Annotated in this window: 44 protein-coding genes (2 of these 44 running past the window's edge); 25 read left to right on the top strand and 19 right to left on the bottom strand. The window is 32.1% G+C overall.

Annotated features, from left to right (window positions below; genetic code table 11):
• On the bottom strand, positions 1–549 hold the beginning of the coding sequence (gene pepT, locus QWY99_RS13985) for a peptidase T (protein ID WP_290266116.1). It extends 729 nt beyond the left edge of the window; only the first 549 of its 1,278 coding nucleotides appear in the window; its start codon is at positions 547–549; its stop codon lies off the left edge, out of view.
• Positions 550–805: 256 nt separating this feature from the next.
• On the opposite strand from pepT, the gene QWY99_RS13980 reads away from it, so the two are divergent.
• On the top strand, positions 806–1,825 hold the full coding sequence (locus tag QWY99_RS13980; RefSeq protein WP_290266115.1) for a quinone-dependent dihydroorotate dehydrogenase: 1,020 nt from the start codon (positions 806–808) through the stop codon (positions 1,823–1,825).
• Here QWY99_RS13980 and QWY99_RS13975 read toward each other — a convergent pair.
• Together QWY99_RS13975 and QWY99_RS13970 are read right to left on the bottom strand one after the other, a co-directional pair.
• Complete coding sequence (locus tag QWY99_RS13975) at positions 1,811–2,524, bottom strand: DUF3307 domain-containing protein (RefSeq protein WP_290266114.1); 714 nt, start codon at positions 2,522–2,524, stop codon at positions 1,811–1,813. The two genes, QWY99_RS13980 and QWY99_RS13975, sit on opposite strands and share 15 nt — an antisense overlap.
• Entirely contained in the window at positions 2,521–3,132 is a 612-nt protein-coding gene (locus QWY99_RS13970) for an RNA polymerase sigma factor sigma-70 region 4 domain-containing protein (RefSeq protein WP_290266113.1), read from the bottom strand. The genes QWY99_RS13975 and QWY99_RS13970 overlap by 4 nt, the downstream gene beginning before the upstream one ends.
• A 255-nt stretch (positions 3,133–3,387) precedes the next feature.
• On the opposite strand from QWY99_RS13970, the gene QWY99_RS13965 reads away from it, so the two are divergent.
• From QWY99_RS13965 to guaB, 4 genes are all read left to right on the top strand, one after another.
• Positions 3,388–4,254 (top strand): hydroxymethylglutaryl-CoA lyase-like TIM-barrel protein, encoded by an 867-nt coding sequence (locus QWY99_RS13965; RefSeq protein WP_290266112.1) that lies wholly within the window; start codon positions 3,388–3,390, stop codon positions 4,252–4,254.
• An 85-nt stretch (positions 4,255–4,339) separates the two neighbouring features.
• The gene (locus tag QWY99_RS13960) at positions 4,340–4,891 is read left to right on the top strand and encodes a hypothetical protein (RefSeq protein WP_290266111.1); all 552 of its coding nucleotides are present in this window, start codon (positions 4,340–4,342) and stop codon (positions 4,889–4,891) included.
• The gene (locus QWY99_RS13955; RefSeq protein ID WP_290266110.1) at positions 4,888–6,288 is read left to right on the top strand and encodes a DUF5723 family protein; all 1,401 of its coding nucleotides are present in this window, start codon (positions 4,888–4,890) and stop codon (positions 6,286–6,288) included. Before QWY99_RS13960 ends, QWY99_RS13955 begins: the two co-directional genes overlap by 4 nt.
• Positions 6,289–6,534: 246 nt before the next feature.
• Complete coding sequence (gene guaB / locus QWY99_RS13950; RefSeq protein WP_290266109.1) at positions 6,535–8,007, top strand: IMP dehydrogenase; 1,473 nt, start codon at positions 6,535–6,537, stop codon at positions 8,005–8,007.
• A 132-nt stretch (positions 8,008–8,139) separates the two neighbouring features.
• Here guaB and QWY99_RS13945 read toward each other — a convergent pair whose 3' ends face one another.
• The 7 genes from QWY99_RS13945 to QWY99_RS13915 form a co-directional block, all read right to left on the bottom strand.
• The gene (locus tag QWY99_RS13945; RefSeq protein WP_290266107.1) at positions 8,140–9,645 is read right to left on the bottom strand and encodes a S41 family peptidase; all 1,506 of its coding nucleotides are present in this window, start codon (positions 9,643–9,645) and stop codon (positions 8,140–8,142) included.
• Positions 9,646–9,686: 41 nt separating this feature from the next.
• Positions 9,687–10,268, bottom strand: a complete 582-nt coding sequence (gene nudK, locus QWY99_RS13940) for a GDP-mannose pyrophosphatase NudK (protein WP_290266106.1) — start codon at positions 10,266–10,268, stop codon at positions 9,687–9,689.
• A 55-nt stretch (positions 10,269–10,323) separates the two neighbouring features.
• A complete protein-coding gene (locus QWY99_RS13935) occupies positions 10,324–11,595 on the bottom strand; it encodes an adenylosuccinate synthase (protein WP_290266105.1) in 1,272 nt (423 codons plus the stop codon).
• A gap of 106 nt (positions 11,596–11,701) precedes the next feature.
• Positions 11,702–12,157: a Fur family transcriptional regulator gene (locus tag QWY99_RS13930; protein ID WP_035618963.1), complete on the bottom strand. Its 456-nt coding sequence runs from the start codon at positions 12,155–12,157 to the stop codon at positions 11,702–11,704.
• Between the two features lie 91 nt (positions 12,158–12,248).
• Entirely contained in the window at positions 12,249–14,474 is a 2,226-nt protein-coding gene (locus QWY99_RS13925; RefSeq protein WP_290266101.1) for a RelA/SpoT family protein, read from the bottom strand.
• Between the two features lie 979 nt (positions 14,475–15,453).
• Positions 15,454–16,995 carry a serine hydrolase gene (locus QWY99_RS13920; RefSeq protein ID WP_290266100.1) on the bottom strand — a complete coding sequence of 514 codons (1,542 nt, stop codon included), beginning with the start codon at positions 16,993–16,995 and terminating at the stop codon, positions 15,454–15,456.
• A gap of 52 nt (positions 16,996–17,047) precedes the next feature.
• Entirely contained in the window at positions 17,048–17,845 is a 798-nt protein-coding gene (locus tag QWY99_RS13915) for a TrmH family RNA methyltransferase (RefSeq protein WP_290266099.1), read from the bottom strand.
• Positions 17,846–18,024: 179 nt separating this feature from the next.
• Here QWY99_RS13915 and QWY99_RS13910 point away from each other — a divergent pair, with 179 nt between their 5' ends.
• Genes QWY99_RS13910 through QWY99_RS13885 form a run of 6 tightly spaced genes read left to right on the top strand, consistent with a single transcriptional unit; the run spans position 18,025 to position 24,905 of the window.
• Positions 18,025–18,630, top strand: coding sequence for a trimeric intracellular cation channel family protein (locus QWY99_RS13910; protein ID WP_290266098.1), 606 nt, complete (start codon positions 18,025–18,027; stop codon positions 18,628–18,630).
• 20 nt (positions 18,631–18,650) lie between these two features.
• Entirely contained in the window at positions 18,651–19,598 is a 948-nt protein-coding gene (locus QWY99_RS13905) for a GNAT family N-acetyltransferase (protein WP_290266097.1), read from the top strand.
• Positions 19,595–20,710, top strand: a complete 1,116-nt coding sequence (locus tag QWY99_RS13900; protein ID WP_290266096.1) for a DegT/DnrJ/EryC1/StrS family aminotransferase — start codon at positions 19,595–19,597, stop codon at positions 20,708–20,710. The genes QWY99_RS13905 and QWY99_RS13900 overlap by 4 nt, the downstream gene beginning before the upstream one ends.
• Before the next feature lie 17 nt (positions 20,711–20,727).
• Positions 20,728–22,041, top strand: coding sequence for a CDP-glycerol glycerophosphotransferase family protein (locus QWY99_RS13895; protein WP_290266095.1), 1,314 nt, complete (start codon positions 20,728–20,730; stop codon positions 22,039–22,041).
• Positions 22,042–22,082: 41 nt separating this feature from the next.
• Positions 22,083–23,438 (top strand): bifunctional cytidylyltransferase/SDR family oxidoreductase, encoded by a 1,356-nt coding sequence (locus QWY99_RS13890; RefSeq protein ID WP_290266094.1) that lies wholly within the window; start codon positions 22,083–22,085, stop codon positions 23,436–23,438.
• Positions 23,439–23,450: 12 nt separating this feature from the next.
• Positions 23,451–24,905, top strand: a complete 1,455-nt coding sequence (locus tag QWY99_RS13885) for a lipopolysaccharide biosynthesis protein (RefSeq protein ID WP_290266093.1) — start codon at positions 23,451–23,453, stop codon at positions 24,903–24,905.
• 278 nt (positions 24,906–25,183) lie between these two features.
• Here QWY99_RS13885 and QWY99_RS13880 read toward each other — a convergent pair whose 3' ends face one another.
• On the bottom strand, positions 25,184–26,071 hold the full coding sequence (locus QWY99_RS13880; protein WP_290266091.1) for a glycosyltransferase family 2 protein: 888 nt from the start codon (positions 26,069–26,071) through the stop codon (positions 25,184–25,186).
• Between the two features lie 47 nt (positions 26,072–26,118).
• Between QWY99_RS13880 and QWY99_RS13875 the strand changes: the two genes are divergently transcribed.
• Together QWY99_RS13875 and QWY99_RS13870 are read left to right on the top strand one after the other, a co-directional pair.
• The gene (locus QWY99_RS13875; RefSeq protein ID WP_290266090.1) at positions 26,119–27,228 is read left to right on the top strand and encodes a glycosyltransferase; all 1,110 of its coding nucleotides are present in this window, start codon (positions 26,119–26,121) and stop codon (positions 27,226–27,228) included.
• 4 nt (positions 27,229–27,232) lie between these two features.
• The gene (locus QWY99_RS13870; RefSeq protein ID WP_290266089.1) at positions 27,233–27,631 is read left to right on the top strand and encodes a sugar 3,4-ketoisomerase; all 399 of its coding nucleotides are present in this window, start codon (positions 27,233–27,235) and stop codon (positions 27,629–27,631) included.
• On the opposite strand, the gene QWY99_RS13865 is transcribed toward QWY99_RS13870, so the two are convergent.
• The gene (locus QWY99_RS13865; protein WP_290266088.1) at positions 27,618–28,553 is read right to left on the bottom strand and encodes a glycosyltransferase family 2 protein; all 936 of its coding nucleotides are present in this window, start codon (positions 28,551–28,553) and stop codon (positions 27,618–27,620) included. The two genes, QWY99_RS13870 and QWY99_RS13865, sit on opposite strands and share 14 nt — an antisense overlap.
• Before the next feature lie 4 nt (positions 28,554–28,557).
• Complete coding sequence (locus tag QWY99_RS13860; protein WP_290266087.1) at positions 28,558–29,442, bottom strand: glycosyltransferase family 2 protein; 885 nt, start codon at positions 29,440–29,442, stop codon at positions 28,558–28,560.
• Between the two features lie 108 nt (positions 29,443–29,550).
• On the opposite strand from QWY99_RS13860, the gene QWY99_RS13855 reads away from it, so the two are divergent.
• On the top strand, positions 29,551–30,384 hold the full coding sequence (locus QWY99_RS13855) for a class I SAM-dependent methyltransferase (RefSeq protein ID WP_290266086.1): 834 nt from the start codon (positions 29,551–29,553) through the stop codon (positions 30,382–30,384).
• A 12-nt stretch (positions 30,385–30,396) separates the two neighbouring features.
• Here QWY99_RS13855 and QWY99_RS13850 read toward each other — a convergent pair whose 3' ends face one another.
• Positions 30,397–31,080: a cell division ATP-binding protein FtsE gene (locus QWY99_RS13850; RefSeq protein ID WP_290266085.1), complete on the bottom strand. Its 684-nt coding sequence runs from the start codon at positions 31,078–31,080 to the stop codon at positions 30,397–30,399.
• 237 nt (positions 31,081–31,317) lie between these two features.
• On the opposite strand from QWY99_RS13850, the gene QWY99_RS13845 reads away from it, so the two are divergent.
• The 8 genes from QWY99_RS13845 to secDF all read left to right on the top strand — a co-directional run bounded on the left by QWY99_RS13845 (position 31,318) and on the right by secDF (position 46,949).
• Positions 31,318–34,332 carry a tetratricopeptide repeat protein gene (locus QWY99_RS13845; protein ID WP_290266084.1) on the top strand — a complete coding sequence of 1,005 codons (3,015 nt, stop codon included), beginning with the start codon at positions 31,318–31,320 and terminating at the stop codon, positions 34,330–34,332.
• A gap of 89 nt (positions 34,333–34,421) precedes the next feature.
• Positions 34,422–36,194: a porin family protein gene (locus QWY99_RS13840; RefSeq protein WP_290266083.1), complete on the top strand. Its 1,773-nt coding sequence runs from the start codon at positions 34,422–34,424 to the stop codon at positions 36,192–36,194.
• Positions 36,195–36,376: 182 nt separating this feature from the next.
• Positions 36,377–36,826 carry a hypothetical protein gene (locus tag QWY99_RS13835; protein ID WP_290266082.1) on the top strand — a complete coding sequence of 150 codons (450 nt, stop codon included), beginning with the start codon at positions 36,377–36,379 and terminating at the stop codon, positions 36,824–36,826.
• A gap of 217 nt (positions 36,827–37,043) precedes the next feature.
• Positions 37,044–38,720, top strand: coding sequence for an asparagine synthase B (gene asnB / locus QWY99_RS13830; RefSeq protein ID WP_290266081.1), 1,677 nt, complete (start codon positions 37,044–37,046; stop codon positions 38,718–38,720).
• A 155-nt stretch (positions 38,721–38,875) separates the two neighbouring features.
• Entirely contained in the window at positions 38,876–40,492 is a 1,617-nt protein-coding gene (asnB, locus tag QWY99_RS13825; protein WP_290266080.1) for an asparagine synthase B, read from the top strand.
• 257 nt (positions 40,493–40,749) lie between these two features.
• Positions 40,750–42,690 carry a DNA topoisomerase (ATP-hydrolyzing) subunit B gene (gyrB, locus tag QWY99_RS13820; RefSeq protein ID WP_290266079.1) on the top strand — a complete coding sequence of 647 codons (1,941 nt, stop codon included), beginning with the start codon at positions 40,750–40,752 and terminating at the stop codon, positions 42,688–42,690.
• A 125-nt stretch (positions 42,691–42,815) separates the two neighbouring features.
• The gene (gene mdh, locus QWY99_RS13815) at positions 42,816–43,751 is read left to right on the top strand and encodes a malate dehydrogenase (protein WP_290266078.1); all 936 of its coding nucleotides are present in this window, start codon (positions 42,816–42,818) and stop codon (positions 43,749–43,751) included.
• A 225-nt stretch (positions 43,752–43,976) separates the two neighbouring features.
• Positions 43,977–46,949: a protein translocase subunit SecDF gene (gene secDF / locus QWY99_RS13810; protein ID WP_290266077.1), complete on the top strand. Its 2,973-nt coding sequence runs from the start codon at positions 43,977–43,979 to the stop codon at positions 46,947–46,949.
• 809 nt (positions 46,950–47,758) lie between these two features.
• On the opposite strand, the gene lgt is transcribed toward secDF, so the two are convergent.
• The 5 genes from lgt to QWY99_RS13785 form a co-directional block, all read right to left on the bottom strand.
• The gene (lgt, locus tag QWY99_RS13805; RefSeq protein WP_290266075.1) at positions 47,759–48,688 is read right to left on the bottom strand and encodes a prolipoprotein diacylglyceryl transferase; all 930 of its coding nucleotides are present in this window, start codon (positions 48,686–48,688) and stop codon (positions 47,759–47,761) included.
• Positions 48,689–48,751: 63 nt separating this feature from the next.
• Complete coding sequence (gene yidD, locus QWY99_RS13800; RefSeq protein WP_290266073.1) at positions 48,752–49,000, bottom strand: membrane protein insertion efficiency factor YidD; 249 nt, start codon at positions 48,998–49,000, stop codon at positions 48,752–48,754.
• A gap of 65 nt (positions 49,001–49,065) precedes the next feature.
• The gene (gene cysS / locus QWY99_RS13795; protein ID WP_290268227.1) at positions 49,066–50,544 is read right to left on the bottom strand and encodes a cysteine--tRNA ligase; all 1,479 of its coding nucleotides are present in this window, start codon (positions 50,542–50,544) and stop codon (positions 49,066–49,068) included.
• Positions 50,545–50,610: 66 nt separating this feature from the next.
• Complete coding sequence (folE, locus tag QWY99_RS13790) at positions 50,611–51,282, bottom strand: GTP cyclohydrolase I FolE (RefSeq protein ID WP_230604861.1); 672 nt, start codon at positions 51,280–51,282, stop codon at positions 50,611–50,613.
• 212 nt (positions 51,283–51,494) lie between these two features.
• Positions 51,495–52,691 (bottom strand): pyridoxal phosphate-dependent aminotransferase, encoded by a 1,197-nt coding sequence (locus QWY99_RS13785; protein ID WP_290266070.1) that lies wholly within the window; start codon positions 52,689–52,691, stop codon positions 51,495–51,497.
• 121 nt (positions 52,692–52,812) lie between these two features.
• On the opposite strand from QWY99_RS13785, the gene QWY99_RS13780 reads away from it, so the two are divergent.
• The 3 genes from QWY99_RS13780 to QWY99_RS13770 all read left to right on the top strand — a co-directional run.
• Positions 52,813–54,135, top strand: coding sequence for an aspartyl protease family protein (locus QWY99_RS13780; RefSeq protein ID WP_290266069.1), 1,323 nt, complete (start codon positions 52,813–52,815; stop codon positions 54,133–54,135).
• A 159-nt stretch (positions 54,136–54,294) separates the two neighbouring features.
• Entirely contained in the window at positions 54,295–56,937 is a 2,643-nt protein-coding gene (locus QWY99_RS13775; protein WP_290266068.1) for a T9SS type B sorting domain-containing protein, read from the top strand.
• A 23-nt stretch (positions 56,938–56,960) separates the two neighbouring features.
• On the top strand, positions 56,961–57,671 hold the 5' portion of the coding sequence (locus tag QWY99_RS13770; RefSeq protein WP_290266067.1) for a PorP/SprF family type IX secretion system membrane protein. 225 nt of this gene lie beyond the right edge of the window; the window shows 711 of its 936 coding nt (coding positions 1–711); it begins with the start codon at positions 56,961–56,963; the stop codon falls past the right edge of the window.

Here is a 57,671-nt window from a genome sequence, read left to right as displayed (position 1 = left end):
ATGATGTGCACCACGACCAATTTCTTCATCGGGAGTAAACCCAACTCTAATTTTACCGTGTTTAATATCTGGATTTTTAATTAGGAATTCCATTGCCGATACAATCTCTGTAATTCCGGCTTTATCATCGGCACCTAATAAAGTAGTTCCGTCTGTTGTAATTAAGGTTTGACCTTTATATTGTAATAAATCTTTAAAGTAACTTGGAGACAAAATAATGTTTTGTTCTGCATTCAGTACAATGTCTTTACCGTCATAATTAGGGATAATTTGAGGTTTTACATTGGCTCCTGTAAAATCTGGAGAAGTATCAAAGTGAGATATAAAACCAATAGTTGGAACTTCATGTTCTACGTTACTTGGTAAAGTCGCCATGATATACGCTTTGTCATCAATAGTGACGTCATGCATACCAATAGTTTTTAATTCTTCTGCTAGTTTATTAGCAAGGTCCCATTGTTTAGCAGTACTAGGAGTAGATTGTGAATTTGGATCAGACTCTGTATCAATTGTTACATAACTAATAAATCGATCTATAATATGTTGCATTTCTTTATTTTTTTAGCAAATATAGGCAATTTTTTCAGCTGTTTTATTTTAGATTAGAAACATCCTGATTGAAACAAAAAAACGGTTTTCTCTTACTATGGAACCTTTTTTTTTGGACTGTTTTTATTTTAGTATTAAAATTACAATTCAAAAACGTTTGGGTACTTAAATTGGTACGCTGTTTTTTTGATTAAATAGGGTGCGTTTTAGTATATTATAATTAAATTTGCTGCCACAAAAAAACACCAACACACTTATGTATAAATTGCTTATTCGTCCGATACTTTTTAGGTTTGATCCAGAAGAAGTTCATTATTTTACTTTTTCATTCGTTAGATTTATTTCAAAAATACCAGGAGTTTCATCGATTATAAAAGCGATTTACAAAGAAAATGACCCTCGTTTAGAGCGAGAAGTTTTCGGGATAAAATTTAGTAATCCAGTTGGACTAGCAGCAGGATTTGATAAAGATGCTAAATTATACAAAGAGCTTTCTGATTTTGGTTTCGGATTTATAGAAATAGGTACCGTAACCCCAGTTGGGCAAGAAGGAAATCCTAAAAAGAGATTGTTTCGTTTAAAAGAAGATCAGGCAATTATTAATCGAATGGGATTTAATAATGGCGGTGTCATCGAAGCAGTAGAGCGATTAAAACAAAAGAAAGGAGTTTTAATTGGAGGAAATATTGGTAAAAATAAAGTAACTCCAAATGAAAATGCAGTCGATGATTACATTATATGTTTTGATGCATTATTTAATCATGTTGATTATTTTGTAGTCAATGTAAGTTCGCCAAATACACCAAATTTGAGAGCTTTACAAGACAAAGAGCCTTTGACACAATTGTTACAAACATTGCAAGATAGAAATGTAACACATGCAAAACCAAAGCCGATTTTATTGAAAATTGCTCCAGACTTAACAGATGAGCAGTTATTAGATATTATAGATATTATTAAAACAACACAAATTGCTGGTGTAATTGCAACCAATACAACAATCTCAAGAGACGGACTACAGTCTGAAAATAAAGAAGAAGCAGGTGGTTTGTCGGGTAAGCCATTAACTAAAAGATCTACCGAAGTAATTCGTTTCCTTTCTGAAAAAAGCAATAAAGCATTTCCTATTATTGGAGTAGGCGGAATTCATACTGCTCAAGATGCTATCGAAAAACTAAATGCAGGAGCAAGCTTAGTTCAATTATATACAGGATTTATCTACGAAGGGCCGGCTTTGATAAAAGCGATCAATAAAGAAATTTTAAAAGGATTGTAATAGCATTACTTGGACAATCAAGCCAGTAAGTAATGCAACGCCAAAGCTTAATAGCGTTCCTATAAGAACGTATTCAGTTAGTTTACGGTCTTTGGCTTCTTTTAAATCACCAAATCTAAAGATAGATTTTGCTGCCAATAGAAAACCTATGGCTTCAAAATGCCCTGTGATAATAAAACAAAATACAAATAAACGCTCTAGTATGCCAATGTAATTTCCTGCATTGGCAAGAGAATTATCAGTACCGTTGTTGTTTTCGGGTGTCCAAATCGAGATGAGGTTTTTGATACAAATAGAAGTTGGTTTGGTTAAAAGTAAAACGCCAGTTAGGATAATCCAGAATTGGTTGTTAAAGCCAAGTAAATCTATTTTTTGCTGATTGTATAATAGAGCAATTGCAATTAAAACTATAAAATGAGCTATTTGGTCGCCAATGAACCACGCTCTTTTGGTAGAAGTTTTTTGGAAATGAAGCTTCAAAAAGTCTATAAATCCATGAATAATTGCCAGTAAAAGGGCGTACCATCCAAAAGATAAGTCACCAACCAAGATCCAAGTTAAAATACCGTGTAAACCTGCGTGGATATATAAATAAACACTTTTTTGTTTCTTGATTTCTTTATCGATAACCCAAGAATTAGGTTGAAAAATGAAGTCGCCAAGTAAGTGGGCTAAAAATAATTTTACAAATAGTATCATAAGGGCAATTCTTTAATTTGTGATCTAAAATAACGGTCTAAATCCATCATTAAATCAAATTGTGCTCGTTTTTGTCTACGACTTACAGCGGCTTGGTTAATGCCTAGTTTTAAACCTATTTCTTCCTGTGATAATGTCGGATTCTGTATTGCAATTACTATAAATTCAGCTGCCGGAACTAGCCAGTTATCCATAAAAGTCAGGCTTAAGCGTAGCATTAAGTTAAGCTTTGTGTCAAATTCAGCATTTCCGGATTTTAAGGCCAAAGTTGTTTTTTGCTTTTTTAATGTTTCAAAAAGTTCCCCAGAATATATAAAAGCAGTTCCATTACTTTCAGATATTTTCTTTGCTTTATGAGTTTTATCTCCAAAGCCAATACTCATTCTGGCATCAAGTTTTAGTGTTCTTAAATATGCTTTTATTAATAATGATGATAATAAAGCATCTTCAGGATTTTTGATTTCAATCTGAAATTCATCTCCACGATAAATTTCCCACTCACTTGGATTCTTACCAAAATGACTAAATAGTTTTTTTAAACCATCAATCCAATCTTTGGGTTTTAGCTGTCTAGAGCCGATAATATCTCCTGTGATTATACTTATCATATCCAAATATAATTAAAAATTAAATACCATTTTTGTTTCGAATCTTCTTCATTCTATACATTTATTCTTTAATTATATGAAGTTTAAATTCACATTATCAGTGTATAAACATTACAAAGATAAGGAATAATACTCATTATTACGCTTTAGTGTAATATTAGTTGTTATTACGTTTTTGTGTAATAAAATAAACAAAGCGATATTTTTTATTTAAATAAAAAAGACTGTAACTTAGCATTCAGAAACAGAATCGCTTTGAGTAAAGAAATTAAGATTATAGAATGTCCCCGTGATGCTATGCAAGGCATTAAAACGCTTATTCCAACTAAGAATAAGGTTTCATATATCCAGTCTTTATTACGAGTAGGATTTGATACGATTGACTTTGGGAGTTTTGTCTCTCCAAAAGCAATACCTCAAATGCAGGATACTGCAGCTGTTTTGGCACAATTAGATTTGTCGCAAACAACCAGTAAATTGCTAGCGATTATAGCAAATACGCAAGGAGCAGAAATAGCTTCAGAACATAAAGAGATTCATTATTTAGGTTTTCCATTTTCGATTTCTGAGAATTTTCAAATGCGAAATACGCATAAAACAATAGCTGAATCGATAATAACACTTCAGGAGATATTAGAAATAGCAGACAAAAATAATAAAGAGGTTATAACGTATCTTTCGATGGGATTTGGAAATCCATATGGAGATCCTTGGAATGTAGATATAGTAGGAGAGTGGACAGAGAAGCTTTCTAAAATGGGAGTAAAAACGCTCTCGCTTTCTGATACTGTAGGAAGTTCAACGCCAGATATTATTACGTATTTATTTTCGAATCTAATTGCACAATATCCTCAAATTGAGTTTGGTGCACACTTACATACTACACCGAGTACTTGGTTTGAAAAAATTGATGCTGCTTTTCATGCAGGCTGTCATCGTTTTGATGGTGCAATTCAAGGTTTTGGAGGGTGCCCAATGGCAACTGACAAGCTAACGGGGAATATGCCAACAGAAAAAATGGTATCTTATTTTACAGCACAAAAACAAAATACCAATATAAGAGCAATGAGTTTTGAAAGTGCTTATAATGAAGCTTCAAAATTGTTTGGTGCTTATCACTAAACAAGCATTGATTTATTTTTAAATAGTAGTAAGTAAGAATTTAAATTCGTTGTTAGTCTTGTATTAAACTAAAAATAATTTTGCGATGAAACCGTATCCCCATAATATGTTTCTTAGGTTAATAATCGTTGCGATATTGTTTTGTTCGTGCGCGAGTGATTTAGATTTTGATCAAACTAAAGATCTTACCTTAAAGCCAGTTGTTGTTGCTAATCTAACTTATTTTGATGTTAAAGCAAATGCATTTGTTGATAACGGAACAGAGCAAGATATCTTTTTTGATGCAAAAGATTTTGATGTATTTAGAGATAATTATTTTAGAGATAACTTAAAGAAAGCCGAGTTCAATTTTGACATTGAAAATACAATATCGCGAGCTTACATTATTAGTTTTGATTTTTTAGACGAAAAAAATCAGGTTGTACATGATACAGAAATAAATGTTCCTGCGTATGCAAACATGCCAAATAACGTAAAACATACCGATGTCTTCGAAAATGCAACGCTAGATTTATTAAAAAAATCAGTCAAGCTAGAAATAAGAATCACCATGCTTGCAGGAGCGCCATTAACGGCAAATAGTTCAGGAAATTTAAAATTACGTTCGGGAGCAACCCTTTACTTTGAAATCAAATGAGAAAAATTTATCTGATTTTACTTTTAGCGGTTAGTGTTTCTGGATTAGCACAGAATAAGCAGGTTTTATATAACTTTGCGACTGTTCCACAATCATTACTTGTAAACCCAGGTACCGATATTTCTTATCAGTATTATTTTGGAGTGCCTTTATTATCGGGTATCTCAGTAAATGTTGGTTCAAGTGGTTTCTCTGCATATGATTTGTTTGCAAATAACGGAGTCGATTTTAATACTAAATTGAGAAACGCTGTAAATAAAGCGTCCAAAAACGATATTGTTTCAGTTAACGAACAAATTGAATTGTTCTCAGGAGGATTTAAGCTTGGTGGACTTGAAAACAAAGGATATATTTCATTTGGAATATATCAAGAAGCCGATTTCTTTATGTATGCACCCAAAGATTTAGCGCTATTAGCATTAGATGGAAATCAAAATTATATAGGAAAAAGATTTGATTTGAGTCAGTTAAGGGTCAAGGGCGAAGTGCTTTCAGTCTTTCATGTAGGGTATCATAAAAAAATAAACAATAAGCTCGTTTTAGGAGGAAGAGCTAAATTATATTCTAGCGGATTGAATGCAAATTCAACCAAGAACTCAGGATACATTTATACCGGAATGTCAAATACGACAATGTATAATCAGATAATATCTTCTAATTTAGAGATGAAAACTTCTGGAATTGCAGAATATCTCGAAGATGATTATAATGGAAGTATTGCCTCAGATATTGCGCATAAAACTTTTTTAGGTGGGAATTACGGAATCGGTTTTGATGCAGGGATAACCTATTATCCGAAAAAAAATATTCAGTTTACAGCAAGTATTATCGATGTTGGATTTATTCGTCATAGTAAAGAAGTAGAAAATTTCACTTATAAAGGATATTACCAATACGAGGGAGTAAATCCTAATTTTACCAATCCAAGTAAGCCAGAAAATGTATTTGATGAATTTGAAGCTGCAATCCCGCGAGACACATTGTATAATAAATACACCACTTGGCGCCCGGTTAAATTTAATTCATCAATTCAGTATTCTTTTGGTGAGGCTAGATCAGATGAAGAATGTAATTGTAAACCACATGGTGAAACAGAATATCTCAATGGGGTTGGTGCTCAGTTGTTTGCAATGTCTACGCCAAAAACACCACTGGTAGCGTTAACGGCGTTTTATAGACGTACACTTTTTCAAAATCTACAAGTCAAAGCAACTTATACAATCGATTCTTATTCTTCAAAAAATATCGGATTTGGATTTTCAACCACTTTGGGCAAGTTTAATATGTATGCCATGATCGATAATATTCTCGAGTATAGAGATATTACAAAAGCCAACAGTGCAACGTTTCAATTTGGTTTGAATTTTATTTTCAAAGAAAAATCTGAATACTATTAAGTTATTTTTTATCAGGAGCTAATCCAGCTATTCACTAAATCTTTATTGCATGATCCTTCCTCTGTCAGGATAACACAATAAAGGATTTACGTTGCTATCTGGGCTAGTGGGCAAGTGGATTTAAGATCGTTCTTAATTGAAAATAAGTGTTGTGATTTATAGTTATAAAAAAATTATGAATACTATAACGTGTATGTTTTCAATTTATTTACTATATTTGCACGCAATTCAACTAGAAATTGCACCATGAAAGCACACAACTCCAAGATTATCGGCGAAGGTTTAACTTACGACGATGTATTATTAGTACCTAACTACTCTAATGTGCTTCCTCGCGAAGTAAGTATCAAATCAAAATTTTCTCGAAATATTACACTTAACGTTCCAATTGTATCTGCAGCTATGGATACTGTTACCGAAAGTGCAATGGCAATTGCTATGGCACAAGAAGGAGGAATAGGTGTTTTACATAAAAACATGACTATCGAGCAACAAGCTGGAAAAGTACGTAAAGTAAAGCGTGCAGAGTCAGGAATGATTATCGATCCAGTTACTTTACCATTAAGCTCTACAATTGCAGATGCAAAAATGGCTATGAAAGAATTCGGAATTGGTGGAATTCCAATTGTTGACGAAAACAGAATCCTAAAAGGAATTGTTACCAATCGTGATTTACGTTTCGAAAAAAATGGAGCAAGACCAATTGTTGAGGTTATGACAAAAGAAAATTTGGTAACCGTAGCCGAAGGAACTTCATTAGAACAAGCCGAAGTAGTTTTACAAGGACACAAAATAGAAAAATTACCAGTTGTTAATGCTAACTATGAACTAGTTGGATTAATCACTTTTAGAGATATCACAAAACTTACACAAAAACCAATTGCTAATAAAGATGTTTACGGACGTTTGCGCGTTGCGGCTGCAATTGGAGTAACTGGTGATGCAGTACAAAGAGCCGAAGCACTTGTGAACGCAGGTGTTGATGCAATTATTATCGACACAGCACACGGACATACAGAAGGTGTTGTAAATGTATTAAAAGAAGTAAAAAGTAAATTCCCAGGAATCGATGTTATCGTAGGTAATATTGCAACTCCAGAAGCAGCTAAATATTTAGTAGAAAATGGTGCCGATGGAGTAAAAGTTGGTATTGGACCAGGTTCAATCTGTACAACTCGTATTGTTGCAGGAGTTGGTTTTCCTCAATTCTCAGCAGTTTTAGAAGTTGCTGCAGCAATAAAAGGAACTGGTGTACCAGTAATTGCTGATGGTGGAATACGTTATACAGGAGATATTCCTAAGGCTATTGCCGCAGGAGCTGACTGTGTTATGTTAGGATCATTATTAGCAGGAACAAAAGAATCTCCAGGTGAAACTATTATCTTTGAAGGAAGAAAATTCAAATCTTACCGCGGAATGGGTTCGGTAGAAGCTATGGAAGGTGGGTCTAAAGATCGTTATTTTCAAGATGTTGAAGATGATGTTAAGAAATTAGTTCCAGAAGGAATTGTAGGTCGTGTTCCTTACAAAGGAGAGTTAAACGAAAGTATGCTGCAATTCATTGGTGGGCTTCGTGCGGGAATGGGATACTGTGGTTCAAAAGATATTCCTACTTTACAAGAGTCAGGACGTTTTGTTAGAATAACTTCTAGCGGAATTACAGAGAGTCACCCTCATAATGTAACAATTACAAAAGAAGCTCCAAATTATTCAAGATAATAACTTAGAGTTTATATATAGCAGAAAAGGCGTAAGATTTGATTCTTACGCCTTTTTTGTTATTTCTTCGTGAGTAGTATTGTATAATATATTTGATTGATTAGGATTCGTTTATTTTTTTGTATCTCTTTTTTATTCCGTTTTATTTTGCTCAATAAGTTTTAATGTATAAATAAATTGAGTGTCTTTATTTTGCATGAAATCATCAAAAGTCTGTTTAATTTCATAATCAGGAATTATACCTCTTCCAAAAATCTGATTGTTTTTTTTAGGAACATCCTGTTCTAGATTTACAATAGAAAATTTGGTTTTTAATTTAGAATTTGGCAATTCGTACTCAATAGGAGTGTGGCCATTGTGTCCAAAATACCCGCCCATAGTTTCTTCGCCAATAATGATAGCATTTGTTTTTCCTGCTACTAATGAAGCAAATAAAGAGCCTGCAGAGGCTATTCTTGGGCTTATAAGTAAATAGATTTGTCCCTTAAAGCTTTTTTGATTTGGTTGTAATATAGGGTTAAATTTTTTATCTTGAGAATATACTCTATTTTTCAGTTTAGGAAATTCTTCTTTTAATTCTGTTTCGAGATCATTTTTTTCTTCCATTCGTTCTTTATATCCAGTTTCCTCGTAAACAAAATAATTTGGTAATGGAATTTTTTGAAAATTGATATAAGCCGAGGTGTTTTCTCGATATGGTTTTTGTGTAAGATATGAGAAAGTTAAGATGTCGTTAGGGTCCGTTCCTCCACCATTGTTTCTTACGTCTATAATTAAGTTTTTTATGTCTAAGTGTTTAGAAAGAAATTGGAAGCAACTATCTAGGTATTTTTTATAAACTAAATGTTCTTTGGCTTTAGCATTTTGGCCAATCAAAAAAGTATGTATAGTGAGTAAAGCTGTATTTGGGTTGATTACTTTGAAAGAGTATTTGTCTTTTTTAACTGATTTGAATTGTAGGCTATCAATTGGTAAAGAGTGACGGTTTTTAAAGTTTTCTTTTCTAGCTTCGTTGTTGACACCTGATATAGATTTATTTAATTTTTGCGTTTCATTGGGTTGAGAGTATTCAACTAAAAAATCTTTTTTCATTCCATATTCTAATAGGAGGTACTTAGCAAACGAGGCTGTAATTCCTATTGATTTACCTGTAATGTTATAGCCATCGGTGGTGTAGTATTTGTAAAAATCAGATAGTATCTTATCGCTATTAATTCCGTTAATGCTGAATATTTTAGAGCCTAAAGGAATTTCTGGGTTTTTAATATTGACAATTATTTTGTTTTCGATGAGCTTTATCGGATATGGAAAAAAAACATCTCCTAAAAAATAATTAGATTGAAACTCCTCTGGCAGAGTTGTGTCGTTGTGTGTACTGCCTTCGAAATCAGTGATTTTTAGAATTATTTTATAAAAATCAAGTAGCTCTCTGGGTTCTGTTATTTGTTTAAAAGCCCAAGTATGGATACTGTCAATTTGCTTTTTGGTTCTGTATTTGTAAACTCCAGAATTAGCTTTATCTCTAATTTCTTTAAAAGTGGTTAAATCTTGTTTTAATTCTTTTACCGATAATTTCTCATTTTGAGAAAGAACAAGAAGAGGAAAGAAAAGAAAAAGTATTATTTTAGATTTGAACATTATGTAAAAATTAATTCAAATCTAAAATAATAAAAAATAGCTTACAGTAATCCTTTTATCTTAGCATGTTGCAATAATAAAATGGTTTTAGCGTCTTTTATTTCGCCATTAGCGATCATTGCGTAAGCTTCGTCAAAAGTCATTTCTAATACTTCGATATTTTCATTTTCTATGTCGAGGCCGCCACCTTCGCTTACTTTCATGCTCTCGTCATATTCTCCAGTAAATAAATACAAAATTTCAGTTACAGCCCCTGGAGACATATAGGTTTCGATAACTTTATTTACGTTTTTCAAGCGATATCCAGTTTCTTCTTCGGTTTCTCGGATTATACATTCTTTAGGATTGTCTTTGTCTAATAAGCCGGCGCAAACTTCAATCATCATTCCAGAATCATTTCCGTTAAGGTAAGTAGGCATGCGAAATTGTTTGGTAAGGACAACAGTTTTCTTTTTAGAATTATAAAGTAAAATAGCTGCTCCATTTCCTCGATCGTATACTTCTCGTGATTGGGTATTTGATTCTCCGTTATCATCTAGGTAATCAAAAGTTACTTTGTTTAATGTATACCAATTGTCGGATAATAACTTAGTTTCGGTTATTTTTATTTTTGGGTTACTCATGTGTAGTTCTTTTTTGGAAAAAAAAACGCTCTGAATTTCAGAGCGTTTAATGTTTTTATTTAAGTATCGTTTGTTTTCTGTCTGGACCTACAGAAACAATTTTGATAGGTACTTCAACTTCTTTCTCGATAAATTCGATGTATTCTTTTAATTCAGCTGGTAGCTCGTCATAAGTAGTCATTCCAGTTAAGTCAGCTTGCCATCCTTTGAACTCTTTGTAAACAGGAGTTACATTTTCTGGTTCGATGTTATAAGGGAAGTGAGAAATGTTTTGTCCTTTATAGTTGTATTCAGTACATACTTTTAAAGTTTCAAATCCTGAAAGAACATCCCCTTTCATCATCATTAATTGTGTAACACCATTTACTTGAATAGCATATTTTAATGCAACTAAGTCTAACCATCCGCAACGTCTTTGTCTTCCTGTAACAGAACCAAATTCGTTTCCGATTTTTGCCATAGTAGCTCCAACTTCGTCAAAAAGTTCAGTAGGGAAAGGACCACTACCTACACGAGTTACATATGCTTTGAAAATTCCGTAAACTTCTTTGATTTTGTTTGGTGCAATACCTAAGCCAGTACAAGCTCCAGCTGCAGTAGTGTTAGATGAAGTTACAAATGGATATGTTCCAAAGTCTACATCTAGTAAAGATCCCTGAGCACCTTCACATAAAATAGATTTACCTGCTTTTTGAGCTTGGTGCATGTATTCTTCACTGTCAATGAAATCTAATTTTTTTAATTCTTCGATAGCTTCAAAAAATTCTTTTTCAAGTTCTGCTAAGTTATATTGGATAGCAACATCGTAAAAAGCAATCATTGCTTCATGTTTGTCTGCTAGTGCTCTGTAACGTTCTTTGAAATCTTCTAATTCAATGTCACCCACACGTAAACCGTTTCTACCAGTTTTGTCCATGTAAGTTGGACCAATACCTTTTAATGTAGAACCAATTTTTGCTTTTCCTTTTGAAGCTTCAGAAGCTGCGTCAAGTAAGCGGTGTGTTGGTAAAATTAAATGTGCTTTTCTAGATATAATTAATTTACTTTTGATGTCTAGATTAAATTTTTCTAAACCTTCAATTTCTTTTTGAAAAACAACTGGATCAATTACAACTCCATTACCGATAATGTTAATAGATTTTTCATGAAAAATTCCTGATGGAATTGTTCTTAAAACATGTTTTATTCCGTCGAATTCTAAAGTGTGTCCTGCATTTGGTCCACCTTGAAAACGAGCAATAATGTCATAATTCGAGGTAAGAACGTCTACAATTTTTCCTTTACCTTCATCTCCCCATTGTAATCCTAGTAATAAATCTACGGTCATTCTGTTTTTAATTTTAATTGTCGAGGTGGGTTTTACCACCTGCTCAGATTAATTAGTTATGTCTATTTTGTTTAAATATTTTCGAGACAATTTTTTTATTGATTGTCTATTTTTGTTTTTTGTTTCCGTAAAAATACAATGAATGATTCGTGATTTCGATATCAAATATTTCTTCGATTGTTTTTTTTATGGTCTGGATTCTAGGATCGCAAAATTCGATTACTTCACCTGAATCAGTCATAATGATGTGATCGTGTTGTTTATCAAAATACGATTTCTCGTAATAAGCTTGATTTTGCCCAAATTGGTGTTTACGAACTAAAGCGCAATCTAGTAATAATTCTATCGTATTGTATAGAGTAGCTCTACTCACACGATAGTTTTTATTTTTCATTTTGATATACAAGTTTTCAATATCAAAATGTTCTTCGCTATCATATATTTCCTGAAGTATAGCATAACGCTCAGGAGTTTTACGATGGCCTTTTTGTTCAAGATATAATGTAAAAACATTTTTTACAATTTCTTGATTTTTGTTGTTGTCAGTTGAAATGAGTGTCATATCCTGCAAAGATAATTTATTATTTTAAATGAATAAAAGTTTCCTGTTTAAAGTTTCACTTTCAAATGTTTAATCGTAAAATTTCAGGTACTTACGTTCTGTATTCTCTAGTTACTTTCTCAACACCATCAATTTTTTTGATATTGTTAATCATTTTCTTAAGTATGGAATTGTTTCGAACAATTACTGCGATCTGTCCATGAAAAATTCCTGCATCAGTACTTAATGAAATACTCTGAATGTTTACGTTCATGTTGTTAGAAATTACTTTGGTCAGTTGATTGGTTAAACCTAAAACATCCATACCAGTAATATTTATAACAGCTTTGAATTCCTCTTGTGAAGAGTCAATCCATTTGGCAGTCATAATTCTATAAGCATAGTTTGATTGCATGCCAATAGCATTAGGACAGTCTTTTTTGTGAACTTTTATCCCTTCATTTATTGTTACAAACCCAAAAACTTCATCACCTGGAATTGGGTTGCAACATGGCGACAATTTGTAATCAAGTTTATCGTGTTCTGTTCCAAAAACCAACATATCATAATTACTGCTAATTACAGGTTTATGAATATCTGTATCGGCTGTAGTACTACTGTTGTTGCGTTTTATTTTGTTTTTGAAGAAATTAATAAACGTATTGCTCTTTTGAGCGGCATAGTCTTTTAATTGCTGATTTTCGATTGCGCCAATTCCAACTCTGTAGAATAAGTCTAAACTCGTTTTTAGTTTAAAGAAATTAACCAACTCGTTTATAACTTGTTCGTTAATAGTTATTTTTAAGTGTTTTAGTTTACGAGTAAGTAATTCTTTTCCTTCCTCGGCAATCTTTTTGGTATTTTCGTTTAAAACGTTTTTAATTTTGGTTTTCGCTCGAGATGTGGTTACATAATCCAACCAGTTTATAGTTGGCTTTTGGTTTTGAGAAGTGATTACTTCAACCTGATCTCCACTTTTTAATTCGTAGTTAAGTGGTACTAATCGCCCGTTTACACGTGTTCCTCGAGTTTTTATTCCTATTTCGGAGTGAATGCTAAAAGCAAAATCTAATGAAGTAGCTCCTTTAGGAAGAGATTTTATCTCTCCTTTTGGGGTAAATACAAAGATTTCTTTTGAATATAAATTCATTTTAAAATCTTCTACAAAATCTACTGCATTTGTTTCTGAGTTTTCTAAAGCCTCTCGAAGTAGGTTCAACCAAACATCAAGACCGCTTTCTTCAGTAGCTCCGTTTTTATATTTGTAATGTGCTGCATATCCTTTCTCGGCAATTTCATCCATACGCTCACTACGAACTTGTACTTCGATCCAGCGGCCTTTAGGTCCCATTACAGTTATGTGTAGAGCCTCGTAACCAGTAGATTTTGGTGACGAAATCCAGTCACGTAAACGACTAGGACTCGGTCTGTAATGATCGGTAACGATAGAATATATTTTCCAAGCCAGAAACTTTTCATCATGTGGATTGGATTTGTATACAATTCGAATAGCGAACTTGTCATAAACTTCGTCAAAACTTACGTTTTGAGCACGCATTTTTCTTCGGATTGAATAAATAGATTTCGGTCGCCCTTTTATTATATATTCAACCCCTTCTTCGTCCAAAGATTTTTTTAAGACATCCGAAATATCTTTGATATACGCATCTTGCTCTTCTTTAGTTTCTCGAATCTTACTTACGATGTCGTTGTAGACCTCTGGTTCAGTATATTTTAATCCTAAATCTTCCAGTTTGGTTTTAATGTTATATAATCCTAAGCGGTGAGCAAGAGGAGCATAAATGTATAAAGTTTCAGATGCAATTTTGGTTTGTTTGTATTCAGCCATAGAATCCATTGTTTGCATATTATGCAAACGGTCGGCTAATTTTATTAAAATTACACGAACATCATCATTTAAGGTAAGAATCATTTTGCGGAAATTTTCCGCTTGCATCGATGCATTTAAGTCTCTTTGAACCATCGATATTTTAGTTAATCCCTCAACAAGCTGTGCTACTTTAGGATTAAATAAACGTTCAATATCCTGAACAGTCAAAGGCGTATCTTCAACAACATCATGCAATAAGGCAGCAGCAATTGAGGTGGCTCCCAATCCAATTTCGGAAGCTACAATTTTTGCAACAGCAATAGGGTGGAAGATATAAGCTTCACCTGATTTTCGTCGTTGTTCTTTATGCGCATCAACAGCAACATCAAATGCTTTTCGGATTAGTTTTTTGTCCGTAGGACTTAAAGTTTGGTAACTAATTCGAAGTAATTCTTTGTATTCCTGCGCGATCGCTTTATTCTCTTTTTCGATATCTATCTCTGTCATATGTACACCTGGTTCAATTCCCTAAAAATAAGAATAAGTTTCAATATACACAAGGTTTTTGATAGCTGATTTTTGATTTTTGTATAGAAAAGTTCCCGGTTTTCAGTGGCAGTTTACAGTCTCAGTATTCAGTCTCAGTATTCAGTCTCAGTTTTCGGTCCTAGTTTTCGGTCCTAGTTTTGAGTCTCTGTTTTTAGTATGAAATTTAAGTAAAAAAAACAGTCCCAGTGATCAATTTTAAATTGAATACTGAAACTGAATAATTGAATTAACCTTCGACTACGCTCAGGATGACACAACGACTAAAAACTTTAAACTGAGACTGAAAATTTATGCCGACGACATATAAATTGTGGGCACGTATTGCAAATCGGCGCTCGCGATTGGCGACAAACTGCAAACTGCAAACTGTAAACTGAGACTGCAAACTGAATACTGAGACTGTTCTTCGACTACGCTCAGGATGACGCAACGACTAAAAACTTTAAACTGAGACTGAAAATTTATGCTGACGACATATAAATTGTGGGCACGGATTATAAATACGCGTTCACGATTGGCGACAAACTGAAAATTTATGCTGACTACATATAGATTGTGGGCACGGATTATAAATCCGCGCTCACGATTGGCGACAAAAAACTGAGACTGAAAATTTATGCTGACGACATATAAATTGTGGGTACGGATTACAAATCTGCGTTCACGATTGGCGACAAACTGCAAACTGAGACTGAAAATTTATGCTGAATACATATAAATTGTGGGTACGGATTACAAATCTGCGTTCACGATTGGCGACAAAAAACTGAGACTGAAAATTTATGCTGAATACATATAAATTGTAGGTACGGATTACAAATCTGCGTTCACGATTGGCGACAAACTGCAAACTGAGACCGAAAACTGAGACCGAAAACTGGGACTGCAAACTGAGACCGAAAACTGAATGCCACGACAGAAAACTAAAAAAAAGAAACTACTTTTTAGTAAAATCTAAGTCTTGAAAATCGTAACTAAAATCGGTTAATTCAGAGATTGGTTCCATTTTTAAAGTTATAGCATTTCCATTCGAATCGTATTTAAAGAACAAATGAGCATCGGCATGAAAATACGCATTGTCCCATTTTACTACATAATTTCCATCTTTATAAAAGAATATTTCTCCAACTAATTGAGGAGAACGTTTTGATGCAAAATATACTTTTCCTTTTTTCTCAGTAATAGTTATGTCTCCAAACCAATTGTCTTTGTAGGTTCCAGTAATTTTGCTGAAATCAGTTTTTACTTTGTCTTTTTTGTTTTTTGCAACAACGGCCCAAACTTCATCAGTTACTTTATCTGCAGTTTCTACATTGGCTTTCATACGATTGCTGTATAAAGTAACATAATCTTCAGGTTTAATTCCTAAATAGCTGTCTTTTATAGTATTGGTAATAGCTGTAAATGCTGCGCCAGATTGCTGATTTGTTAGAACAATAATACCTAATTGTATTTCAGGAATTAAAGTTACCTGAGTAACAATTCCTTCTAAACCACCAGTATGACTAACTTGTTTGTTTCCTTTTACATCGCTTAAAAACCATCCTAAACCATAGCCGCTAAAATGAGTATTATATGGAGCTCTTGGTTTTACTGGAATTATGGTTTGTAGTTGCCACATTTCATCATGTTCTTTTTCTGAAAATAATTGTTTTTTTTCAGGGCCATATTTTCCATTATTCATTTGCATTATAGCCCATTTGCTCAAGTCGTTAACACTTGAATAAATTCCAGCAGCTGCATCAAAAAGTTGGTTTTGATATCTCTTAATTACCTTTAGCTTTCCGTCTATAGGAACGTGAGGAACTATAATATTTGTTGAGTCTTTTAAGCGCAAAAATGAAGCGGCGCTATGATTCATTTCTAATGGATTCATGATGCGTTCTTCGATAAAATCGCCCCAGTTTTTTCCGCTTACAACATGAACAATTTCACCAGCAACAATGTATAATAAATTATCATAGTCGTATTTAGTTCTAAACCCCGAAACAGGTTTTAAATATTGTAAATTTTGAGTAATATCTTGTACTGTAAAATCACTTCCATCAGGCCAAATCATTAAATCTCCAGCGCCAAGACCTAATCCGCTACGGTGAGTTAATAAATCACGAATCGTAAATTCTTGTGTTACGTATTCGTTATACATTTTAAAATTTGGAAGATATTTTATCACCTTATCATCCCATTTTATTTTGCCTTCATCAACAAGCATTGCCAAAGCAGTACTTGTAAAAGCCTTACTGTTAGAGGCAATTCCGAATAAGGTATTTGCATCTACTTTCTCTTTTGTTAAAATAGATTTCACCCCATAGCCTTGAGCTTGAACGATCTTTCCATCTTTAATAATTGCAACTGCAATTCCAGGGACATTAAATGTTTTTAAAGTGTTTTCTACTAAGGCATCAACTTCTTTATTGGTGATTTGTGCTGCAACCGAAAAACTCAAAAAAAGTGCTAAAAGCGATAACTTATAATTCATATGTAAATGATATTTATTGTTTAAAACCAAAGCAATTTAATGACTCTTTGGTTTATAATTTATTGAAACCTCGTTGTCTTTTTGCTTCAAAAATTAAAATTGCTGCTGCAACCGAAACATTCATACTGTCTATTTCGCCTTCCATTGGAATGATAATATTTTGAGTTGCGGCATCCCTCCATTCCTGTGTTAATCCCGTGGCTTCAGTACCTACAACTAAAGCAGTTGGAGTAGTAAAGTCTTGTGTGTGATAGGAAGTAGAGTTCTGAAGTGTAGCGCAGTAGAAATCAATTTTATTTTCTTTCAAAAAAGCAATAATTTCGCTTGTTGTACCTGTCGCTATTTGGGTAGTAAATAAGCAACCTACACTTGAGCGAACTATATTTGGATTGTATAAATCACTTTTAGGATTGGCAATTATTACTGCAGTTAAATTGGCTGCATCGGCAGTACGCAATAGTGCTCCAATGTTTCCTGGCTTCTCTGGTGCTTCTGCTACCAGAATTAGTGGATTGTCAGATAGTTTTAAATCTGATAATTGCAATGATTTGGTTTTGGCTATAGCTAAAACACCTTCAGTTGTATCACGATAGGCTAGTTTTTGAAATACTTCTTTGTTAATCTCGATTAGATTAATTTGTTTGCCAGCTAATTGATTGATTTCACTTTCAGTAATTAATTCGGGTAAAAATAAAATTGTTTCTATTTCGTATTCCCCTTTTATTGCTAATGAAATTTCACGTTTCCCTTCAATTAAAAACGTTCCGGTTTGTTTCCGTGCTTTTGCTTTTTCTTGCAATAACACTAATGATTTTATGAATGGGTTTTGTATTGAAGTAATTTGTTTCAAGGGAATAAGGTGCTGAGTTTGTAAGTGGCTAAGGTAATAAGATTTTTTAAATTTTAAATTTAATACTGTTTTTTAGAAAACGACTAAATTTATTAATTGTAGTTAGCATCAGTTTATAAAGAGTATTTCTTTATTTTTGTCAGAATTATAGATTTTATTTTCATTTTAAAAACATATAAATGTTTAGTTTATTAGATATCATTGGGACAATGGCGTTTGCAATGTCAGGTGCGTTGACTGCAATGAATAAACGATTGGATCCGTTTGGGGTTTTTATAATTGCCTTTGTTACTGCAGTAGGTGGAGGAACGGTGCGTGATGTTTTAATTGGCAGAACACCAGTGGGATGGATGCTAGATTTGAAGTATGTTTATGTTATTATTTTGGGGTTTGTTTTATCGGTTATCTTCAGGAAAAAATTCGATAAACTAAGAACTTCATTATTTTTATTTGATACTATTGGCCTTGGTGTTTTTACATTAATAGGACTTGAAAGAGGAATAATTACGGGTTTGCATCCTATAATTTGCATCGCATTAGGTACCATGACAGCTTGTTTTGGAGGAGTTACTCGTGATATTTTGTGTAATGAAATTCCTGTAATTTTTAGAAGAGAAATTTATGCTACAATTTGTATTCTAGGAGGGATTGTCTTTTTTATTTTAAAAGAATGGAATTTAAATGACGATATTTTATATGTGATAACCTGTGTTGTTATAATTTCAGTTCGATTATTGGCAGTAAAATATAAATGGTATTTACCAGCATTAGAGCATAAACGATAAATGAATTCTAATATTAAATTGTGAAAAACTACACCGTAAAATTATATCAGGAAGCAGATTACACAAAATGGAATGACTTTATTGGTCAAGCTAAGAATGCTACTTTTTTGTTTCATCGTGATTTTATGGAATATCATAAAGACCGATTAGAAGATTTTTCTTTATTAGTTTATGAAAATGAAAAATTAGTTTCTGTTTTACCCGCAAATAGAGTTATTGACGTGGTGTATTCACATCAGGGATTGACTTACGGCGGTTTGGTTTATTCAAATAAATTAAAGGGGACAGAAGTTGAATTAATCTTAGAAAATCTCCTTTCTTTTTTTAAAGAGGTTGGAATAAAAAATTTTCATTACAAACCAGCTCCTGTTTTTTATTTTCCAGAAGGAAATAGCGAAGTAGAATTTTTTCTTTTTAAAAGAGGTGCTTTGTTAGAAAGAAAAGAAATGAATTTGGCAATAAATTTGTCAGTTCCATTACATATTTCAAAAAGTAAATTAAAGCATTTTAGAAGGATTCAAGAAATGGATTTGGACGTAATAGAAGAGAATAATTTCACATCGTTTTGGGAGTTGGTTCTTGAACCTAGATTGCTAAATAAACATAACGCCAAACCAGTGCATAATTCTCAAGAAATTGTTTTGTTAAAGCAACATTTTTCTAACAACATAAAACAATTTTCAGCTTACTATGAAGGTGAAATTATTGCTGGAATAACTGTTTTTGAAACGGATACGGTTGTAAAATCACAATATGGTGCGACAACAAAAAAAGGAGAAGAGTTAAGAGCATTAGACTTTTTATTTATAAACTTGATACAGAAATATAAAGAAGAAGGAAAGCTTTTTTTTGATATGGGGATTGTTGGGGATGCTAATGAAAAAGGATATAACGTTGGACTTTTAAAACAAAAAGAAGAGTTAGGATGTTCCGTTTATAATCAGGATTTTTATAAAATATCGCTATGATTTCTTTTTTAGATTTAAAGAAAATAAATGCTCCTTACGAAACTGCTTTTCAGGAAAAAATGAAATCGGTTTTGGATGGTGGTTGGTATATTTTGGGAAAAGAAGTCAAAGCATTTGAAGCTTCTTTTGCAACTTATTGCGGTGCAAAATATTGTATAGGAGTAGGAAATGGATTAGATGCTTTAGTATTAATTTTTAAAGGGTACATTCAGTTAGGGAAACTTCAAAAAGGAGATGAAGTAATTGTTCAAGCAAATACCTATATAGCCAGTATTCTTGCTGTTATGCAAGCCGATTTAGTTCCGGTTTTGGTTGAACCAAGATTAGAAACCTACACTATCGATCCTGATTTAATTCAGGAAAAAATAACTTCAAAAACCAAAGCGATTTTAGCAGTTCACTTATACGGACAATTAGCTGAAATAGATGTTATAAATGAAATTGCATACCGAAATAATCTTTTAGTTGTTGAAGACGCAGCACAATCCCATGGTGCTTTTTTTACAGAAAACAGTAAGTCAAAAAAGGAGAATAACAATGCACAGGCTTATAGTTTTTATCCGGGAAAAAATTTAGGTGCTTTAGGAGATGGTGGAGCAATTGTAACGAATGATTTAGCTTTGACTAAAGTTCTATTTTCGCTTCGTAATTATGGATCAGAAGTAAAGTATTATAATGAGTTTGTGGGTGTAAATTCAAGGTTAGATGAATTACAAGCAGCGTTCTTGAATGTGAAATTGCCAAACTTGAATGCAGAAAATGGGCACCGAAGAACCATTGGAAAAAGATATTTGACTGAAATAAAAAATGATAAAATAATACTACCTACTGTTTCATCGAAAGGGGAGGACTATTCAAATCATGTGTTCCATTTGTTTGTTGTTCGAACAGAAAATAGAGATGATTTACAAGCTTATTTGTTAGAAAAAGGGATTGAGACTATGATTCATTATCCTGTTCCTCCGCACAAGCAAAAAGCATTTCCACAATGGAATAATTTATCTTTTCCTATAACGGAGAAGATTCATAATGAGGTTTTGAGTTTGCCAATAAGTCCTGTTTTGACGGATGAAGAAGTGAGTTTTGTGATTGAAATTATTAATGAATATTAATCTTAATTTTGAAAAGAATGGCAGAATTAAAATTAATTATTAAGAAGTACGTACCAGAGAGTATATGGATTTCACTTATTAAGATTTATAATTTTACAAATTCTAGAGCATTATATGATTCGTATTTAATCATGAAAGCTCCTGAAAAACACAAAAAAGCTCTTGAAATTGTTAGGAGGAAAGAAAAAGTAAAAGTAGCTTTTTTTTTAATTCATGAAACTGTGTGGAAATATGATTTACTATTTAATTTAATGTTGCAGCATTCTAGATTTGAACCTGTGATATTTGTTTGTCCAGCTGTAAATTTTGGAATGGAAAATATGCTGTTTGAAATGGATAAATCATTTGATACATTTAAAAAGAAGGGATATAATGTTTTTAAAACTTATAATAATGTTACTAAAGAATATCTAGATGTAAAAAAAACTTTTTCTCCAGATATTATTTTTTTTACAAATCCATATGTAAGCTTACAGGATTATAGGTACTATGTAAAGCAATTTTCAAGAACATTAACTTGTTATGTTCCTTACGCTATTATGACAACTAATTATGATGTTTTTTATAATTTAAATTTTCATAACCTTGTTTGGAAAATTTTTTCAGAAACTCCTATTCATAGAAAAATTGCAATTCAAAAGCAAATAAACAAGGGGAAGAATAATATTGTAACGGGCTATCCAGGATTCGATCAACTTATGATTACTAAATCTCCTAATAATGTTTGGAAGAATAAAAATTCTACACTTAAAAAGATTATATGGGCTCCACATCATTCGATGAATGAATTGAATAAAGTATCTAATTTTTTAGAATATTATGATTTGTTTTTAGAATTGGCTGATAGATATAAGGATAGATTACAAATTGCATTTAAGCCACATCCATTATTAAGGGGTAAGCTTGAGAAAGATTTAAATTGGGGTAAGGAAAAAGCGGATATATATTATAATAAATGGGAAAACTTAGAAAATCGTCAGTTTGAAAATGGTGAATATGTAGATCTTTTTTTAACGTCAGATGCTCTGATTCACGATTGTGGTTCATTTATGGCTGAATATCTTATTACTGGTAAACCATCTCTTTTTATGGTTAGAAATGAGTTTGTTATGAAGGAATGGAGTAATTTTGGATTAAAAGCAGTAGCCGCACATTATCAATCTAGAAATAAAAGTCAATTAGTAGATTTTATAGAAAATGTTGTATTGAATGGAAATGATTGGATGAAAGATAAACGTAATAATTTTGTTCAAAATAATTTAATACTGAAGAATAATTTAACCGCATCTCAAAACATAATGGATTATTTAGAAACTCAAATTTTCAAATAAATTTATTAAGGTAATTTTAAATTTTATTTATAAAACAATAGATGAATATAGCTGTCATTTTAGCAGGAGGAGTAGGGATTAGGTTGGAGAAATCTATGCCCAAGCAATTTTTTAAAGTTGCAGGAAAGACGGTTTTAGAACATACTGTTGATGCGTTCGAAAAAAATGAATCAATTAATGAGATAGCAATTGTTATTAATAATCATTACTTATTTATGGTAGAGGATATGGTTATTAAAAATGAATGGAAAAAAGTTAAACGAATTTTAATTGGAGGTAAAGAGCGATATGATTCTAGTCTTGCAGCGGTTAATGCTTATCATGAGTTAAAAGATGCTAATTTAATTTTTCATGATGCTGCCCGACCTTTGGTAAGTCAAAGAATTATCAATGATGTTGTAAAAGCATTGAGTTATTATAAGGCTGTAGATGTGGCTATTAATTCTTCAGATACAATTATTGAAGTTGAAAACGATATCATAACAGCTATTCCAGAACGGATAAAAATGCGTAGGGGACAAACTCCTCAAGGGTTTAGACAAGAAGTTATTGCAAAAGCTTATGAATTGGCTCTTCAGGATGAAAATTTTAAAGCAACTGATGATTGTGGAGTAGTTAAGAAGTATTTGCCAAATGAAAATATTTATGTAGTAAATGGGGAAGAGGTTAATATGAAGTTGACTTATCCTGAAGATACTTATTTACTGGATAAACTATTTCAATTACGCTCAGTTGAAATTCAAAATATAGTGCTATCTAAAGATTCTTTATTAGATAGGGTTATGGTGGTTTTTGGAGGTGCTTATGGAATAGGAAAAAGTATTGTAGAGATAGGGAAGTTGAATGGAATTCGTGTTTATAGTTTTTCCCGTAGCGAAAATAATGTAGATGTTTCCAATATGGAGGCTGTTAAGAGTGCTTTAGAAGAAGTATTTCAAAAAGAGCATAAAATAGATTTTATTATCAATACTGCTGGTATATTACATAAAGAGCCATTGGAGACTATGAGTTATCAAAACATTGTAGAATCAATAAATACGAATTATTTTGGAATGGTGAATGTTGCTCTTGCCTCATTACATTATTTAAAAAGGACAAAAGGACACCTTTTGTTCTTTACTTCAAGTTCGTATACTAGAGGTAGAGCATTTTATAGTATTTATTCTTCTAGTAAAGCAGCTACAGTTAATTTTACACAAGCAATTTCACAAGAGTGGGAAACGTTAGGTATTAAAGTAAATTGTATGAATCCAGAAAGGACACAAACATTAATGCGGTTGAAGAATTTTGGAAACGAACCAGAGAACACTTTATTAAAACCTGAAATTGTTGCTTTGAAATGTATTCAAACTTTATTGTCCAGCTATACAGGACAAGTTATAGATGTACGACTTTAAAGAATATTATAGATGCAAGATACTTCTCTAAAATCAATTGCAATTAAAGGTTTTTTTTGGTCAGCTATTGATAAATTTTCCATTCAAATTGGGCAATTTGTTGTGGGTATAGTACTTGCTCGAATCCTGTTACCAGAAGATTTTGGATTAATAGGAATTTTGGCAATTTTTATCGCTCTGTCACAGACTTTTATTGAAAGTGGATTAGGAGTGGGCTTGATTCAGCGGCAAGATAGATCAGAGATTGATTTTTCTACTCTATTCGTTTTTAATCTTGCTGTAAGTGCCTTTTTTTATTTGACTTTATTTTTTTCTGCACCTTATATTTCTTCTTTTTTTGAGCAACCTCAACTAACTAATTTAACAAGAGTCTTGGGCTTAAGTTTATTGTTAAATGCTTTTGGAATAGTTCAACGAACTAAATTAACAATTGCTATTAATTTTAAATCTATTGCAAAAAGTAATGTAATTGCATTGATTGCTGGAGGCGTATGTGGAATAATAGCTGCTAAGAATGGGTATGGAGTTTGGTCATTGGTTGTTCAAATGCTTATTGGATCTTTTACTTCGTCATTATCCTTATGGCTTTTAAGTAATTGGCATCCTTCTATCGTTTTTTCAAAAAAATCATTTAAATCATTATTTGATTATGGTTCAAAATTACTGATAGCTGGTTTGTATGCTCAAGTATTAAATAATGTATATAATATTTGTTTAGGGAAATTTTATCCAACTACCACTTTAGGATATTACACGAGAGCTAAGAGTTTTGCGGATATATCAGCTGGTACAATTGTAAGTGTTTTGCAACAAGCTACTTTTCCAATTCTTGCAAACGTCAAACATGATAAAGAAAAACTAGTTTCTATTTATAGTAGAATAATTCGAATGTCAGCTTTTTTGATTATTCCGCTAATGACTCTTATTGCTTTATTAGCAAAGCCTATTGTTATATTATTACTTACAGAGAAATGGATTTCTTTGGTTCCACTTTTACAATGGATGGTTTTTGCACGTATTTTTTTTCCAATGAGCGCTCTTAATATGAATTTATTAAATGCAGTTGGTCGCTCAGATTTATTCTTAAAAGTTGATTTATTCAAATTACCTCTGACTATATTAGCAATAATAATCACAATTCCATTAGGAGTAAAAGCAATTGTAATTGGTCATGTTGTTACATCAGCAATAGCATTTGGTATTAATACATATTTACCAGGAAAGTTTTATAGTTATGGTTTTATTAAACAATTGAAGGATATGTTACCTTTCTTTCTTGCGACAATAGGGATGGCTATTATAGTGTTTACAATGTCTTGTTTTGTAAATAATTTAATTTTGCAACTTATCTTTGGGGTCATACTAGGAGTAGTGATTTATGTATTTATTTGTGGGTTATTAAAATTGGATGAACTAATAGAGATTAAGGTATTGTTTTTAAAGTTTTGGAAAAAGACAGTATTGTAAGATGAAGTTTAGTTTTGTGGAAATTCCATAAATTATAACCTTGAATATGGAGAAAATCTTCTGAAGTAATTTTTTTGTTTAGTTGGTTATAATAGGCTTATACTTTGTTTGTTACTTGATATAGACTGTATCGCTATAGAAGAAAATAATTAAATAAAAACATGATTACATAGATTTTCAATACGTAATTTTTTATAGTTTCTAAATAGAATTATTCAGATTTCTGAGTTAATAGTATAATCTGATTTGAGTACTTATGTTTAGTATAATATCATAATTTATGAGAATCTTAATTTTAATTCTATTGGTATGTATTTGATAAATAGCAAAGTGTCATGCGTTTTGTAGGCTTTAACCATTTCGTAATGAAGTCGTTTTAATAATGCTTTGTTTTCTTCTTTAGTTTGATTTAAGGATATCGCCTTTTTGATAATAAGGTAAGTAGAGTAATTGATTTCTCTTGTTCTAGAATTATTTTTTTTATAAAATTGAGATCCTAGTGAATTTTCTAATTCTCTTTTTTGAACTAAAACATCATCTATAAACTCAAAATTATATAATCTTGATGTGCGAATCCATAAATCTAAATCTTCATAAGCTAGACTTTCATTATAGCCATTTAATTGTTCTAAAACTTCTCGTTTTACCATTGATGAAACTGAACAAATCATACTGCTCTGACTTAGTATAGCTAAGTAAATGTCTCCTGATGCTGGGCTTTTTAGTGTTTTTCTTTCGGAATTAATTTCATAATAATAGCGAATGTGAATATTTTTTTCTGAAATTAATTCTGCATTTCCATAAACAATGCCTAGTTTTTTTTGCTTAGAATTCAAAAAAGTGTTTATTTGTTTCTCAACACAATCAGGCATTAAAACATCGTCAGTAGCCAAATCAATTATGTAATCTCCTTTTGCAAATTGTAAAGCCTTATTAAAAGTTCTGGTGTTTCCTAAATTGGTTTCGTTTGAAATGAATTTGACTTGGGGATAGTTTATTAGCCAACTCTGGATCTTGATTTTTGAATTGTCAGTACTATAGTCGTCTACAATAATGAGTTCAATATTTTGATAGTTTTGATTTAATGCTGAGTTTAATGATTCAGCCACAAACTGCTCATGATTATAACATAAACAAATGATTGTAACTAATGGAAGATTTTGCATGACTTGTTATAAAACGTTATATTTAGCTACTAAAATAGTATTAGTGGATGATAAAACAAAATAAGAAATACAAGATTGCATTAGTTGGTTATCGTTTAAGCGATGGAGGACTAGAAAAAGTCATGTCTTCATTGTCTATTTATTTTGGGAAAAAAAATATTGACATTCACAATATCCTTTTTGATGATTCCTTAACTTATCCCTATTCGGGAAAATTGGTTAATATTGGAAAAATGAAGGTAGATAGTAAAGGCATATTAGGAAAACTAAAATTGTTTTTATTTTTTAGAAATTATATCATTCAAAATAAGTTTGATTATGTTGTTGATTTTAGATATCGTGTTAAACCCATTCAAGAATTAATATTATCCAAGTGGATTTATAATTTAAATACAATTTACACAGTCCACAGTTCGCGATTAGAAACCTATCTGCCAAGCTCTCATTTATTAACTAAATTAATTTGTAATAAAAAATATGCTTTAGTTTGTGTCTCACAAGAAATAAAGAGCTTAATAGTGGCTAAGTTTAATATTGAAAATGTTGTTACTATTAATAATCCAGTTGATATAGAGGAGATTAATGTTAAGTCTTTAGAGCAGATAGATTTAGAATCTGTTTACATAATTGCTGCAGGAAGATTTGATTCTCAAAACGTAAAACAATTTGATAGATTAATTATTGCTTATTCGAATTCTATTTTGCCAAAAAAAAATATTTCTCTTGTATTACTCGGTAATGGTGAACTTGAAGATTTTTATAAGGATTCTGCTATTACAAGGGGTGTTGCTGATAAGGTTCATTTTTTAGGATTTAAAAGTAATCCTTATAACTATTTTAAAAATGCATTATTCTTGGTATTGTGTAGCAAATATGAAGGATTTCCTATGGTTCTGATTGAATCATTAGCATGCGAAACACCTGTTGTTTCATTTGATTGTACTTCAGGTCCTAATGAAATTATTATGGACAAAAAAAATGGGTTGTTGGTTGAAAATCAGAATTTTGATAAACTTACCAATGCAATGAATTTATTTGTTGAAGATCATGTTTTGTATAATCAGTGTAAGAATAATTCCTTAAGAAGTATAGAAAGTTTTTCAATCGAAAAAATAGGAAAGCAATGGCAAGATTTAATGGGAATTGATATATATTAGTATAATGAATGTAAAAATTATATCTATTCCTAAAATAGAAGAAAGAAGAGGGAATCTCTCGGTAATAGAAAACGATACTATTCCTTTTGATATTAAAAGAGTTTATTACCTGTATGATGTTCCAAGTGGAGCGGAAAGAGGAGGGCATGCTCATAAAAATTTGCAACAATTTTTAGTAGCATTGAGTGGAAGTTTTGATGTCGTTTTAAATGATGGAAAAGAGTCGAAGATTATTACTTTGAATAAGCCGTTTGAAGGATTATTAATTAATCCTGGGATTTGGAGAGAGTTACAGAATTTTTCTTCTGGTTCTGTTTGTTTGGTTGTGGCTTCAGAGGTTTATATTGAAGCTGATTACATAAGAGATTTTGAGGGGTTTATTAATTATTCTATTGATAAATAGAAAAGTATAGGTTGATTTTTTTTAAATGATTTTTTGCTTTAAAAAGAATTCGTAAAGAAAAAGGAGGGAGGTTTAATAAAAATCGAATCTTTAAATTAATGTTTTGTTGGTCAACATCTTTTAAATAAAAATTCATTTTTTCGGTATCTCCAAATATATAATAACGCAAACCATATTCAATTCTGTATAAATCTAAGAATTTTTTAAGAGATGAGTTTTGACTCTCAGCAATTTTAAACTGCTCAAAATCCATTAATTTCATCGTATTAATATTCTTTTTCGACAAGCTTTTTGGAGTGTCATAATTATAAATAGCTGTAATCTTATTACTTATCGCTACAGATTGATAGATGCCAATCTTAGTCCATAGTTCTAAATCCTGACCATTTGTAACTCCGGGAGTAAAGCCTCCAAATTTTAATAGTATTTCTTTAGAAATTGCTAAACTAGAAGTCCATGTTGTTCGAAACGGAGCATTAGAATAAAAATAGTCTTTAATTATTCCAGAGAATGAATCTTCAACTCCGTTATGATTTGGAAGTAAAAACTGCTTTGAAACTGTTTTGATTTTATAGCGAGAACAGTAAATACCGCAATTTGAGATATCATTATATAACTCAAATAGAGTTTCTAGGTGATTTGGATACCAATAGTCATCGGCATCAAGAAAAGCAATTAGTTTTCCTTTAGATTTTTCTATTCCTAAATTTCTAGCAACAGATACGCCTTGGTTTTTTTGTGAATATACACTTATACGAGAATCTTTTAAGTCAATAACCTTAGTTTCACTATCATCGATTGATCCATCATTAATTATAATAATTTCATAATCGGTAAAGGTTTGTTTGAAAATACTTTTTAAAGTGTTTTCTATATGATTAGATGCATTGTATAGAGGTACAACAATAGAAAAAAAAGCCATGTATTTAGTTTTTTATTGAACAAATATAACTGATTCTGTATAAGTTAAATAAGAATAAAGAAGGATTTTGAGAGCACAATTGATTAAAAAGTACTTTGTTGAAAATTTTAAAAAATAAATTTCCTGAAGAAACTAGTTTGTATTTTTTTAAAGAATAATAAAAGCCTAATATTTTTACAAAATCAGGGCTTAACTTATTTTGTTGATCCAATAGTATAAGATTGTTGAGACTATTCTTTACCTTTAAAATAAAAACTGAACTTTCGTCGATATCTCCATGTTCGATGGCGTTATCTATATGTTTTACTCTAAAATTAAACTTACTAACTTCATAAGCAAACAAGGTATCCTCATGACCATATTTTGTTAGGTATGAATTGAATTTTATTTGATTAAAGTGATCTTTTTTAATTAATGTATTATTGAATAATACTGTTTTGTATGGATTTGTAATTCTCTGTGATGCCGTTTTGTCTTCGATAATTCTTCCATATTTCCAACGCAATATTTGTTTAGGAGAATTAACTGTTTTTGGATGAATTCTACCTCCATAAATGATGTCAGCATTTTTAATACTATCTAAGTAATTTTGGATGTAGTTTTTATTAACGACTACTGAATCACCATCTATATAAAGAAAAATAGAGTATTTAGCTTTTGAGGCAAGGAGATTTCTGTTTGCGCTTAATCCAATATTTTTATCTAAAGAGATAAATAAACAATTTTTCAGTAAATTTATTTTTTCATTGTATGTGTTCAATGTAGAATTCGACCCATCATCCTGACAAATAATCTCAAATTCTATTTTAGATTCTAAGCATTGTTTATGTAGTGCTTCAACTAGAGAAGAAACATTATAATTATAAACAGGAATTAGAATTGAAAGCATTAATTGCGTTTTTTAAAATATATTTGTAAAGAAAATACTTTTTATTATAAGAATCTCTCTATTGATAAAAATGATGTCAATTTTGTTCAAAGAGTAAAACATTATAAAATGAATTTAAGATCTGTTTATTATTTTATTTCCCCAAAATCAAGACTTCTTGTACGCAAAATATATTATTCACCCGTTGATGTTTTTAATTCAATAAGCGGTCGTAAAAATAAGATGGTTCCCAATAAAGGGGATGTTTTTATTGGTTCAGGAGATTTTGTAGAACAAGGTAGGCATCATCTTAGACTTCTAGAAGAGTATGCAGCATTAAAACCCAATCATTCCGTTTTGGATGTTGGTTGTGGAATTGGTAGAGTAGCAGTTCCTCTTACTAGTTACTTATTAGCTGATAGTAAATATGAGGGATTTGATTTAGTTAAAAAAGGAATTAATTGGTGTAAAAATAATATCACAAGCAACTTTCCTAATTTCAATTTTCAGCATATTCCGCTAAATAATGATTTGTATAGTTTGACAAATCAAAAAGCAGAAAATTTTGTGTTCCCTTATGAAGATAATTCCTTTGAAACAGTTTTTTTATTTTCTGTTTTCACACATATGCAACCATTAGAAGTTCAAAATTACCTTAATGAAATTTATAGAGTACTAAAGCCTGGAGGTAAATGTCTTTCCACTTTTTTTCTATATGATAATGAGATTGAAGCTGAAATTTCAAACGAACGTAGATCATTTAGTTTTCCTTTCAATAAAGAAAATTATAGATTGATGAATGAAAAAGTTCCTTCTGCTAATATTGCCTTTAATGAAATTTATATTAATCAAATGATTGAGACAAGTAAACTGACGGTGAAAAATAAAATATACGGAAACTGGTCTAAAAGGGGGGATAAAGCCCTAATAGATTTTCAAGATATTTTAGTTTTTGAGAAATAATTTAAAAGTGAATTACACTGTTCTCTGAACTACTTCAAAAATTCTAGCGTCTTCACATTTTAATGTTTTCGAAGGGAATTTCATTAATAACGCATAATCATGTGTAGCCATAATGATAGTTTTTCCAAGTGCATTGATGTTTCTTAAAACTTCAAGAACTTCAGAGCTTGTTTGTGGATCTAAGTTTCCAGTAGGTTCATCGGCAAGTATAAATTCTGGGTCATTTAGCAAAGCTCTTGCAATTGCAACACGTTGTTGTTCACCACCAGAAAGTTGATGAGGCATTTTTTGAGTAAAATCTTTCATTCCAACTTTATCAAGAACTTCATCAATTTTACGTTCCATTCCTTCTTTGTCTGTCCATCCAGTTGCCTTTAGAACAAAAAGCATATTGTCATTGATCGTTCTGTCCGGAAGCAATTTGAAATCTTGAAATACGATTCCGATTTTACGTCTCAAATACGGAATATCATTTTCTTTTAGGGTAGCCAAATCAAAATCAACAATATGACCTTCACCTTCAGTTAATGGTAAATCACCATATAAAGTTTTCATGAAACTACTTTTTCCAGAACCTGTTTTTCCGATGATATAAATAAACTCTCCATGTTTTACTTCTAAATTTACATGAGATAAAATATTTTTTCCTTCTTGATAAATGGCTACATCTTTAAGAGACAGTACGGTTTGTGACATGATAAAATTGATTTGAATGGTAAAAGTAATAAGTTAACTGCTGTATTCAAAATAAAATTTCCTCATTTAAGGAAATAGTCCTTTATATGACGTTATTTAAGACAATAAGTGTGTGGATGTTGGGTTTTATAAGAGTGTTAAATGATGTTAGTTGTGGTTTTGTTTATAATAAATACCAAAACCAATTCGTTATACCCAGTAGAAAATGATACATTTGAAAATTAAATTATAAATACAATGCGCAAACTTTCACGGTTAATTTTTATACTAGTTTTTCTTTTATCGATTAAGGTTTCGGCACAAAAGTCGGCTATTTATACCTACGAATTAAAGGATTTCGACAAAGCAGTTTCTTTATATAATGACAAACAATACGCGTCGGCTCAGGTTATTTTTGAAAAAGTAAAAGAAAAAGAGACGAAAGAAGAAGTAAAGGCTGATTGTGCTTATTACATTGCTAATTGTGCTATTAGAACAAATCAGCCAAATGCTGATGAACTTATGGAGCGTTTTGTAGAGGATTATCCAATAAGCACCAAACAAAATCAAGCGTACATAGAAGTAGCTCATTATTTTTTTGATAAAGCAAATTATCCAAAAGCATTACAATGGTTTGATCGTGTAGATGAAAGCTATATGAGTAAAAGAGATTTGGATAAATTCAACTTCCAAAAAGGATATAGCTATTTCAATTCTAAAAAGAAAAAAGAAGCTACAACCTATTTTAATAAAGTGGTGAATTCTCCGGAATATGGTTCTCAAGCCAAATACTATTTAGGATTTATGGCTTATGAAGGCGATGATTATAAAGAAGCAACCAAATATTTTGATGAAGTTTCGGGCGAAGAAAAATACAAAGAGAAACTTTCGTATTATCAAGCTGATATGAATTTTAAATTAGGAAATTTCCAAAAAGCAATTGATTTGGGGCAAAAGGCAATGCCGAAATCAAATGAAATTGAAAAGTCTGAACTGAATAAAATTATCGGAGAAAGCTATTTTAATTTAAAAATGTATGATAAAGCAATTCCGTATTTAGTACAATATAATGGTAAAAAAGGAAAGTGGAGTAATACCGACTTCTACCAATTAGGATACGCTTACTACCAACAAAAAGATTATGAAAATGCGATTTCGCAATTCAATAAAATTATAGAAGGAAAAGACTTTGTAGCTCAAAATGCGTATTATCATTTAGGTCAGAGTTATTTAAATACAAATAAAAAACAACAGGCTTTAAATGCATTTAAGAATGCATCCGAAATGGATTTTGATAAGGCAATTCAAGAAGATGCAAGTTTAAATTATGCAAAGCTGAGTTATGAGATTGGAAATTCATATCAAAATGTGCCAGTTGTATTACTTGATTTTTTAAAGAAATACCCAAACAATTCGAGTAAATCAGAAGTAGAGAAATTATTGATAGATTCTTATATCTCATCTAAGAACTACAGTGAAGCTTTGACTTTGTTAGAAAAAAATAGATCTCCAGAAAATAGACTGGCATATCAAAAAGTGCTTTTTTATAGAGGTTTAGAACTATATAATGATAATAATTATCAAGACGCTTATAAGATGTTTGTAAAATCTCTTAACGAACAAAAAAGCCCTGAGTTTACAGCTCGCGCTACTTTTTGGAAAGGAGAAACGGAGTATCTTAATGATGATTTTAAAAATGCTTTAATCAGTTATAAGCAATTTGCAGGTATGACAGCTGCCAAAGCAACACCGGAGTTTAAAAATGTGAATTATAATATTGCTTATACCTATTTTAAACTAAAAGAATATGACAATGCAGCCAATTCATTTCAGGCTCAAATTGACAATTCAAAAGACGATGCTTCTAGATTACATGATTCTTATTTAAGATTAGCCGATTGTCGATTTGTTACTTCTAAATATTCTTCGGCTTTAGAAGCTTACACAAAAGTGATGAGTTTTAGAGGGGTTGATGCAGATTATGCCTATTATCAAAAAGCCATTTGTTACGGTTTTATGAATAAAAATGACAAAAAAATCGAAGAACTAAATGGATTTCTTCAGATGTACAAAAAATCAGAATATCGTGATGACGCTATGTTCGAATTAGCAAATACTTATGTTGCTGTAAAAAAACAAGAACAGGCAATCAAAATGTATGATCAATTGGTAACTGAGTTTAAAAACGGAGCTTTTACTGCAAAGGCTATTTTACGTGAAGGATTAATTTATTATAACTCAGACAGAGATCAATTGGCTTTGGCGAAATTTAAAAAAGTAGTTGCGGATTTCCCTAGAACTCCAGAGGCTCTAGAAGCAGTTTCTACAGCTAGATTAATTTATGTAGATAATGGAAAAGTAGATGAATATGCTACTTGGGTACGTACTTTAGACTTTGTTGCTGTTACAGATGCTGATTTAGATAATGATACTTTTGAAGGAGCAATCAAACAATTTGAGCAAAATAATAATAAACAAGCTATCGTAGGATTGAGTGGTTATGTAAGTAAATTTCCAAAAGGAATACACGCGTTAGAAGCAAACTTTAAATTGGCACAAGCATATACTGCGGAAGGTTCAGAAAATAAATCGATTCCTAATTATCAGTATGTAATTGAGCAACCTCGTAGCGAATATACTGAACAATCATTACTGCGATTGGCTCAGATATTCTTGAAAGCTAAAGATTGTGATAAAGCGATTCCTGTTTTATCTCGTTTAGAAAATGAGGGTGATTCTTATCAGAATAAAACATTTGCACAAGCAAACTTGATGAAATGTTATTATGATAAAAATGATTATAATAATTCAGTTGTTTATGCAGAGAAAGTATTGCAAAATCCTAAGACAGATGAAAACGTAAAAAGTGATGCGCAAATTATTGTAGCAAGGGCGGCGATTAAATCAGGTGATGAAGATAAAGCTAAAACAGCTTATGCAAAGTTAGCTACCACATCTAAAGGAGAGTTGGCTGCCGAAGCACTTTATTATGATGCTTACTTTAAAAATAAAGAAAATAAGTACGAGGCTTCAAATGCTGCGGTACAAAAATTAGCAAAAAATTATTCAGCATTTAAATATTTCGGAGCAAAAGGATTAGTGTTAATGGCGAAAAATTTCTATGGTTTAAAAGATAGTTATCAGGCGACTTATATTTTAGAAAATGTAATTCAGAATTTCACAGCTTATCCAGACGTAGTTTCTGAAGCTGAAAAAGAATTAAGCGCTATAAAAGCAGAAGAGTCTAAAACTAATTCATCGATTACAAAGTAGAAAATAGAACAAAGAATATAGAATAAAGAGAAGAGATATTGAAATCTATTTTCCATCCTCTTTTTTCTATTTTCTCAAAAATGATAAATATGAAAATCAATTTCCAAAATAAACATATCGCTTTTCTTTTACTACTAACGTCTCAGTTGACTTTAGCACAAAAAAAAGACGAAACAAAAAAGAAAGAAGAAACAATTGGTACTGAAGAAGTAAATGTGGTAAAAGCCTATTCGCCTACAATCTCAGATGCTTTTAAAGTAAAAGAAATTCCATCATTAAACGATGAAGGTAATGCGCCTAAAGAAACGATTAAATACACGATTTTTTCTTTTCCGGTAGCCTCAACTTTTACTCCTTCTAAAGGAAACGCGCAAGGTGTTGATAAAGCTAAAAAAGAGCATTTATTTACAAATTACGCAACCGTAGGAGTTGGTAATTATGGTAATTTAAATGCTGAATTATTTGTAGCGCAAGAATTAGGAAACAATGATTACGTGGCAGGAATGTTCAAGCATCAATCTTCACAAGGAGGAATCAAAGGCATTGATCTTAACGATAAATTTTATGATACCTCATTGGATGTAATTTACGGAGTGAAAAATAGAGACATGTCTTGGAGTATTGATTTAGGATATCAAAATCAGATTTATAACTGGTATGGTTTGCCAGTAGATTTTGGTTCGACGCTAACTCCACAAGATCGCGGCATGTTAATTAGTGGAATTAGTCCAAAGCATTCGTATAACGGTATAAATCTTGGTGGGAATATTGATTTTAGTGATGGAATTTTTACTAAAGCAAGTATGAAATTTAGTCATTTTTCAGATGGTTTAAAATCTTCAGAAAATAGATTTTACATAAAACCATCTTTTAAAGTAGAGATCATGGATCAGTCTATAAATACAGATGTAATTGTAGATTATGTTGGTGGAAGTTTTGAGAATAATTATGAAAAGACAAATTTGACACCTATAAAATATGGTTTTACAAACTTCGGATTATCACCAAGCTTTGTAATGCAACAAGATGATTGGACTTTGAATTTAGGAGCTAAATTATTCTATAGTTTGGATAATGAGAACAGTAATAGCAAAATTTTAGTATATCCAAATGTTACTGCTTCTTATAAAGTAGTTGGAGATCTAATGATTTTTTATGCTGGAGCAGAAGGAAATTTAGAACAAAACACATACATGGATTTTGTAGATCAAAATCCGTTCTTATCACCAACATTAAATATTAATCCAACCGATAAACAGTTTGATATTTTTGCAGGTTTAAAAGGGAAATTAGCAAATAATATAAGCTATAAAGTTCAAGGAACGTATGTAAATGAAAGAAATAAGGCATTGTTTAAGAGCAATAATTTTACAGAAGACGTAGCTAATGAAAATTACGCATTTGGTAATTCTTTTCAAGTTGTATATGATGATATGACAACCATGCGTTTCTACGGAGAATTGAAAGCCGATTTCTCAGAAAATGTTTCTTTTGGAATTAACGGAACTTTTAATAGTTACAGTAATGACTACCAAAGAGAAGCTTGGAATTTACCGACTATGAAATTAAGCACAAGCTTAGATTTTAATGTTACTAAGCAATGGTATGCAGGAGTTAATTTGTTTTATGTAGGAGAAAGAAAAGATGAGCAGGTAAATACTAGCTTAGGTATTGATGCAAGTCCGATTACATTAAAAAGCTATTTTGACTTAAATGCGCATGTAGGATATAAATACAGCGAAAGATTAACTTTCTATTTAAAAGCAAATAATATTACGAATCAGGCTTACCAAAGATGGTTGAATTACCCAGTTCAAGGTTTTCAGATTATGGCTGGAGCTAATTATAAATTTGATTTTTAAGGAGACTTAACAGCAAAGATTTACGCAAGTTTTGCAACTAATTTTAGCCTTGTATTTAGGAATGAATTTATTTTATTCTTGAATACAAGGCTAAGTTTTTTTAAATATATTAATTTGCGACCTTTGTATAAATATTTACGCATTTAGCGTTAAAAAATATCAGAACCTCAGAATCTAAAAAAATGACTTTCAAGCAAAAAATACATACCTATTATTTACAAATGGTTCAGGATCGAATAGATGTTTTTAAAGACATGATTTCGGCATTGACAGAAGATTCTAAAAATGATGCCAAGGGTTCAGCAGGAGATAAGCACGAAACGGCGCTATCGATGATGCATATTGAACAGGAAAAACTAACTACTAAATTAAAAGAATCAATTGTTCAAAAGACAATTTTGGATAGAATAGACCCCGAGTTTATTTCATCGACTATTATTCTTGGGAGTTTAGTTCAAGCAAACGGGATTTACTTGTACTTGAGTGTAGCTTTGCCTAAAATAACTATCGACGGAATTAATGTAATTGCTCTTTCGCCTCAATCTCCGTTAGGAACCCACTTAATAGGGAATAAGGTTGGTTTTAAATTTGAAATCAATAAAACACATTATACTATCGAAAGTGTTTGTTAAAAGAATCTTCTCTTTCAAATTTCAACCAGAATTAAGTAAAGAATTTAAAATTATAACTACAAAGCTGTTTTTCGCTTCTTAAATGTTTTGTTTTTGTAGTAAATTCTTGTTTTTAGTTATAGTTTATAACTGAAATGGCTATTTGTGTTTTGTATTTGTAACTGTTATCGCAAATTTGCCTTATCAAAATGAATAAAAAATATTAAAATATATAGTTATGTGTGGAATAGTATGTGCCTTTGATTTAAAACAAAAAGCAGAAACCTTAAGACCTCAAGTATTAGAAATGTCTAAAATCATTCGCCACCGTGGACCAGATTGGAGCGGAATTTATAGCAATGATAAAGCAATCTTATCACATGAACGTTTGGCAATTGTAGATCCAGCTTCAGGAAAACAACCATTGTTTACAGAAGATAAGAAATTAGTTCTAGCTGCAAATGGTGAAATATACAACCACAGAGAATTACGCAAACAATTTGAAGGGAAATATAACTTTCAAACAGAAAGTGATTGTGAAGTTATCTTGGCACTTTATAAAGAAAAAGGACCTCATTTTATTGATGAAATGAATGGTATTTTCGGATTTGCAATATATGATGTAGAAAAAGATGAGTATTTTATTGCTCGTGATCACATGGGAATCATTCCGTTATATATCGGCTGGGATCAAGACGGAACTTTTTATGTAGCTTCAGAATTGAAAGCTTTAGAAGGGTATTGTACAAAAATCGAGTTATTTCCTCCAGGACATTATATGACGAGTAAAGATGGTGAATTTGTACAATGGTACAAAAGAGACTGGATGGAGTATGATGCTGTAAAGGATAACGAAACAAGTATTCCAGAAATTAAAAAAGCGCTTGAAGCAGCTGTTCATAGACAATTAATGAGTGATGTGCCTTACGGAGTTTTACTTTCAGGAGGTTTAGATTCTTCTATTACTTCGGCTGTAGCCAAAAAATATGCGCAAAAGCGTATAGAGTCAGATGACACAACAGATGCTTGGTATCCACAATTGCACTCTTTTTCAGTAGGATTAGATGGTTCACCAGATTTAGCTGCTGCACAAATTGTAGCAAAACATATCGGAACAATTCACCACGAAATTAAATTCACAATCCAAGAAGGATTAGATGCTGTACGTGATGTAATTTATAACCTAGAAACGTATGATGTAACAACAGTTAGAGCATCAACACCAATGTGGTTAATGGCGAGAGTTATTAAGTCAATGGGAATTAAAATGGTATTGTCGGGAGAAGGAGCTGATGAATTATTTGGAGGATATTTATATTTCCATAAAGCACCAAATGCAAAAGAATTCCACGAAGAAAACGTTCGTAAGTTAAGTAAATTGCATATGTATGATTGTTTGCGTGCAAACAAAAGTTTAGCGGCTTGGGGAATTGAAGGACGTGTGCCGTTCTTGGATAAAGAATTTATGGATGTTGCCATGCGCATCAACCCACAAGACAAAATGATCAACAAAGAACATCCGATGGAAAAATGGGTAGTTCGTAAAGCTTTTGAAGATATGCTTCCAGAAAGTGTAGCTTGGAGACAAAAAGAGCAGTTTTCTGATGGAGTAGGATATAGCTGGATTGATACTTTAAAAGAAGTAGTAGCAAAAGAAGTTTCGGATGAGCAATTAGCAAATGCAAAATATAAATTCCCTTTACAGACACCTACCTCTAAAGAAGAATATTACTATCGTTCTATTTTTACAGAACACTTCCCAAGTGATGCTGCAGCCTTATGTGTACCTCAAGAAGCAAGTGTAGCTTGTAGTACAAAAATAGCTTTGGAGTGGGATGAAGCTTTCAAAAACATGAATGACCCATCTGGAAGAGCAGTTGCTAGTGTTCATGATGATGCATATGTTAAAGCATAAAGGAAACAAAATCATATCAAAGAAAGCGCTCTCAATTATTCGAGGACGTTTTCTTTGATTTTTTTTAAGTAAAAACTGATGATTTAGTGGTTAAAAGATAAATTTTAGCCATATTTGTTACAGTGAAATTTTTAAAGTATTAAAAAGATATAGTTATGTGTGGAATATTAGCCATTATTGGAAAAGGAAAAGACCCGCAACTTGTAAAAGAACTTTCTAAGAGAATGTCACATCGTGGTCCAGATGAAAGTGATTTGCATCTAATGGAAAAGGGGCATATTATGAGTCATGAACGTTTGTCGATTATAGATCTGCATTCGGGAAAACAACCTATTCAAGGAACATCCTCTGCTTGGATGATTCATAATGGCGAAATATACAATCATCAAGAATTACGTGATGGGATTTTAAAAGCACATACTTTTAGAACAAAATCAGATTCAGAAGTAATTGTTCATTTATACGAAGAGTTTGGTTATGATTTTTGCAATATGCTCGATGGAGATTGGGCTTTTGTTGTAATTGATGGAGATGATTTTATTGCAGGAAGAGATCCATTGGGGGTAAAACCTTTGTATTATGGTTTGGATGAAAGAGGGAGAATTTATTTTTCGTCAGAAATGAAGCCTATCGCAGATCAATGCAAGTCATTCTCAACATTTCCTCCGGGACATTATTACACACCAAAAACTGGTTTTGTAAAATATTACCAACCTGAATATGAAGATTATTTAAATGCAGATCAGAACTTAGATTTAGAACTGATTCGAGAAACTTTGACAGAAGCAACTCGTAAGCGTTTAATGAGTGATGTGCCAATTGGAGTATTGCTCTCAGGGGGATTAGATTCGTCTTTAACTTCGGCAATAGCAGCTAGATTATTAGCAGAACGAGGAGAGAAATTACATTCGTTTTCTATTGGGTTAGATGCAGATGCGCCAGATGCAAAAGCAGCTAAGAAAGTGGCAGATTTCTTAGGAACAGAGCACCATGAAATACATTTTACAATAGAGCAAGGAATTGAAATTCTTGATAAACTAATTTGGCATTTAGAAACCTATGATGTAACATCAGTTCGTGCAAGTACCCCAATGTATTTCCTGTCAAAGGCAATTGCTGATTTGGGAATAAAAGTAGTGCTTTCTGGAGAAGGTGCAGATGAAATATTTGGAGGGTATTTGTACTTTAGAAATGCGCCATCTGCAGAAGAATTTCAAAAAGAAACAATTGAAAGAGTTCAGAAATTATTCACTGCCGATTTGTTAAGAGCAGATAAGTCAACAATGGCTCATGGATTAGAGGCTAGAGTCCCGTTTTTAGACAAAGCTTTCTTAGATGTGGCAGTTCGTATTAAACCCGAAGAAAAACAGCCTAAAACATATGAAGGGAGCGAAAAATATATATTAAGAAAAGCTTTTGATACCCCAGATGATCCGTATTTGCCAGCAGAAGTATTGTGGAGGCAAAAAGAGCAGTTCTCGGACGGAGTAGGTTACAATTGGATTGATAAGTTAATTGAATATTGTTCTTCGAATGTTACAGATGAACAATTAGCTGGAGCAACAACGGAGTTTCCTTATAACTCGCCAACTACAAAAGAAGCTTATTTTTACAGATCAATATTTCATAAATACTATCCACAAGTTAGCGCAGCGCAAACGGTTAGAAAATGGATTCCAAAATGGCAAGAAAACCAAGATCCAAGTGGAAGAGCAAATGCAGCTCACGTAAAAGCAGATACAGAAATTGCTAAATCGGGAGTTGTAGTTTAATAAAATGAGTTTCATTTTGAGTTAAAAATAATTAAGTAAGTCAATTAGCAAAATTTCAAAACAGCATTGTAAATGTTCGTTTTGGAATTTTGTTATTTATAATAGTTAGAGATTTTGTTTTTTATGCTATAAAAAACAGGATTTCTTAATAATATGTTGATAACTTAAATGCTTTAGATGGTATTTTAACGGATATATAATTGCGTTTTTATATATTTGCGTGTTAGACAAATATTACATTTTTTAGAATAAATTATATGAGCGAAGAAATCAAGAAGAACAATTATTCAGCAGATAGTATTCAGGCATTAGAAGGAATGGAGCACGTAAGAATGCGTCCATCGATGTATATTGGAGATGTGGGTGTTCGAGGACTGCATCATTTGGTTTATGAAGTTGTGGATAACTCTATCGATGAGGCCATGGGAGGATATTGTGATACTATTACGGTAGCAATAAACGAAGATGGATCTGTAACTGTAGAAGATAATGGTCGTGGTATTCCAGTAGATTTACATAAAAAAGAAGGAGTTTCAGCATTAGAGGTTGTAATGACCAAAATTGGTGCTGGAGGTAAATTTGATAAAGATTCGTATAAAGTTTCCGGAGGTTTACACGGAGTGGGGGTTTCGGTAGTAAATGCACTATCGGTTCACATGAAGTCAACCGTTTTTAAAGATGGGAAAATTTACGAGCAAGAATACGAAAGAGGTAAAGCGTTATATCCTGTCAAGCAAGTTGGTGAAACAGATAAAAGAGGTACGCGCCAAACGTTTTATCCAGATGATACTATTTTTACACAAACTACAGAGTTTTCTTATGATACTTTGTCTGCTCGTATGCGTGAGTTGTCTTACTTGAATAAAGGGATAACTATTACGTTTACAGATAAGAGAGAAGTTGATAAAGATGGTAACTTTATTCAGGAAGTGTTTCATTCTGATGAAGGTCTAAAAGAATATATTCGTTATCTAGATGGAAACCGTGAGCCAATTATTTCTCATGTTATTTCTATGGATCATGATAAAGGTGAAATTCCTGTAGAAGTAGCTTTGATTTATAATACAAGTTATACTGAGAATATTTTTTCTTATGTAAATAATATTAATACACACGAAGGAGGTACGCACCTGCAAGGTTTTAGAACTGGATTAACCAGGTCGTTAAAGAAATATGCAGATACTTCAGGGATGTTGGATAAATTAAAATTCGATATTTCAGGAGATGACTTCCGTGAAGGACTTACAGCAATTATTTCAGTAAAAGTATCTGAGCCACAATTTGAAGGGCAAACGAAAACTAAACTAGGAAATAGAGAAGTTGTTTCGCCAGTAAGTCAGGCTGTGAGTGAGATGATTGAGAATTATTTGGAAGAAAACCCAAATGACGCTAGAATCATTGTTCAAAAAGTAATCCTTGCTGCTCAGGCACGTCACGCTGCTAAGAAAGCACGTGAAATGGTACAACGTAAAACCGTAATGGGTGGAGGTGGATTACCAGGTAAATTATCTGATTGTTCAGAGCAAGATCCTGCACGTTGCGAAGTATATCTTGTCGAGGGAGATTCGGCGGGTGGAACTGCAAAACAAGGACGTGACCGTGCATTTCAAGCGATTTTGCCATTGCGTGGTAAGATTTTGAATGTTGAAAAAGCAATGCACCACAAAGTATTCGAAAACGAAGAGATTCGTAATATTTTTACAGCTTTAGGAGTAACAGTTGGTACTGCTGAAGATAGTAAAGCGTTAAATTTAGAGAAGCTTCGTTACCATAAAGTAATTATTATGTGTGATGCCGATGTCGATGGTAGTCACATTTCTACATTAATATTAACATTCTTCTTCCGTTTTATGAAAGAACTAATAGAGGAAGGGCACGTATATATAGCTGCTCCACCTTTATATTTGGTTAAAAAAGGAAATAAAAAAGAATATGCTTGGAATGATGTTCAACGTGATCAGGCTAATGAAAGAATGGGTGGAAGCGCAGGAATTCAACGTTATAAAGGTCTTGGGGAGATGAATGCAGAGCAATTGTGGGAAACTACAATGGATCCAAATTTCAGAACTTTGCGTCAAGTGAATATTGATAGTTTAGCAGAGGCAGATAGAGTTTTCTCTATGTTAATGGGGGATGAGGTTCCACCACGTAGAGAATTTATCGAGAAGAATGCAGTTTATGCTAAAATTGATGCTTAAAAAAGTTTAATTATTTATATTTGTTTCGATGTCATTTGCTTTTTACTAATTACTAAGCAAATTAATGATTAGCAAAAAAAAAACGATTAACAAAAAATAACTAATAACCGAATAAATTTTAAAATATGAAAGTTACCATTGTAGGAGCAGGAAACGTTGGTGCCACTTGTGCAGACGTTATTTCTTATAGAGGAATTGCAAGTGAAGTAGTATTATTGGATATCAAAGAAGGTTTTGCAGAAGGTAAAGCTTTGGATATTATGCAATGTGCTACAAATACTGGTTTTAATACCAAAGTATCAGGGGTAACAAATGATTATTCTAAAACAGCTGGTAGTGATGTAGTAGTAATTACATCTGGAATTCCTAGAAAACCTGGAATGACACGCGAAGAATTAATTGGTATCAATGCGGGAATTGTGAAAACAGTTGCTGAAAATGTATTGAAACATTCGCCAAATACAATAATTGTGGTCGTTTCAAATCCTATGGATACGATGACATATTTGGCATTGAAATCAACAGGGTTGCCAAAAAACAGAATAATTGGTATGGGAGGAGCGCTTGATAGTTCTCGTTTTAGAACCTATTTATCTTTGGCATTAGATAAACCAGCTAATGATATTTCTGCTATGGTAATTGGAGGTCATGGAGATACAACTATGATTCCGTTAACACGTTTAGCTTCGTATAATGGTATTCCTGTTACGGAATTTCTTTCTGAAGAAGTTTTGCAAAAAGTAGCAGCTGATACTATGGTAGGTGGAGCTACGCTTACTGGACTTTTAGGTACGTCTGCTTGGTATGCGCCAGGAGCTTCTGTAGCGTATTTAGTTGATAGTATTTTAAATGATCAAAAGAAAATGATAGCATGTTCTGTTTTTGTTGAAGGCGAATACGGGCAAAATGATATTTGTATTGGTGTACCATGTATTATTGGTAAAAATGGTGTAGAAGAAATCTTAGACATCAAATTGGATGACCAAGAAAAAGCATTATTTGCTAAAAGCGCGGATGCAGTTAGAGGAATGAATGACGCTTTAAAGTCGATTTTAGTATAAGATTTACGAGTAAATAGGAGAAGACTGCACTTTTGCAGTCTTTTTTTTGAGATTAATTAATAAATAAATTGGTTAATCTTTTCGTTAATTATATATTTGCTCGGGTTAAAAAAAATGATGTAATCCATGATTGCCTCATTTTAAGTATGAGAACTTGCTCAACGGCTTGATATTGTATGATTTAAAACAAAACAAACTATAAAACATAATTAATTTTTAGTAATAATGCAGAATAAAGGACTTATTAAATTTTTCGCAATTCTATTTGCATTGGTAAGTATTTACCAACTTTCTTTCACTTTTGTCGCTGATAAGGTAAAAAGTGATGCGAAATCTTTCGCAGGAAACGATCCTGATAAAGAAATTAAATATTTGGATTCTATTGGTAAAGAAAAAGTTTTCAATTTAGGATTTACTAGTTTTACTTTTAACGAGGTAAAAGACAAGCAAATCAATAAAGGTCTTGACTTAGAAGGAGGAATAAATGTTATTCTTCAAATCTCTGTAAAAGATGTTTTGAAAGGATTGGCTAATAATTCTAAAAATCCAGTTTTTAATAAGTCATTAGCAGATGCAACTGCAAATCAAAAAGGAAATCAAACGTATTTAGATGCGTTTTTTGAAGCATTTGAAGCAAATTCAAATGGAACAGTAAAACTAGCTTCTCCAGATATTTTTGCTAACAGAAGTTTGCAAGGTGAAGGTGGAATTGATTTCCAAATGAGCGATGCTCAAGTTAAAAAAGTAATCAAAAGAAAAGTTGATGAGTCAGTAGATAGTGCTTTTGGAGTACTAAGAAAACGTATCGATAAATTTGGTGTAACGCAACCAAATATTCAAAAAATTGGAGAAACAGGAAGAATTCTTGTTGAACTTCCAGGTGCAAAAGATGTTGATAGAATCAAGAAATTATTGCAAAGTACTGCTCAATTAGAGTTTTGGGAAACATACAAAATTGAAGAAATGGGTAATTTCTTAGTAGCTGCTAACGAAGCTTTAAAGAAAACCGAAATCAATAAAGTTGAAACTAAAGCTGTAGTTAAAGATTCATTGAATGATTTACTTACAGGTGGTAAAGATTCACTTGCTACAAAAAAAGGAAATAATCCTTTATTTGATAAAATTATAGGTCAAGGTGGTGGACCAGTTTTAGGTCTTTTCTCACCAAAAGATACTGCAACTGTAAATGGTTATTTAAAAAGACCAGATATTAGAGTATTGTTGGCTGCGGATCAACGTTACGCAAAATTTGTTTGGGGAAAACCAACAGATGTTAAAGATGCAAAAGGAAAAGAAATTGAAGCTGTTGAATTATATGCTTTAAAAGGAAATAGAGATAACGTTGCTGCAATGAGCGGTGGTGTTGTAACTGATGCAAAAGATACTTTTGACCAAATGGGTAAACCAGCTGTATCTATGCAGATGAACAGTCAAGGTGCAAGAGCTTGGGAAGAATTAACAGGAAGAGCTTATACTCAAAAAAGTAATATAGCAATTGTTCTTGATGATATCGTTTATTCTGCTCCAGGAGTTTCTAGTGGTCCAATTTCAGGAGGAAGATCTGAGATTTCAGGTGTGTTTGATGTTACAGAAACTAAAGATTTAGCAAACGTATTAAGAGCTGGTAAATTACCTGCTGCTGCTGATATCGTTCAATCAGAAGTTGTAGGGCCATCCCTTGGTCAAGAAGCTATTGATAATGGAACAACTTCAGCTATCGTAGGTTTACTTTTAGTATCTCTTTGGATGATGATCTATTATGGTAAAGCAGGTTGGTATGCTAATCTTGCATTGGCAGTTAACTTACTTTTCTTATTCGGAATTTTAGCAAGTTTAGGAGCGGTTCTTACATTACCTGGTATTGCTGGTATCGTATTAACTATGGGAACTGCTGTAGATGCGAATATTATTATATATGAAAGAGCTAAAGAAGAATTGAGAGCAGGTAAAACACTTGACGAGGCAATTAAAACTTCATATAGCTGGAGAGGTGCGATGTCATCTATTACAGATGCAAACGTTACGCATATTTTAACTGGAGCTGTATTGTTTATATTCGGTTCAGGGCCAATTAAAGGTTTTGCTACTACTTTGTTAATTGGTATTATTACCTCTTTATTTACTTCTATCTTCATAGCTAGAATATTTATTGATAGAAACATTAGTAAAAAGAATGATTTAACATTCGTAACTAATTTCTCTAAAAACATGTTTAATAACTTCCATTTTGATTTCTTAGGAGTTAAAAAATGGACTTACCTATTCTCAAGTGTAGTTGTAGTAGTTAGTATTACATCATTGTGTATAAACGGACTGGATCAAGGTGTGGATTTCGTTGGAGGAAGAACATTCCAAATTCGTTTTGAGAAACCTGTACAAGCAGAAGTTGTTAAAGATGAATTGGCTGTAGTTTTTGGTAGTGCTGAAGCAAAAGTTTTTGGTAAAGACAACCAATTAAAAATTACAACTAAATATAAAGTTGAAGAGCACGGTATTAAAGCTGACGAAGAAGTAAATAAATTATTGTTTGATAATTTGAAAAAATACTATTCAGATGGTTTAACTTATGATAAATTTGTAAATGCTTATGAAGGTAAAAAATTAGGTATTGTACAAGCATCAAAAGTAGGACCAGCAGTTGCTGAAGATATCAAAACAAATGCATATTGGGCTGTACTTGGTGCAATGGCAATTGTATTCTTATACTTGATGATTAGTTTTAGAAAATGGCAATTTAGTTTAGGTGCGATTGCAGCTATTGCTCACGATGTTATTTTCGTATTAGGTATTTATTCATTGTGTTACAAATTCATGCCATTTGGTATGGAGGTAGATCAGCACTTTATTGCAGCGATTCTTACTGTAATTGGATATTCAATGAATGATACAGTAATTGTATTTGACAGGGTTCGTGAATTTTTAGCAGGAAAAACAAAAGGTTCTTTTGAGCAGATTGTAAATGACTCTATTAATACAACAATGTCTAGAACAATCAATACTTCATTGACAATGATCGTGGTATTATTAATCATGTTTATTTTTGGTGGTGAATCAATTAGAGGATTTATCTTCGCTATGTTGGTTGGTATTATTGTAGGTACATATTCTTCTTTATTTATTGCAACTCCAGTATTAGTAGATTCTATTTCTGCTGCGGATAAAATTTCAATCGAAGAAAGACATAAAAATGCTGAATAATAATAGTTCTATTATTATTTAAAGAAAAAGGATTCAATGAAAATTGAATCCTTTTTTTTATGCATTTTTTTTTGTTATTAGTTTTCAGTCTCAGTATTGGTTTATGTTTTGTCTTTTATAGTGTATATTGATGCGCGAACTGAGATTACTGTAAACCGTGACTTCCCTTTAGTTACGTTCTGGATGACTTTGTGATTGCAAACTAATTATTGAGACTAAATGTGGGGTTCTTCGTTTCTTAGAAAGACAAGATTGGAGAGGTTGTTACTGTGAGAACTGTGACTGCAAACTGAGGCTGAAACTTCTGTATGACTCTACGGTTGCATGCTGATTACAGAGACAGAATCAGGGTTTCTTCGTTTTTTTTTGAAAGACAAGATTAGAGAGTTTGCTGTTGAGGGCTGTGACTGCAAACTGAGACTGAGACTGTCCTTTGGCTTCATTCAGGATGACACTGCGACTGCGAACTAATTATTGTGACTAAATTAAGGTTTCTTCGTTCCTTAGAAAGACAAGATTGGGGAGGTTGCTTCTGTGAGAACTGTGACTGTAAACTGAGACTGAGACTGAGACTGTAAACTGAGACTGTAAACAGAGACTGTTACCACAAACTGAGATTACTGTAAACTGAGACTGTAAACTGAGACTGTAAACTGAGGACTGAATACTGAGACTGAATACTGAGACTGAATACTGAGACTGAATACTGAGACTGAATACTGAGACTGAATACTGAGACTGCAAAAAAAAAACACCCGATATTCTCACATGAGAGTATCGGGTGTTTTTTTTTATAGAATATGTTTTATTTAGTTCACAGAGGCTTTTTTATTAGCTCTAACCATGAAGTAAGCTCCAACTATTATAAATGGAATACTTAGCCATTGACCTGTTGAAAATAAGCCTAATTCGCTTTCTATGCCGCCTTGGCTTTCTTTTACAAATTCGACTATGAAACGAACTACAAATAAAAGAACTAAAAATAAACCAAATAAATAACCTGGTTTTTGGCTTGCATTTGTTTTCCAGTATAGATAGTAAAGAATAGCAAATACAAAAATATAGCAAAAACCTTCGTATAATTGAGTAGGGTGTTTTACGGGTACTTGTGCTAATAAATCAGCAAATTTTGGATCAGTTGCAATTGCAGTGTAAGCTTCTTTAGGATTTGCGATTTGTGTTTTGTTTATAACATCGTTTTTGCTAAAAGTGTCATGTAAAAAATGAATTCCAAAAACAGAATCAGTTTCTTTTCCGATGATTTCTGAGTTAAAGAAGTTACCTAAACGTACAAATATCGCTCCACTAGCAACAGGAATAACAACTCTGTCTAAAATCCACAATAAAGGGCGTTTTAATATGATTTTGCTGTAATAATACATTGCAATAATAATCGAAATTGCTGCACCGTGACTAGCTAAACCTTGGTAACCTGTAAATTCAAAATTTGGACTAAAACGAAATGGTAGGAAGATTTCTAAAACATGATTTCTGTAATATTCCCAGTCATAAAATAATACGTGACCTAAACGAGCTCCAATCAATGTAGCTAAAACGGTCCATATAAATAGAGAGTCTAATTTGTCAATAGGTTCATTTTCACGTTCGAAAATTTGTTTCATTATGTACCATCCTAATCCAAAAGCAATTACGAACATTAGGCTGTAATATCGAATCATAAAAAAACCTAAATCTATTCCTTCCGAAGGATTCCAAACAATGTTTAAAGCGTGTATCATGTAGTAATATATTTTTATGTTGTAAAAATAAAAATTTAAAATAGAGTTATACTTTATAAAAAGTTAATGTTTTTGATTGCATTTCTTCTCAGGAACGGGATCATAACCACTTCCTCCCCAAGGATTACAACTAAGGATCCGTTTGATTCCTAAATAGCCACCATGTAACAAGCCATGCGTTTGCAATGCTTGAATCATGTAACTTGAACACGTTGGTTCAAAACGGCAAGCGGCAGGAGTAAAGGGTGATATCGCATTTTGATAAAACCGTACGAGTAAAATAAATGGATATATTACTTTTTTTGATAACATAGTTTGCTAGTAATCAATGTTCAGGAAAAACATTAAAATATCATTTTTAATGTTTATTAATAAAACTATATGCTAAATGAAGTTCCATCTTTTCCATCTTTTAATTGAATACCTAATTCAATTAATTGATCTCTAATTTGATCAGAAAGAGCAAAGTTTTTATCAGCTCTTGCTTGATTTCTCATTTCGATTAGCATAGTCACAACTCCTTCTAATTTATCATTATTAGTGTCTGAAACTTTCTCATCTTTTAAGCCTAGAACATCAAAAACAAAAGCTTTTAATGAAGTTGAAAGGTTGTTTAAGTCCTCAGAAGTAATAGTTTCTTTATTATCTTTTAATAAATTAACATAACGAACAGCTTCAAATAATTGCGCAATTAAAATTGGAGTATTGAAGTCGTCATTCATGGCGTCGTAGCATAATTGTTTCCAGCTAGCTATATCAATCGATGAAGTCGAACTTGTAGCAATAGAATCTAGAGAGTCAAGAGCCTCTATTAATCTTTTGTATCCTTTTTCGGCAGCAACAATGGCATCATCCGAAAAATCTAAAATGCTTCGGTAATGTGCTTGTAGCATGAAAAAACGAGCTACGGAAGCAGAGAATGGTTTGCTCAGAATAGTATTTTCTCCGCTTAAAATCTCGCCAGGTAAAATGTTATTCCCCGTAGATTTTGCCATTTTCTTACCGTTTAGAGTAAGCATATTGGCGTGCATCCAATAATTTACTGGACTTTGACCTGTGCAAGCTTCATTTTGTGCAATTTCGCATTCATGATGTGGGAATTTTAAATCCATTCCACCTCCGTGAATATCAAAATGATTACCTAGGTATTTAGTACTCATTGCAGTACATTCAAGATGCCAACCAGGGAAACCATCGCTCCAAGGTGAAGGCCATCTCATGATATGTTGTGGTTCTGCTTTTTTCCAAAGAGCAAAATCCTGTGGGTTTCTTTTGTCCGATTGACCATCAAGATCACGCGTATTAGCTAGCATATCTTCGATATTACGTCCGCTTAAAATACCGTAATTATTGGTTTCGTTGTATTTTACAACATCAAAATAAACTGATCCATTGGCTTCATAACCAATTCCTGTGTCAATTATTTTTTTGACAATTTCGATTTGCTCAATAATATGTCCAGTTGCAGTTGGCTCTATGCTTGGAGGTAAAAAATTAAAAGCTTTAAGGATTTCATGAAAATCTACAGTATAACGCTGAACGATTTCCATTGGCTCCAATTGCTCTATACGAGCTTTTTTCGCAATTTTATCCTCGCCTTCATCTACATCATCTACAATGTGACCGACATCAGTAATATTTCGTACATAGCGCACTTTATAGTCCAAATGCGAAAAATATCTGAAAATCACATCAAATGACATAAAAGTTCTAACATTTCCTAAGTGAACATTACTATAGACTGTAGGTCCACAAACATACATTCCAACGTTTCCTTCATGGATTGGATTGAAATTCTCTTTTTCACCCGAAAGTGAATTGTATATTTTTAGATGTTGACTTTTGTATAATGGCATATTGTTAGTTGTAGTTGATGTGTTTAATCGTTTATTTGATATCAACGAATTGATAATTAAACGAATTTAAAATTGAGTTTCTAATTTAATGTAATCTAAAAATTCTCTTCTTGTTTGAGGATCTTTAAATTTACCACCAAATTCAGATGTTACAGTACTGCTTTCAATGTCTTTAATCCCTCTTGAGTTTACACAAAGGTGCTTTGCATCTATAACGCAAGCTACATCTTCAGTACCAAGGGCTCTTTGTAATTCTTGAACGATTTGCATTGTTAAGCGCTCTTGTACCTGAGGTCTTTTTGAGTAATACTCAACAATTCTATTCATTTTAGATAGACCAATTACTCTTCCGTTAGAGATATAAGCAACATGAGCTCTTCCTATAATTGGTAATAAATGGTGTTCGCAGGTAGAATAAAGCGTAATGTTTTTTTCAACCAACATTTCGCCATATTTATAATTATTATCAAAAGTAGATGCTTTAGGCTTTCTTACAGGATTAAGTCCTCCAAAAATTTCTTTAACAAACATTTTTGCTACTCTGTTTGGAGTACCTTTTAAGCTGTCATCTGTTAAGTCCATTCCAAGTGTAATCAGAATACTTTCAACATCTTTTTTTATTTTTTCAATTTTTTCATCGTCAGTAATTGCAAAGGCATCTTCTCTAATTGGGTTTTGCGCACTTGATCCGATGTGATTGTCACCTATTTCGTCTAAAAAATCTTCGTTATTTATCATTAAAAACTACTATTATAATGGGTATATCTTTTTGAGTGCGTAAAGATAATTAATAAAAGGGAAACAGTTTCTATGGTTTGTATTATTTAATGTACGGTTTTTAGATAAACATTAATTTGTATGTGCGTATCTACTTGATACAGAAATGGCAACAACTTATAATCGTTGTTGCCATTTGCATATTATTAACTATTTGTTTTTTGTAATGGTTGCTATTTTTTAGCATTATATACTAAAAGAGCTTCTTTTAAAACTGTAACTGCCTGAATTAAATCTTCTTTGTTTAAAACGTAAGCAATACGTACTTGGTTTAATCCCATACCTGGAGTTGAGTAAAATCCTGCAGCAGGAGCAATCATTACTGTTTTTCCATTGTAATCGTAACTTTCTAAAAGCCATTGTGCAAAATCATCTGCATTAGCAATAGGTAATTGAGCAATACAATAAAAAGCACCTTTAGGTTTAGTTACTATTACACCTTCTATTTTATTAAGCTCCGTTATTAAGGTATCTCTTCGTTCTCTGTATTCAGAAATTACTTCGTCAAAATAACTTTGCGGTGTATCAATAGCTGCCTCACAAGCAATTTGCTCAACAGTAGGAGGGCTTAATCGGGCTTGAGCAAATTTCATTACTGTAGCAATAACTTCTTTGTTTTTTGAAATTAGACATCCAATTCTAGCACCACACATACTGTAACGTTTAGAAACAGAATCTACCATGATTACGTTTTGTTCAATACCTTTTAAGTTCATTACAGAATAATGAATATCTCCATCATAAGTAAACTCACGATATACTTCGTCAGCAATTAAATACAAATCATGTTTCTTAACTAAATCGGCTAGTTGCAAAATTTCAGATTCAGAATATAAATATCCAGTTGGATTTCCTGGATTGCATATTAATATAGCTTTTGTTTTTGGTGTAATTAGCTTCTCGAATGAAGCAATACTTGGTAGTGCAAAAGCGGTTTCAATACTCGAAATAACAGGAACTACTGTAGCGCCTGTTGATGCCGAAAAAGCATTGTAATTAGCATAAAAAGGCTCCGGGATAATAATTTCATCTCCTGGGTCAGTAATTGTTGCTAATGCAAAAAGCAAAGCCTCAGAACCTCCAGTTGTGATGATTATATCTTCCTTATCTACATTTACATTTTGGTTTTTGTAAAATTGAGCTAGTTTTTTTCTGTAACTTTCGTAGCCAGCAGATGGACTATATTCAATTATACTTAAATCAATATTTTTTATGGCCGAGATGGCGGCTTCGGGTGTCTTTATATCAGGTTGTCCAATGTTTAAGTGATACACTTTATGTCCTTTTTTCTTAGCTATATCAGCATAAGGAGCAAGTTTTCGTATCGGTGATTCGGGCATGTTTTTGCCTTTGTTTGAAATTTCTGGCATGATCTAAATTGTTGAAGTGCAAATTTGCGGTTTTTTTTCGAATTTAACGTAAACAATATAAGTAGTTGTGAATTTGTATTAATTAACTAAAATTTTAGTATTTTTATAAGAAATACTCTTAATGAAAAGAAAAATTACTTTGTTTTTTTTGCAAATAATCACCTTTACTGCATTTTCGCAGCAGGGGTTTGTTATTGATAAACATTTAGATAAGGTTACAATTCCTTTTAAACTAATAAATAATTTGGTTTTTATACCTATTAAAGTAAATGGTATAGAACTTAATTTTTTATTAGATTCTGGAGTTGACGATACCGTGCTTTTTAGTTTAGAAGACAAAAAGGAGCTTCGGTTTTTTAATATTAAAAAGATAAAACTTAGAGGTTTAGGTATCGAAGAATCTATTGAAGGTTTAAAGACTACCAATAATACTTTAGAAGTAGATGGCTTAAAATCTACAGATAACCTTTTATATGTTATATTGGATCAGGAGTTTAATTTGTCCTCACATATAGGTATACCTGTAAATGGAATAATTGGTTATCAATTCTTTAAAGATAATTTGATTGAGATAAATTATCAATCTAAAAAAATCACTGTTCATAGAGCTACTGATAAATATAATAATAGGTTGGAAAAAAAATTCAAAAAAATCCCGATCACAATTGAGAGAGCTAAGCCTTATCTTTATTCAAATGCTGTTATCGATAGCCTCGGAATTCCTGCAAAGTTGCTTGTTGATACGGGTAATAGCGATGCTTTTTGGATTTTTCAAAATCCGAATATTAAATTACCAGTGAAAAATTTTGAAGATTATTTAGGAAAAGGATTTAGTGGGGATATTGAAGGAAGGAGAGCTAGGATCCCTAAATTTTCTATTGGCGACTTCGGTTTTATTCACCCGATTGTTGCCTTCCCAGATTCTAGTTCCGTACGTAATGTAAAAATGGTTCCTAATAGAATAGGTTCAGTTGGTGGTGAGATATTAAGAAGATTTACAGTAGTTTTTGATTATAAAGATCAAAAAATGTATCTCAAGAAAAACAAAGAATTCTCCCATCCTTTTACATATAATAAAAGTGGAATCGTTATTCAGCATAATGGATTGCAATGGGTACAAGAAACAGTGCATTTAGAAACAGTTCCTGTGATGAAAAATTCAGCTGCTGAGAGTACAGAAAAGACCAGTAATGATTTTAGATATAAGTTTATGTTAAAACCTGTTTTTGAAATTGCAAATATCAGGAAAAAATCTGCTGCAGAACGATCTGGATTAAGAACTGGAGATATTATTGTTAGTATTAATAAAAATTTAGCTTATAAGTTTTCTTTAGAACAAATAAATAGATTGCTGAAATCTGAAGACGATATATGGATAAGTTTAGAAGTTGAAAGAGATAGTCAATTATTGAAATTTAAATTTCAGTTAACAGATGAATTATAGCCTTAGATTAATTTTAATTGCTCTGTTTTTTTAGGTTAAGTTGTTGTTTGTTAACGGGTAGGCTTTTTTGTTTTTTCAGTGATTGTTGTTTAATAAGTTTTATTTTTTTTGTGTTAATGAATTGTTTTTGTAGTTTTAACAAAAAATTAATAATACTATATGTCCCAAAAACATTTCGAAAAACTAAAATTACTTTTGTTTTTATTCTCTTTATTTTTGTTACCTATTAAAAATTTCGGACAATGTGCAGGCTTGGATTCAAAAGCAAGTATATGTGATATTCCTAATCCTACGAGTCAATCTATAAATTTATTTGGATTATTAGATGGAAACCCTACGGCAGGTGGTACTTGGACAGATGATGATTTTTCACTTGCATTAGATAGTGCTACGGGGATTTTAAATGCTCAGTTAATAAGAGAAAGTGGATTTTATAGATTTACTTATACAGTTTCAGGAATAGCTGGTTGTGTTGATAATTCAGCAACAATAACAGTTGCTATTGGAGGATATGCCGGTATTTCAGGACCTACTGGAGCGGCATGTACAGATGCTACTTCATATGATTTATTTCATGTTTTTAATGGTGCTTTTTTAAGTCCACAGTCTAATGGTAAATGGTATAATAATACAATAAATAGTGCAGTTCAAGGTAGTAAAATTGATCCTAAGGAATTAGGGGTTGGTACATATCAGTTTACCTACTCCATTCCAGCTATTGGGGATTGTGCTGGACCCGTTTCTTCAAAAGTTTCTGTTACCGTTTATAGAGCTCCTGAGGCAGGTAGTCCTACTAATTTATTGTTATGCAGTAGTGATGATCTATCCATTTATTCTAATTTGGATTTAAATGAGCAGCTATCAGGTGAAGATCCTAATGGGCTATGGACAGACAATGAGAATACTGGAGAGATTACAACTAGGAATGATCGTTTTATAAATATTCAGAAAATTTATGAAACTCACGGTGCTGGTATTTATACTTTTACCTATACAGTTAGTAATACACCGCATCCAATTTGTAAAATTGATACATCAAAAGTAAGAATACGAATTGAAAAAAGAGTTGATCTTACAGGGGCTACACTGGTTGTTAGTTCAGATATATGTGAGCCAGATATGCCTAGAGCGAATTATTCGGCAAAGATTACTAGCGGAGCAAATGTAATTCCTAACGGACAATATAATGTAACTTATAAAATATCAGGTCCATCATCGGAAACAAATACAGCACTGCTAAATTTCAATAATGGCGAGACAACTTTTCCTTTGTTAGCAGCCTCTTTTCAAAAGGTTGGACAGTATAAAATTGAAATTACCGAATTTAATGCCTTTGAAACTGAAGGCGCTTGTGTTAATATAATCAATAATTTATCTGATGATTTAACGATTCATCCAATTCCTAAGATTGATGCTGCAAAATTAATAATCGATCCAATTTGCCAAAACAAAAGTGCTTTGGTGCAAATTACAGGAATTTCAAGTCTCATAAATGGTGTATATACGATTGTTTATAAGCTAACAGGTGCTAATAATGCAAGTGCACAAGCAGCTTCGATTACTGTTTTAAACGGAGTAGCAAATTTTATAATACCATCAAATTTGACTTCTAAGAGCGGAAATACATTAGTTGCAATTACCGATATTACAAATGCAATTGGCTGTAATAATGCAGTAAACGTATCGGCAAATATGGTTGTTATGTCTTTACCTGTTTCAGCTGATTTAATAATTGATGTAAAAGATTATTGTTTAAATGAGCCTGTTCACGTTTCAATTTCAGGGTTAGGAAATTTAAAAGACATTACAATTTTATATACTATTTCGGGCAGTAATTTGGCGACAGCTCAAACAGTAACTTTAGTGGTTTCAAGTGGGAAAGCGAGTTTTGTAATTCCACAAAATTTACTTCTTAATTTAGGTTCAACTAAAGTAACCATTACCCATATTACAAATAATGAAACAACATGTGATATTGCACCTATAAGCTTATCAGATGATTTTTTAATAAATTCTATACCGAATCAGCCAACAGCAGGATCTCAAATGTTCTGTAAATCAGATAGAATGACAATTGCTAATTTAGCGCCTAATGGGACATCTTATAAATGGTATAATTCGCCAACTGCTACGACGCCATTGGCAGCGTCGTTTGTATTGGTAACTGGGAATTATTACGTTAGAGAAACTGCAATTTCTAGCGGATGCGTCTCACCTGCAAGTGGAATCGTAGTTACAATAAACGATTCGCCTGCACCAGTTTTAAATCCGAAAGGACAAGAATTTTGCGGAATAAATAATCCTTCAATTGGCGATTTATCGAATAATACAAATGCTTCTGCTTCGATAGTTTGGTATGATGCTCATGATAACGGAAATCAATTAACCAATGCAACTTTGCTTCAAGATAAAGCTACCTATTACGGATTTGACTTCTCAAGTACAACAAGTTGTTTCTCTGATAATGCTATTGAAGTAACCGTTTCGCTTACTGATTGTTCTACCACAGAATATGCGGACTTTTTTATTCCCGACGGATTTTCTCCAAACGGTGACGGAACAAATGATACGTATTCAATTCCCGATATAGACTTTTTATATCCCGATTATACACTCGAAATTTATAATAGATATGGGAACTTAATGTTTAAAGGCAATAAAAATAAACCAGATTGGGATGGTAAAAATTCTGATTCTAAAATAATTGATGGAGTAGCTCCAAATGGTGTTTATTTTTATGTTGTCCATTTTAATAAAGATAATAGGTCGCCTTTACAAGGTCGTCTTTATTTAAATCGATAATTCCTATTTAATTTAATTTTCAAATGAAAAAAATAATACTAATTATAAGTTTTCTTTTCTACATCATTGATACAACTGCGCAGCAAGATCCTGAATATACCCATTATATGTATAATATGAGTATGGTAAATCCTGCGTATGCAACAGGAACTCCTGCAATGTTAAATGTAGGGACTTTATACAGAACACAATGGGTTGGGGCAGTTGGAGCTCCTAAAACATTTAACTTTTTTGCACATACTTCTTTAAGTGATAAAATTGAGGTAGGAGCCTCATTAATTTCTGATGATATTGGGGATGGCGCTAAAAAGGAGAATAACTTCTATGCCGATTTTGCATACATACTAGAATTAGGAGGGAAAAATAAACTTTCGTTGGGATTAAAAGCCGGACTTACTTCTTTACAGACGAATTTTAATGGATTCCAATTTCAGAGTGGAGATGTAACTACCGATTTAGCTTTCGCTGAAAACATTAACGTTACCCAACCTAATATTGGTATAGGAGGGTATTATTTTACAGATAAATTGTATGTTGGATTATCTGTGCCTAATTTATTGAAGTCTAAACATATCGAAGAGAAATCGGGAATAAACGCTTACGGTTCCGAGGATATTCATACTTTTTTAACTGCGGGATATGTTTTTCAGCTTAGTGATATGTTCAAACTTAAGCCTGCCTTTATGTCTAGATTTGTTGTTGGAGCACCAGCTTCTGTAGATATTACGGCAAAT

This window comes from Flavobacterium branchiarum (assembly GCF_030409845.1).
GTDB classification, from domain to species: domain Bacteria; phylum Bacteroidota; class Bacteroidia; order Flavobacteriales; family Flavobacteriaceae; genus Flavobacterium; species Flavobacterium branchiarum.
This window is presented reverse-complemented; position numbering and strand designations above follow the sequence as displayed.

What these genes read in the sequence shown, in the direction of transcription:
- QWY99_RS13980 (WP_290266115.1), top strand. Translation starts at nt 806, where the DNA reads ATGTATAAATTGCTTATTCGTCCGATACTTTTTAGGTTTGATCCAGAA.
- QWY99_RS13975 (WP_290266114.1), bottom strand. Translation starts at nt 2,524, where the DNA reads ATGATACTATTTGTAAAATTATTTTTAGCCCACTTACTTGGCGACTTC.
- QWY99_RS13970 (WP_290266113.1), bottom strand. Translation starts at nt 3,132, where the DNA reads ATGATAAGTATAATCACAGGAGATATTATCGGCTCTAGACAGCTAAAA.
- QWY99_RS13960 (WP_290266111.1), top strand. Translation starts at nt 4,340, where the DNA reads ATGAAACCGTATCCCCATAATATGTTTCTTAGGTTAATAATCGTTGCG.
- QWY99_RS13955 (WP_290266110.1), top strand. Translation starts at nt 4,888, where the DNA reads ATGAGAAAAATTTATCTGATTTTACTTTTAGCGGTTAGTGTTTCTGGA.
- guaB (WP_290266109.1), top strand. Translation starts at nt 6,535, where the DNA reads ATGAAAGCACACAACTCCAAGATTATCGGCGAAGGTTTAACTTACGAC.
- QWY99_RS13945 (WP_290266107.1), bottom strand. Translation starts at nt 9,645, where the DNA reads ATGTTCAAATCTAAAATAATACTTTTTCTTTTCTTTCCTCTTCTTGTT.
- nudK (WP_290266106.1), bottom strand. Translation starts at nt 10,268, where the DNA reads ATGAGTAACCCAAAAATAAAAATAACCGAAACTAAGTTATTATCCGAC.
- QWY99_RS13935 (WP_290266105.1), bottom strand. Translation starts at nt 11,595, where the DNA reads ATGACCGTAGATTTATTACTAGGATTACAATGGGGAGATGAAGGTAAA.
- QWY99_RS13930 (WP_035618963.1), bottom strand. Translation starts at nt 12,157, where the DNA reads ATGACACTCATTTCAACTGACAACAACAAAAATCAAGAAATTGTAAAA.
- QWY99_RS13925 (WP_290266101.1), bottom strand. Translation starts at nt 14,474, where the DNA reads ATGACAGAGATAGATATCGAAAAAGAGAATAAAGCGATCGCGCAGGAA.
- QWY99_RS13920 (WP_290266100.1), bottom strand. Translation starts at nt 16,995, where the DNA reads ATGAATTATAAGTTATCGCTTTTAGCACTTTTTTTGAGTTTTTCGGTT.
- QWY99_RS13910 (WP_290266098.1), top strand. Translation starts at nt 18,025, where the DNA reads ATGTTTAGTTTATTAGATATCATTGGGACAATGGCGTTTGCAATGTCA.
- QWY99_RS13900 (WP_290266096.1), top strand. Translation starts at nt 19,595, where the DNA reads ATGATTTCTTTTTTAGATTTAAAGAAAATAAATGCTCCTTACGAAACT.
- QWY99_RS13895 (WP_290266095.1), top strand. Translation starts at nt 20,728, where the DNA reads ATGGCAGAATTAAAATTAATTATTAAGAAGTACGTACCAGAGAGTATA.
- QWY99_RS13890 (WP_290266094.1), top strand. Translation starts at nt 22,083, where the DNA reads ATGAATATAGCTGTCATTTTAGCAGGAGGAGTAGGGATTAGGTTGGAG.
- QWY99_RS13885 (WP_290266093.1), top strand. Translation starts at nt 23,451, where the DNA reads ATGCAAGATACTTCTCTAAAATCAATTGCAATTAAAGGTTTTTTTTGG.
- QWY99_RS13880 (WP_290266091.1), bottom strand. Translation starts at nt 26,071, where the DNA reads ATGCAAAATCTTCCATTAGTTACAATCATTTGTTTATGTTATAATCAT.
- QWY99_RS13875 (WP_290266090.1), top strand. Translation starts at nt 26,119, where the DNA reads ATGATAAAACAAAATAAGAAATACAAGATTGCATTAGTTGGTTATCGT.
- QWY99_RS13870 (WP_290266089.1), top strand. Translation starts at nt 27,233, where the DNA reads ATGAATGTAAAAATTATATCTATTCCTAAAATAGAAGAAAGAAGAGGG.
- QWY99_RS13865 (WP_290266088.1), bottom strand. Translation starts at nt 28,553, where the DNA reads ATGGCTTTTTTTTCTATTGTTGTACCTCTATACAATGCATCTAATCAT.
- QWY99_RS13860 (WP_290266087.1), bottom strand. Translation starts at nt 29,442, where the DNA reads ATGCTTTCAATTCTAATTCCTGTTTATAATTATAATGTTTCTTCTCTA.
- QWY99_RS13855 (WP_290266086.1), top strand. Translation starts at nt 29,551, where the DNA reads ATGAATTTAAGATCTGTTTATTATTTTATTTCCCCAAAATCAAGACTT.
- QWY99_RS13850 (WP_290266085.1), bottom strand. Translation starts at nt 31,080, where the DNA reads ATGTCACAAACCGTACTGTCTCTTAAAGATGTAGCCATTTATCAAGAA.
- QWY99_RS13845 (WP_290266084.1), top strand. Translation starts at nt 31,318, where the DNA reads ATGCGCAAACTTTCACGGTTAATTTTTATACTAGTTTTTCTTTTATCG.
- QWY99_RS13840 (WP_290266083.1), top strand. Translation starts at nt 34,422, where the DNA reads ATGAAAATCAATTTCCAAAATAAACATATCGCTTTTCTTTTACTACTA.
- QWY99_RS13835 (WP_290266082.1), top strand. Translation starts at nt 36,377, where the DNA reads ATGACTTTCAAGCAAAAAATACATACCTATTATTTACAAATGGTTCAG.
- asnB (WP_290266081.1), top strand. Translation starts at nt 37,044, where the DNA reads ATGTGTGGAATAGTATGTGCCTTTGATTTAAAACAAAAAGCAGAAACC.
- asnB (WP_290266080.1), top strand. Translation starts at nt 38,876, where the DNA reads ATGTGTGGAATATTAGCCATTATTGGAAAAGGAAAAGACCCGCAACTT.
- gyrB (WP_290266079.1), top strand. Translation starts at nt 40,750, where the DNA reads ATGAGCGAAGAAATCAAGAAGAACAATTATTCAGCAGATAGTATTCAG.
- mdh (WP_290266078.1), top strand. Translation starts at nt 42,816, where the DNA reads ATGAAAGTTACCATTGTAGGAGCAGGAAACGTTGGTGCCACTTGTGCA.
- secDF (WP_290266077.1), top strand. Translation starts at nt 43,977, where the DNA reads ATGCAGAATAAAGGACTTATTAAATTTTTCGCAATTCTATTTGCATTG.
- lgt (WP_290266075.1), bottom strand. Translation starts at nt 48,688, where the DNA reads ATGATACACGCTTTAAACATTGTTTGGAATCCTTCGGAAGGAATAGAT.
- yidD (WP_290266073.1), bottom strand. Translation starts at nt 49,000, where the DNA reads ATGTTATCAAAAAAAGTAATATATCCATTTATTTTACTCGTACGGTTT.
- cysS (WP_290268227.1), bottom strand. Translation starts at nt 50,544, where the DNA reads ATGCCATTATACAAAAGTCAACATCTAAAAATATACAATTCACTTTCG.
- folE (WP_230604861.1), bottom strand. Translation starts at nt 51,282, where the DNA reads ATGATAAATAACGAAGATTTTTTAGACGAAATAGGTGACAATCACATC.
- QWY99_RS13785 (WP_290266070.1), bottom strand. Translation starts at nt 52,691, where the DNA reads ATGCCAGAAATTTCAAACAAAGGCAAAAACATGCCCGAATCACCGATA.
- QWY99_RS13780 (WP_290266069.1), top strand. Translation starts at nt 52,813, where the DNA reads ATGAAAAGAAAAATTACTTTGTTTTTTTTGCAAATAATCACCTTTACT.
- QWY99_RS13775 (WP_290266068.1), top strand. Translation starts at nt 54,295, where the DNA reads ATGTCCCAAAAACATTTCGAAAAACTAAAATTACTTTTGTTTTTATTC.